The sequence below is a fragment of the Streptomyces sp. NPDC058773 genome, assembly GCF_042746015.1.
In the GTDB taxonomy this organism is placed as follows: domain Bacteria; phylum Actinomycetota; class Actinomycetes; order Streptomycetales; family Streptomycetaceae; genus Streptomyces.
In genome coordinates, this window is record NZ_JBHYPE010000059.1 from 1 (window position 1) to 41,621 (window position 41,621).

Annotated in this window: 36 protein-coding genes; 18 read left to right on the plus strand and 18 right to left on the minus strand. The window is 71.6% G+C overall.

What is annotated here, in order from left to right; all coding sequences use genetic code 11:
• Positions 1 to 168: 168 nt before the first annotated feature.
• The 5 genes from ACFW5B_RS31825 to mce form a co-directional block, all read right to left on the minus strand.
• The gene (locus ACFW5B_RS31825; protein ID WP_386447329.1) at positions 169 to 942 is read right to left on the minus strand and encodes an ABC transporter permease; all 774 of its coding nucleotides are present in this window, start codon (positions 940 to 942) and stop codon (positions 169 to 171) included.
• A 3-nt stretch (positions 943 to 945) separates the two neighbouring features.
• Entirely contained in the window at positions 946 to 1,971 is a 1,026-nt protein-coding gene (locus ACFW5B_RS31830) for an ABC transporter ATP-binding protein (protein WP_386447332.1), read from the minus strand.
• A gap of 144 nt (positions 1,972 to 2,115) precedes the next feature.
• Entirely contained in the window at positions 2,116 to 3,054 is a 939-nt protein-coding gene (locus tag ACFW5B_RS31835) for a cellulose-binding protein (RefSeq protein ID WP_386447334.1), read from the minus strand.
• A 113-nt stretch (positions 3,055 to 3,167) separates the two neighbouring features.
• On the minus strand, positions 3,168 to 7,418 hold the full coding sequence (gene scy, locus ACFW5B_RS31840) for a polarized growth protein Scy (protein ID WP_386447337.1): 4,251 nt from the start codon (positions 7,416 to 7,418) through the stop codon (positions 3,168 to 3,170).
• Between the two features lie 207 nt (positions 7,419 to 7,625).
• The gene (gene mce, locus ACFW5B_RS31845; RefSeq protein WP_386447340.1) at positions 7,626 to 8,066 is read right to left on the minus strand and encodes a methylmalonyl-CoA epimerase; all 441 of its coding nucleotides are present in this window, start codon (positions 8,064 to 8,066) and stop codon (positions 7,626 to 7,628) included.
• Between the two features lie 173 nt (positions 8,067 to 8,239).
• Here mce and ACFW5B_RS31850 point away from each other — a divergent pair, with 173 nt between their 5' ends.
• Both ACFW5B_RS31850 and meaB read left to right on the plus strand, forming a co-directional pair.
• Entirely contained in the window at positions 8,240 to 9,415 is a 1,176-nt protein-coding gene (locus ACFW5B_RS31850) for an acetyl-CoA C-acetyltransferase (RefSeq protein ID WP_386447428.1), read from the plus strand.
• A 74-nt stretch (positions 9,416 to 9,489) separates the two neighbouring features.
• Positions 9,490 to 10,449: a methylmalonyl Co-A mutase-associated GTPase MeaB gene (meaB, locus tag ACFW5B_RS31855; protein ID WP_386447343.1), complete on the plus strand. Its 960-nt coding sequence runs from the start codon at positions 9,490 to 9,492 to the stop codon at positions 10,447 to 10,449.
• A 162-nt stretch (positions 10,450 to 10,611) separates the two neighbouring features.
• Here meaB and ACFW5B_RS31860 read toward each other — a convergent pair whose 3' ends face one another.
• Positions 10,612 to 11,316, minus strand: a complete 705-nt coding sequence (locus ACFW5B_RS31860; protein ID WP_386447346.1) for a PepSY domain-containing protein — start codon at positions 11,314 to 11,316, stop codon at positions 10,612 to 10,614.
• A 107-nt stretch (positions 11,317 to 11,423) separates the two neighbouring features.
• Here ACFW5B_RS31860 and ACFW5B_RS31865 point away from each other — a divergent pair, with 107 nt between their 5' ends.
• Positions 11,424 to 12,140, plus strand: coding sequence for a response regulator transcription factor (locus ACFW5B_RS31865; protein WP_386447349.1), 717 nt, complete (start codon positions 11,424 to 11,426; stop codon positions 12,138 to 12,140).
• Between the two features lie 4 nt (positions 12,141 to 12,144).
• Positions 12,145 to 13,545 carry a sensor histidine kinase gene (locus ACFW5B_RS31870; RefSeq protein WP_386447430.1) on the plus strand — a complete coding sequence of 467 codons (1,401 nt, stop codon included), beginning with the start codon at positions 12,145 to 12,147 and terminating at the stop codon, positions 13,543 to 13,545.
• Between the two features lie 75 nt (positions 13,546 to 13,620).
• Here ACFW5B_RS31870 and ACFW5B_RS31875 read toward each other — a convergent pair whose 3' ends face one another.
• The 4 genes from ACFW5B_RS31875 to ACFW5B_RS31890 form a co-directional block, all read right to left on the minus strand.
• The gene (locus tag ACFW5B_RS31875) at positions 13,621 to 14,097 is read right to left on the minus strand and encodes a MarR family winged helix-turn-helix transcriptional regulator (RefSeq protein WP_386447352.1); all 477 of its coding nucleotides are present in this window, start codon (positions 14,095 to 14,097) and stop codon (positions 13,621 to 13,623) included.
• 117 nt (positions 14,098 to 14,214) lie between these two features.
• Complete coding sequence (locus ACFW5B_RS31880; protein ID WP_386447355.1) at positions 14,215 to 14,988, minus strand: AIM24 family protein; 774 nt, start codon at positions 14,986 to 14,988, stop codon at positions 14,215 to 14,217.
• The gene (locus ACFW5B_RS31885) at positions 14,985 to 15,635 is read right to left on the minus strand and encodes an AIM24 family protein (RefSeq protein ID WP_386447358.1); all 651 of its coding nucleotides are present in this window, start codon (positions 15,633 to 15,635) and stop codon (positions 14,985 to 14,987) included. The genes ACFW5B_RS31880 and ACFW5B_RS31885 overlap by 4 nt, the downstream gene beginning before the upstream one ends.
• Positions 15,635 to 16,273, minus strand: a complete 639-nt coding sequence (locus tag ACFW5B_RS31890; RefSeq protein WP_386447361.1) for an AIM24 family protein — start codon at positions 16,271 to 16,273, stop codon at positions 15,635 to 15,637. Before ACFW5B_RS31890 ends, ACFW5B_RS31885 begins: the two co-directional genes overlap by 1 nt.
• Before the next feature lie 235 nt (positions 16,274 to 16,508).
• Between ACFW5B_RS31890 and ACFW5B_RS31895 the strand changes: the two genes are divergently transcribed.
• Positions 16,509 to 16,859 carry a DUF3817 domain-containing protein gene (locus tag ACFW5B_RS31895; protein ID WP_386447364.1) on the plus strand — a complete coding sequence of 117 codons (351 nt, stop codon included), beginning with the start codon at positions 16,509 to 16,511 and terminating at the stop codon, positions 16,857 to 16,859.
• The gene (locus ACFW5B_RS31900; RefSeq protein WP_386447367.1) at positions 16,856 to 17,167 is read left to right on the plus strand and encodes an MTH1187 family thiamine-binding protein; all 312 of its coding nucleotides are present in this window, start codon (positions 16,856 to 16,858) and stop codon (positions 17,165 to 17,167) included. Before ACFW5B_RS31895 ends, ACFW5B_RS31900 begins: the two co-directional genes overlap by 4 nt.
• Before the next feature lie 45 nt (positions 17,168 to 17,212).
• Here the strand turns inward: ACFW5B_RS31900 and ACFW5B_RS31905 are convergent, their stop codons facing one another.
• Positions 17,213 to 18,199: a DUF5937 family protein gene (locus tag ACFW5B_RS31905; RefSeq protein ID WP_386447370.1), complete on the minus strand. Its 987-nt coding sequence runs from the start codon at positions 18,197 to 18,199 to the stop codon at positions 17,213 to 17,215.
• Between the two features lie 83 nt (positions 18,200 to 18,282).
• Between ACFW5B_RS31905 and ACFW5B_RS31910 the strand changes: the two genes are divergently transcribed.
• The 4 genes from ACFW5B_RS31910 to ACFW5B_RS31925 all read left to right on the plus strand — a co-directional run bounded on the left by ACFW5B_RS31910 (position 18,283) and on the right by ACFW5B_RS31925 (position 22,509).
• On the plus strand, positions 18,283 to 19,653 hold the full coding sequence (locus ACFW5B_RS31910; RefSeq protein WP_386447373.1) for an MFS transporter: 1,371 nt from the start codon (positions 18,283 to 18,285) through the stop codon (positions 19,651 to 19,653).
• 43 nt (positions 19,654 to 19,696) lie between these two features.
• On the plus strand, positions 19,697 to 20,206 hold the full coding sequence (locus tag ACFW5B_RS31915) for a MarR family winged helix-turn-helix transcriptional regulator (protein ID WP_386447376.1): 510 nt from the start codon (positions 19,697 to 19,699) through the stop codon (positions 20,204 to 20,206).
• A 98-nt stretch (positions 20,207 to 20,304) separates the two neighbouring features.
• The gene (locus ACFW5B_RS31920) at positions 20,305 to 20,637 is read left to right on the plus strand and encodes a DUF3817 domain-containing protein (RefSeq protein WP_386447379.1); all 333 of its coding nucleotides are present in this window, start codon (positions 20,305 to 20,307) and stop codon (positions 20,635 to 20,637) included.
• 171 nt (positions 20,638 to 20,808) lie between these two features.
• The gene (locus tag ACFW5B_RS31925) at positions 20,809 to 22,509 is read left to right on the plus strand and encodes a methylmalonyl-CoA mutase (RefSeq protein WP_386447382.1); all 1,701 of its coding nucleotides are present in this window, start codon (positions 20,809 to 20,811) and stop codon (positions 22,507 to 22,509) included.
• A gap of 177 nt (positions 22,510 to 22,686) precedes the next feature.
• Here the strand turns inward: ACFW5B_RS31925 and ACFW5B_RS31930 are convergent, their stop codons facing one another.
• On the minus strand, positions 22,687 to 24,189 hold the full coding sequence (locus ACFW5B_RS31930; protein ID WP_386447384.1) for a serine/threonine-protein kinase: 1,503 nt from the start codon (positions 24,187 to 24,189) through the stop codon (positions 22,687 to 22,689).
• 174 nt (positions 24,190 to 24,363) lie between these two features.
• On the opposite strand from ACFW5B_RS31930, the gene ACFW5B_RS31935 reads away from it, so the two are divergent.
• The gene (locus ACFW5B_RS31935) at positions 24,364 to 25,605 is read left to right on the plus strand and encodes an IS701 family transposase (RefSeq protein WP_386447387.1); all 1,242 of its coding nucleotides are present in this window, start codon (positions 24,364 to 24,366) and stop codon (positions 25,603 to 25,605) included.
• 136 nt (positions 25,606 to 25,741) lie between these two features.
• On the opposite strand, the gene ACFW5B_RS31940 is transcribed toward ACFW5B_RS31935, so the two are convergent.
• The gene (locus tag ACFW5B_RS31940; protein ID WP_386447390.1) at positions 25,742 to 27,145 is read right to left on the minus strand and encodes a sensor histidine kinase; all 1,404 of its coding nucleotides are present in this window, start codon (positions 27,143 to 27,145) and stop codon (positions 25,742 to 25,744) included.
• Positions 27,142 to 27,864, minus strand: coding sequence for a response regulator transcription factor (locus ACFW5B_RS31945; protein ID WP_386447393.1), 723 nt, complete (start codon positions 27,862 to 27,864; stop codon positions 27,142 to 27,144). The genes ACFW5B_RS31940 and ACFW5B_RS31945 overlap by 4 nt, the downstream gene beginning before the upstream one ends.
• A 57-nt stretch (positions 27,865 to 27,921) precedes the next feature.
• Between ACFW5B_RS31945 and ACFW5B_RS31950 the strand changes: the two genes are divergently transcribed.
• Positions 27,922 to 29,082: a glycosyltransferase gene (locus tag ACFW5B_RS31950; RefSeq protein ID WP_386447396.1), complete on the plus strand. Its 1,161-nt coding sequence runs from the start codon at positions 27,922 to 27,924 to the stop codon at positions 29,080 to 29,082.
• Positions 29,079 to 30,083, plus strand: a complete 1,005-nt coding sequence (locus tag ACFW5B_RS31955) for a GDP-mannose 4,6-dehydratase (protein ID WP_386447398.1) — start codon at positions 29,079 to 29,081, stop codon at positions 30,081 to 30,083. The genes ACFW5B_RS31950 and ACFW5B_RS31955 overlap by 4 nt, the downstream gene beginning before the upstream one ends.
• 62 nt (positions 30,084 to 30,145) lie before the next feature.
• Here the strand turns inward: ACFW5B_RS31955 and ACFW5B_RS31960 are convergent, their stop codons facing one another.
• Complete coding sequence (locus ACFW5B_RS31960; protein WP_386447401.1) at positions 30,146 to 30,790, minus strand: TetR/AcrR family transcriptional regulator; 645 nt, start codon at positions 30,788 to 30,790, stop codon at positions 30,146 to 30,148.
• A 408-nt stretch (positions 30,791 to 31,198) separates the two neighbouring features.
• Between ACFW5B_RS31960 and ACFW5B_RS31965 the strand changes: the two genes are divergently transcribed.
• From ACFW5B_RS31965 to ACFW5B_RS31980, 4 genes are all read left to right on the plus strand, one after another.
• Positions 31,199 to 32,170: a tetratricopeptide repeat protein gene (locus tag ACFW5B_RS31965; protein WP_386447404.1), complete on the plus strand. Its 972-nt coding sequence runs from the start codon at positions 31,199 to 31,201 to the stop codon at positions 32,168 to 32,170.
• Between the two features lie 613 nt (positions 32,171 to 32,783).
• Entirely contained in the window at positions 32,784 to 33,401 is a 618-nt protein-coding gene (locus ACFW5B_RS31970) for a DUF6230 family protein (RefSeq protein WP_386447407.1), read from the plus strand.
• A 129-nt stretch (positions 33,402 to 33,530) separates the two neighbouring features.
• A complete protein-coding gene (locus tag ACFW5B_RS31975) occupies positions 33,531 to 34,097 on the plus strand; it encodes a DUF6114 domain-containing protein (RefSeq protein WP_386447410.1) in 567 nt (188 codons plus the stop codon).
• The gene (locus ACFW5B_RS31980; RefSeq protein WP_386447413.1) at positions 34,087 to 35,376 is read left to right on the plus strand and encodes a hypothetical protein; all 1,290 of its coding nucleotides are present in this window, start codon (positions 34,087 to 34,089) and stop codon (positions 35,374 to 35,376) included. The genes ACFW5B_RS31975 and ACFW5B_RS31980 overlap by 11 nt, the downstream gene beginning before the upstream one ends.
• Before the next feature lie 96 nt (positions 35,377 to 35,472).
• Here ACFW5B_RS31980 and pyk read toward each other — a convergent pair whose 3' ends face one another.
• The 3 genes from pyk to pta all read right to left on the minus strand — a co-directional run bounded on the left by pyk (position 35,473) and on the right by pta (position 40,312).
• Positions 35,473 to 36,900, minus strand: coding sequence for a pyruvate kinase (pyk, locus tag ACFW5B_RS31985; protein WP_386447416.1), 1,428 nt, complete (start codon positions 36,898 to 36,900; stop codon positions 35,473 to 35,475).
• A gap of 61 nt (positions 36,901 to 36,961) precedes the next feature.
• Positions 36,962 to 38,173: an acetate kinase gene (locus tag ACFW5B_RS31990; protein WP_386447419.1), complete on the minus strand. Its 1,212-nt coding sequence runs from the start codon at positions 38,171 to 38,173 to the stop codon at positions 36,962 to 36,964.
• A 42-nt stretch (positions 38,174 to 38,215) separates the two neighbouring features.
• Positions 38,216 to 40,312 carry a phosphate acetyltransferase gene (gene pta, locus ACFW5B_RS31995; protein ID WP_386447422.1) on the minus strand — a complete coding sequence of 699 codons (2,097 nt, stop codon included), beginning with the start codon at positions 40,310 to 40,312 and terminating at the stop codon, positions 38,216 to 38,218.
• Between the two features lie 228 nt (positions 40,313 to 40,540).
• On the opposite strand from pta, the gene ACFW5B_RS32000 reads away from it, so the two are divergent.
• Positions 40,541 to 41,566 (plus strand): ATP-dependent 6-phosphofructokinase, encoded by a 1,026-nt coding sequence (locus ACFW5B_RS32000; RefSeq protein WP_386447425.1) that lies wholly within the window; start codon positions 40,541 to 40,543, stop codon positions 41,564 to 41,566.
• The last annotated feature ends 55 nt before the right edge of the window (positions 41,567 to 41,621 follow it).

Sequence of the window (41,621 nt, forward strand, 5' to 3'; positions counted from 1 at the left end):
CCGGAGGGGCCTGTTGTGAGGACTGCTTCGCTTTACGTTCACAACAGGCCCCTCCGGCCCGTCACCGCACCTGACAGCCCCGCGCAGCGGACGCCGCCCGCCGCAGGCGAAGAGGCGAGCTACCACGGCGCCGCACCCGGCAACGCACGCCGCAAGCCCGGCGCAGCCCTACGCGTCGCGCCGCCTCAACAACACGAACCCGCAGACCAGCGCGACCACCGTCCAGGCGATCATGATGCCGAGCCCGCCCCACGGGCCGTACGGCACCGAGTCGTGGGCCGGCGGGACCACCTGCATGATCTTCGAGCCGGCCTGGTCCGGCAGGTAGCGGCCGACCTTCCGGGTCGCCGAGACATTGCCGAGGATGTTCGAGATCAGGAAGAAGAACGGCATCAGGATGCCCAGCGAGAGCATCGGGCTGCGCAGCATCGTGGCCACCGCCATCGAGAAAAGCGCGATCAGCGTCATATAGAGCCCGCCGCCGATCACCGCGCGCAGCACACCCGGATCGCCGAGGTGCGCCCGGAGATCACCGAGCACCGCCTGCCCCGCGAAGAACGTCACGAAGCTGGTGGCGAGTCCGACGACGAAGACCAGCGCGGTGGCCACCAGCAGCTTGCAGAAGAGGAAGGTGGCGCGCTGGGGCACGGCGGCCAGCGAGGCGCGGATCATGCCGGTGCTGTACTCGTTCGAGACCACCAGCACCCCGAAGACGATCATCGCCAGCTGGCCCAGCCCCATCCCGGCGAAGCTGATGTTGGTGGCGTCGAACGTCAGCCGGTCCCGGGCCGGCATCGAGCTGAAGTCCTTGTTGGCCAGGGTGCAGATGAGCACGCCCAGCCCGATGGTGACCACCACGGCGATGCCGAGCGTCCACACCGTGGACCGCACCGACCTGATCTTGGTCCACTCCGACCGAATGACCTGCCCGAGCGCCGCCATCCGTCAGCTCCTCTTCTTCTGCCAGTCCGCGCCCCAGCCGGTCGGCTGCGGCTTGCCCGGCCCTGCCCCGGCCGGCTGCGGTTCCTCCGCGGGCCGTGCGCCGGGCTGGGCCGGCACCGGGTCGCCGTCGTGCGCGTGGTATTCCACCGACTCGGCCGTCAGCTGCATGAACGCTTCCTCCAGGGAGGCCTGCTGGGGGCTCAGCTCGTGCAGCACCAGCTGGTGCCGGGCGGCCAGTTCGCCCAGCCGGTCGGCGGAGACCCCGTCGATCTCCAGCGACCCGTTGGCGACGGCCACCGCGTCGATGCCCTCGTCGTGCAGCAGGTCCAGCAGCTTCTCCTGCTGGGGGGACCGCATCCGGACGTACGAGCGCGAGTTCTGGTGGATGAAGTCCTTCATCGAGGTGTCGGCCATCAGCCGGCCCTGCCCGATCACGATCAGATGGTCCGCGGTCAGCGCCATCTCGCTCATCAGGTGCGAGGAGACGAAGACCGTGCGGCCCTGGCCGGCGAGGTTCTTCATCAGATTGCGGATCCAGTGGATGCCTTCGGGGTCGAGCCCGTTGACCGGCTCGTCGAAGAGCAGCACCTGCGGGTCGCCGAGCAGCGCCGCCGCGATCCCCAGCCGCTGGCTCATCCCGAGCGAGAAGCCCTTGGCGCGCTTCTTGGCGACCGACGACAGGCCCACGGTGTCGAGGACCTCGCCGACCCGGCGGCGCGGGATGCCGTTGCTCTGCGCCAGGCACAGCAGGTGGTTGGCGGCGCTCCGGCCGCCGTGCACCGCCTTCGCCTCCAGCAGCGCCCCGATATAGGTGAGCGGATCCTTCAGCTGCCGGTAGTGCTTGCCGTCGATCCGGACCGTCCCCGAGGTCGGGTTGTCCAGGTCGAGCATCATCCGCATGGTGGTCGACTTGCCCGCGCCGTTCGGGCCGAGGAAGCCGGTGACGATACCGGGCCGCACCGTGAACGTGAGGTGGTCCACGGCGACCTTGTCGCCGTAATGCTTGGTCAGCCCCTCGAGCTCGATCATGTGAAGCACGCTAGGTGCGCCCGGTGGCCGCTGCCACCGGGGCGGGGCCGCCCGGTGGACCCCGTACGCACCGCGCCCCCGCACCGCCACGGAGGCGGTACGGGGGCGCGCAGCAAGCGGGCCGGCAGCGGAACTGCCGACCGGTCAGCGGCTCTGCTGGGCGGGGACGCCGCGGGTGACGGTCTCTTCGTCGCCCGGGGCGCCGGCCGCGGCCACCGCCGCGCCGGTCAGCGTCGCCAGCATCTCGCGGACGTTGGTCAGCTGGGCGTTGATCGAGTCGCGGCGGTTGGTCAGCGCCGCCAGCTCGCGCTCGGATTCGCTGCGGATACGATCCGCCTTGGCGTTGGCGTCCGCCACGATGTCCTCGGCCTGGCGCTGCGCGGTCTCCACCGTCTGGCGGGCCCGGCGCTCGGCGTCCGTACGCAGCTTCTCGGCCTCCAGTCGGAGCTGCTCGGCGCGGTGCTCGATCTCCGCGAGGCGCTTCTCGGCCTTGGCCTGACGCGAGGCCAGGTCACGCTCGGACTGCTCACGGCGCTTGGCGAGGTTGGTCTCGAAGTCCGCGGCGGCCTGCGCGGCCTTGGCCCGGGTCTCCTCGAAGAGGGAGTCCGCCTCCTCGCGCTTGGACTGCGCGTCCTTCTGCGCCTCGGCGCGCAGCGACGCCGCCTCGCCCTTGGCCTTCTCGACGATCCGGGCGCCCTCGTCCTCGGCCTTCGCCTTGCGCTCGGAGGCGAACGACTCGGCGTCGTTACGGACCTGCTGGGCGGCCGACTCGGCCAGCTCACGGTGCTGCTCGGCGGCCCGCCGGGCCTCCTCGCGCAGATCCTTCGCCTCCTCCTCGGCGAGCCGGAGGATCTTCTCCACGCGCGCACCGAGGCCCGCGTAGGACGGTTCGGCGTCATTGACCTGCGCCTGGGCGTTCTGCGTTTCGAGGTGCAGCTCCTCGATCCGCTTTTCCAGCGACGTGATGCGGGCCAGCGCGCTGTCGCGGTCGGCGACGAGCTTCGTAATGCGGTCATCCACCTGACCGCGGTCGTACCCACGCCGCACGAGCTCGAAGCCGAAGGGGGAGGAAGTGTCGCTCATGGGGTTCCTGTCGAAGAGACCGGTGAGGTGATAAGGAGAATCCTAGGGGTCACAACGGCGTGTCATCGAGTCATTGCCGGTTTGATCTGGAGAATGACCCCTCATTTGAGTGGCTACCCCTCAGACTGCTTGCCACTCGAACGAGTTGCCCCCGCTCCTGCGGCGGCCTTCACACCGCCGCCCTTCCCCTCCGCGCCCCCGCCGGGTGACTCGAACGATTCCAGGGCTTCCAGAACGTCCTGAACGCGGGAGATTTCGGCGTTGATGTCCTCCCGGCGGCGCACCAGCACCTCCAGTTCCCGCTTGCCCTCGTCCACGATCCGGGTGGCCTCCGCCTCGGCCTCGCTGCGCATCCGCTCCGCGTCGCGCACCGCCGCGGCCTTCTTGTTCTCGGCCTCCTTGATCAGGCTCTCGGCCTTCTTCACCGCCGAGATCCGGACCTTGCTCGCCTCGCTGTTCGCGTCCGCCACCATCCGGTCGGCCTTCTCCTCGGCCTCGACCTGCTGCGCGGTGGCCTGCGCGATGAGCTTGTCGACCCGCTCGCCGGCGTTCTTCATGGCCTCCGCCGACTCCCGGCGGGCCCGCTCGTGCAGCTCCTCGACCTCGGACTCGATCCGCTGCCGCAGCTCCTCGGCGCGGTCCCGGATACCGGTGGCGTCCCGGCGGGCCTCCTCCAGCAGCGTGTTCGCGTCCGTACGGGCCTTCTCCACCCGGGCGTTGCCGTCGGAGGTCGCCTCCGCGACCAGCCGGTCGGCCTCCTTGCGGGCCGCGCCGACCATCGTGTCGGCCTGCTCCTCGGCGGCGGTGGCCGCCTTGAGCGCCTCCTCCTGGGCCTTGGTGACGAGCTGGTCCGCCTGCTCGGCCGCGTCCCCGCGGCGCTGGGCGGCGTCCTTGCGCGCCTCGTCGAGCAGCCGGTCCGCCTCCTGCTGGGCCTCGGTCCGGGTCTGCTCGGCCGCCGCCTCGGCCTCCTCCTTGAGCTGTGCGGACTCGTTACGGGTGCGGTTGGCGTGCTCCTGCGCGGCGGTGACCGTCTCGGCGGCCTCCGCCCGCAGCCGGTCCGCCTCCGCGGTCGCCGTCGCCAGCATCCGGTCCGCCTGCTCCCGGGCATCGGCCCGGGTACGGTCCGCGTCCCGCTCGGCGTCCGCGGTCGTCTCCGCGGCCTCCGTGCGCAGCCGCTCGGCCTCGGTCGCGGCCTCCGACATCAGCTCGTCGGCCTGCTCCGCGGCGTCCGAACGCGTCTTGTTGGCCGCCTTGCGGGCCTCGTCGCCGGTGCGCTCGGCGTCCTTGCGGGCCTCCTCCAGCACCTCGGCCGCCTCGGCCCGCAGCCGCTCCGCGGTCTCGGTCGCCTCCGCCACCAGGCGCTGCGCCTGCTGCTCGCCCTCGGTCCGCAGCTGCTCGGCGGCCTGCTGGGCCTCCTGGACCGTACGGTCCGCGTCCTCCTGCGCCGAAGACGTCAGCTCGGTGGCCTCGGTGACAATCCGTTCGGCCTCCGTGCGCGCCTCGGTGACCAGGCGGTCCGCCTGCTGCGCGGCGTCCGAGCGCATCCGGTTCGCGTCGTCCCGCGCCTCCGCACGGGCCCGTGCCGCGTCCTGCTCGCCGGCCGCCAGTGCGTCCGAGGCGTCGGTACGCAGCTGCTGGGCCTTCGCCGTGGCGTCCGCCACCAGCTTCTCGGCCTGCGCGGTCGCCTCCGACACCAGCCGGTCGGCCTGCTCCGCGGCCTCGGTCCGCGCCGTGTTGGCGTCCCGGCGCGCCTCGTCCAGCACTCCGGCCGCCTCGGCACGCAGCCCGTCGGCCTCCTCGATGGCCTCGGAAACCGCCCGCTCCGCGAGGGACTTCGCGGCCTCCGTCGCCTCCTGCGCCTCCGCACGGGCCCGCGCCGCGTCCTCCGAGGCGCGCTCCCGCTCCTCGTAGGCGTCCTTGCGGATGCGGTCGGCCTCGTCCTGCGCCTCGGCCTTGGTGCGCTCCGCGGCGTGCTCGGCCGCCGAGCGCAGCCCGGCGATCTCCTCACCGGCCTGCTCGTGCAGCCCCGCGACCGAGTCCCGCACCTGCTGCGCGGTCTGCTCGGCCGCCGCCACCAGCTCCGACGAGCGCCCCTCGGCCTCCTCGGCCAGCCGCTGGGCCTCGTCCTGCGCCTCGCTCACCCGCGTACGGGCGGACGCCAGCAGCTCCTCGCTCTGCTCGCGCGCCGAGGTGCGCTCCTGGTGGGCCTCCTCGCGGGCCTCGCCCAGCAGCTGTTCGGCCTCCCGGCGCCGCCGCGCGGCCTCCTCCTGGGCCGCGGCCAGCGCCTGCGCCGCTTCCGTGCCCGTGCGCTCGGCGGCGGTCGCCGCCTCGGCCCGCACCCGGTCCGCGGTCTCCTGCGCCTCCGACTTGAGCCGCTCCGCCTCGGCCGACGCCTCGGTGCGCAGCCGTCCGGCCACCGCCTCGCCCTCGGCACGCGCCGCCGAGGCGTCCGCAGCCGCCTCCGCACGAAGCCGCTCGGCCTCCTCCTCGGCCTGCTGCTGCAGCGTCCGGCGCCGCTCGGCCGACTCGGCCTTGAGCCGGGCCGCGTCCTCCTGCGTCTCCCGGCGCAGCCGCTCCGCCTCCGCGCGGGCGTCACGCAGCGTCCGCTCGGCGGCGGTGACCTTCTCCTCCGCCTCGGTGCGCAGCCGGTCCAGCTCGTCCTGCGCCTCGGCGCGGCGCTCGTCGGCGGCCCGCTCGGCCTCCTCGCGCAGCCGGGCCGCGGACTCCTCCGCCTCGGTGGTCACCATCTCGGCGGCCTGGGCGCCCTCGGTGAGCAGCTCCTCGGACTCCGAACGGGCCCGCTCCAGCGCCTCCTCGGCCTGTCGGCGCAGCGCCGAGGCCCGCTCGATGGCCTCCGTCCGCACCCGCTCGCTCTCCGCGACGGCGCCCGAACGGGTCTCCTCGGCGTCCGACTTGGCCTTGGCCAGCAGCTCCTCGGCGGTCCCGGCCGCCTCCTCGATCTGCTGGACCGCCTCCCGGCGGGCCTCGCTGCGGATCCGCTCGCCCTCGGCGACCGCGTCCGCGCGCAGCTGCTCGGCCTCACCGCGCAGCCGCCGTGCCTCCTCCTGGAGTTCGACGGTCTTGGCGCGGTACTCCTTGGTGTCGTCCTTCGCCGCGCCCTTGAGCTGGGCCACGGTGTCATGGGCCTCTTCGCGCAGCCGGTCCGCCTCGGACTCGGCCTCCTTGCGCAGCCGTTCGGCCTCCTCCGCGGCGGCCTTGGTGGTGGCCTTGGCGTCCTCCGACGCCTTGGTCAGCACCTCCTCGGCACTGCGCGCGGCCTTCGCCAGCTGCGCCGCCGAGTCCTCCGCCGCCTTGGAGCGGGCGGCCTCCTGCGCCTCGGCGACCAGCCGCTCGGCCTCCGCGCGGGCGTCCGACCGCAGTTGCTCGGCCTCGGCCTTGAGCGCCTCGGCCTCCTTGGTGGCCTCGCCGACCAGCCGGGCGATCTCCGCCTTGGCCGTACGGGTGCGCTGCTCGTTGTCCGACTCGGCCGCCGTCAGCCGCTTGGTGGCGCTCTGCTGCGCCTCCTCGACGAGCTTCTCCGCCTCGGCACGGGCCTCGCGCAGCGCGGTGTCCGCCTCCTGGACGCGGGCCTCGGCGGTACGGGTCAGCTCCGCGGCCTGGCGGCGGGCCTCCTCCGACTCGGTGCCGACGCTGCTGCGCAGCTGCTCGGCCTGGTCGGTGGCCTCCTGGGCCTGGCTGGAGGCGGCGTTCAGCAGCCGCTCGGCGTCCGTACGCGCCCGGCGCAGGATGCTTTCCGCTTCGGCGCGGGCCTCTTCGGCCGCGGTGCCGAGCCGCTCACGGGCGCGTTCGGCCAGCCGCTGTGCCTCGTCCCGCGCGGCCGACAGCGCCTGCTCGGCCTCCCGGCGGGACTCCTCCATGAGCCGGCGGGCCTGCGACTCCGTGCGGGCACGCAGCTGTTCGGCCCAGGCGACGTTCTCGTTGACATGCGATTCGACGGTCTGCCGGCGCTCGTTGAGCTCCTCGTCGAGCCGCTGCCGGCGGTTGACCGCCTCGGCGTGCAGCTCGGCCTCCAGCCGGGACTGCCGCTCGGCCTGCTCCTGCAGCAGGCGCTGGGTCTGCGCCCGTGCCTCGCGCAGCTCACGCTCGGCATCGGAACGCAGCTGGTCCGCCTGGATCTGCGCGTTGCGCAGCAGCTGTTCGGCCTGATGACTGACGTTGTCGTAGGCAGGGCGGGTCGCGAGGTTGCGGCGCGCCTCATGCAGCTTGGCGCGCAGCACCTCGACCTGATAGCCGAGGTCGTCGGCGTGCTGAACGGCCTTGTCCCGCTCCGTCTTCAGCCGCTCCATCTCGGCCTCGAACTGCGAGAGGTGGTCGTCAGCCTCGTAGCGGTCGTTGCCCCGCACTGCGCGGTCCCATCCGTCCCCTGGTCATGGTGGCGGCCGTCTCCGATCCTGCGGTGCTCGTCCCGTACACGTCACGTCGTACGGGAGTCACGCCCTCGGAGCTGACCCTTCCGAAGAAATGGTGTCAGATCATCGGCAGGGTATGGACCGAGCCCCACTCCCTTACCCCGGCCGAAGCTGCACTCTACCGGCCGGGGAAGGTGAAGGTCAGTGCTCCGTCGAGGTGGCAGGCGCCGCGGTGACGAGTTCGGTGAGCACTCCGTGACAATCCTTGGGGTGCAGGAAGGTGATCCGGGAGCCCATCGAACCCGTCCGGGGCTCGTCGTAGAGGACCCGGACACCCTTGCCCCGGATGGCCTCGGAGTCGCCGTCGACATCGGCCGTACCGAAGGCGATGTGGTGCACCCCCTCGCCGTTCTTGGCAAGCCACTTGCCCACCGCGGAGTTTTCGCGGGTGGGCTCCAGGAGCTGCAGATACGAGGCCCCGCCGTCCGAAGCCTCGTTGATCTTGAGCATGGCCTCGCGGACCCCCTGCTCCTCGTTGACCTCGGTGTGGAACACCTCGAAGCCATACGTGGCACGGTAGAACTCGACAGTCTTGTCGAGGTCGAAACAGGCGATCCCGATGTGGTCGATTCGCGTCAGCATGGCTCCAGTGCACCGCCCGCACGGCTGGTTACGCAACGTGCGCGCCGTCACACCCGCTGGCCGGTGACCCGGCGCGTACCGCTCAGTACATTGACGGGAACCCTCGTTAACTTCCCTGCAAAGGAAGGCCGCACCGCATGTCTGCAACGAACGGCACGAACGGCAGCACCTCAGTGATCGTGGCGGGAGCGCGCACCCCCATGGGCCGGCTCCTGGGATCGCTGCGGACCTTCTCCGGCGCCGACCTGGGCGCCGTCGCCATCAAGGCGGCACTCGACCGGGCGGGCATCGGCGGCGACCAGGTGGAGTACGTGATCATGGGCCAGGTGCTCCAGGCCGGGGCGGGGCAGATCCCGGCCCGCCAGGCCGCGGTGAAGGCCGGCATCCCCATGAACGTCCCCGCGCTCACCGTCAACAAGGTCTGCCTCTCCGGCCTCGACGCGATCGCGCTGGCCGACCAGCTCATCCGCGCCGGTGAGTTCGACGTCATCGTCGCCGGCGGCCAGGAGTCCATGACCAACGCCCCGCACCTGCTCCCGAAGTCCCGTGAGGGCTTCAAGTACGGCGCGGTCGAGATGCTCGACGCGATGGCGCACGACGGCCTCACCGACGCCTACGAAGGCATCGCCATGGGGGAGTCGACCGAGAAGCACAACACCCGTCTGGGCATCGCCCGGCCGGAGCAGGACGAGGTCGCCGCGCGCTCCCACCAGCGGGCCGCCGCCGCCCAGAAGAACGGGCTCTTCGAGGCCGAGATCACCCCCGTGGAGATCCCGCAGCGCAAGGGCGACCCGGTCCTTTTCAGCCAGGACGAGGGCATCCGAGGCGAGACCACCGCGGAGTCGCTCGGCAAGCTCCGCCCGGCCTTCGCCAAGGACGGCACGATCACCGCCGGCACCTCCTCGCAGATCTCCGACGGCGCCGCCGCGGTCGTCGTCATGAGCAAGGCCAAGGCCGAGGAGCTCGGCCTGGAATGGATCGCGGAGATCGGTGCGCACGGCAATGTCGCGGGCCCGGACAACTCGCTCCAGTCCCAGCCCTCCAACGCCATCAACCACGCCCTGAAGAAGGACGGCCTGGCCGTCGGCGATCTTGACCTGATCGAGATCAACGAGGCGTTCGCGGCGGTCGCCGTGCAGTCGATGAAGGACCTCGGGGTGTCCCCGGAAAAGGTGAATGTCAACGGCGGCGCCATCGCGCTGGGTCACCCGATCGGGATGTCCGGCGCCCGGATCGTGCTGCATCTCGCGCTGGAGCTGCGCCGGCGGGGCGGTGGCGTGGGTGCCGCCGCGCTGTGCGGCGGTGGCGGCCAGGGCGATGCGCTGATCATCCGCGTACCGGGTAAGTAAGCGAGAGCCCGTACGCCCGGTGCGTACGGGCTCGCCGATTCGCGTCACGAGCGAGCCGAAGGAGCCGAGCGGCGATGGTGGACGTCCCCCAGCTGGTGGAACAGGCACGGCAGGGCCGGCCGAGGGCGGTGGCACGGCTGATCTCCCTCGTGGAGGGGGCGTCACCGGAGCTGCGCGAGGTGATGGCGGCCCTGGCGCCGCTCACCGGCAACGCGTACGTGGTCGGGCTGACCGGCTCGCCCGGCGTGGGGAAGTCCACCACCACCTCCGCCCTGGTGACGGCCTATCGCAAGACCGGCAAGCGGGTCGGGGTGCTCGCCGTCGATCCGTCCTCGCCGTTCTCCGGGGGCGCGCTGCTCGGCGACCGGGTGCGGATGAGTGAGCACGCCTCCGATCCCGGCGTCTACATCCGGTCGATGGCCACCCGCGGCCATCTCGGCGGGCTCGCCTGGGCCGCGCCGCAGGCCATCCGGGTCCTGGACGCGGCGGGCTGCGACGTGGTCCTCGTCGAGACGGTCGGCGTCGGCCAGTCCGAGGTGGAGATCGCCTCGCAGGCCGATACGAGCGTGGTGCTGCTCGCCCCCGGGATGGGCGACGGCATCCAGGCCGCCAAGGCCGGAATCCTGGAGATCGGCGACGTCTACGTCGTCAACAAGGCGGACCGGGACGGCGCCGACGCGACCGCCCGCGAGCTCAACCACATGCTGGGGCTCGGCGAATCCCGCGCCCCCGGCGACTGGCGGCCGCCGATCGTCAAGACCGTCGCGGCGCGGGGCGAGGGGGTCGACGAGGTCGTCGAGGCCCTGGAGAAGCACCGGGCCTGGATGGAGGAGCGGGGCGTCCTCGCACAGCGGCGCCTGTCCCGTGCGGCGCATGAGGTCGAGACGATTGCGGTCACTGCGCTGCGCGAGCGGATCGGCGATCTGCGGGGCGATCGCCGGCTGGATGCGCTGGCCGAGCGGATCGTTTCGGGGGAGACCGATCCGTATCGGGCGGCGGATGAGCTTGTTGATGGGCTGACGAACGGGGGCTGAGGGGCCGCGTCACCACCCAGGCGATGCCGCGTAGGCGAACGGCGCCCAGCCACCGGCCAACCCCGCACGGCGCCCAGCTCACGACAACCGCCACCAGCGGCCGGCCCACAGGCCGACGGCCCCGCCCCCGGTGGAGAGGGGGCGGGGCCATGGTGCGGGCGGTCAGTCGTCCGAGTCGTCGTCGTTGTCGTCGTCGTGCGCCGGAGCGGTGCTCAGGTTGCCGGAGTGGGTGTCGACCAGGAGCTTGTGCTCCTTGCCGTCCTTGGTGACCGTTTCGATCTCCCAGGCACCCTCGGCCCGGTCGTCGTCGTCCAGTTCGACGGAGGTGACGGTGCCGTGGGCGGCGGCGGTGCGGGCGGCGGTCGCGGCGTCGGTGTGGGCGTTCCGGAGGGCGGCGCGCTCACCGGCGTCGTCGTCATCGTCCTGGTCGACGTGCTGGTTCAGGACCCGCGCGGTGCCGGCGTCGAGGGTGAGCTCGTGCCACTTGCCGTCCTTGCCCAGCACATCCGCCTCCCAGACGAGGCCGGCACGGTCGGTGTCCAGGTCGAGGCCGGACACGGTGCCGGGGACCGCCTTCAGGGCGGCGGCCGCGGCGTCCGGTGCGGTGACCTTGGCGGCGCGGGCCTCGCGGATGTCGTCCCGGCCGGCGTTGTCGGTGTCCTGCATGCGGATGCTGGAGTTGCCGTCCCGGACCTGGGCGGTGTTCGTGGCGGACGACCCCGCGTCGTGGGCCGCGGGCCGCGCCGAGACAGGTGCGCCGGACCGGGCGCTGCCGGAGCCGTCGCCGCTGACCGCGACGGCGGTGACCGTGCCGCCGGCGACGAGGGCGGCCGCGGCTGCGGTGGCGATGATCAGGTGGCGCTTCATGGTGTCTCCCTTGCGATCGGATGTGCCAACACACTGGCCGAACGAAGCTGAAGCGGACCTGAAGGCACCTGAAGGGGGCTTCAGGAAGGGGATGGCATGGTGAGCGCATGCACCCGCCTGTCACGCAGTTCCGCCCGCCCGGCCCCGCCGCACACCGTCCGTACCGGCTCCTGCTCGTGGAGGACGAGAAGCGGCTGGCCCTGTCACTGGCCAAGGGCCTGATGGCGGAGGGGTACGCGGTCGACGTGGTGCACGACGGCCTGGCCGGGCTGCACCAGGCGAGCGAGGAGGGCTACGACCTGGTCGTGCTCGACATCATGCTGCCGGGGATGAACGGCTACCGGGTGTGCGGGGCGCTGCGGGCGGCCGGGCACGAGGTGCCGATCCTGATGCTGACGGCCAAGGACGGCGAGTACGACGAGGCGGAGGGGCTGGACACCGGCGCCGACGACTATCTGACCAAGCCGTTCTCGTACGTGGTGCTGGTGGCGCGGGTGAAGGCGCTGCTGCGGCGTCGGGGCCGGACCGCGCCGCCGGTGTTGCGGGTGGGGTCGCTGGCCGTCGACCAGGGGGCGCGGCGGGTCGAGCGGGACGGTGCCGAAGTGGCGCTGACGACGAAGGAATTCGCCGTCCTGGAGCAACTGGCGCTGCGGGCGGGCGAGGTGGTCTCCAAGGCGGAGATCCTGGAGCACGTCTGGGACTTCGCCTATGAGGGCGACGTCAACATCATCGAGGTGTATGTGAGCGCGTTGCGGCGCAAGCTCGGCGCCGGCCACATCGTGACGGTGCGCGGCGCGGGATACCGGCTGGTGTCCGGTGGGTAGCGTGCTGGGTTCGGTACGGGCCAGGGCGGCGGCCGGGGCGACCGTGGTGGTGGCCCTGGCGCTGATCGCGGCGGGCACCGCGGTGCTGCTGGTGCTGCGCGGGAATCTGCAGAACCAGGCCGGACTGCAGGCGGAGGTCGCGGCCCGCGAGGTGGCGGCGCAGCTCGCCACGGGGACGGCGTACGGGAAGCTGGATCTGCCGGACGGCGACGATCATCCGGTGGTGGTGGCCGCGGACGACGGGCGGGTGCTGGCGGCCGGCGAGGACGTGCGGGCCGTCGACGGGAAGCGGGTGACGGGCGTCTCGGGGCGCGCGGGCGGCGTCGCGCCGTCGGGTGACGACGAGGACGATGATGACGACCGTGCGCTCCGGCCGGGTGAGGTGGACGACGACGTCACGTACCGGGACGGGTCCGCGGACGTCGACGGGACGGTGGCCGCCTACCGGTTCGCGGTGATGGAGGCCAAGGACACCCGCGGGGAGCAGGTGACGGTGCGCGCGGGGTCGGCGCTGGCGCCGGAGCGGGACGCCGTCGGGTCGGTGCGGGACGCCATGCTGATCGGGCTGCCGCCGCTGCTCGGGGTGGTGGCGGGGGTGACCTGGCTGATGACCCGGCGGGCGCTGCGGCCGGTGGAGGGGATTCGCGGGGAGATGGCCGCGATCACGGCGAGCACGGATCTGAGCCGGCGGGTGCCGGTGCCGGCGTCGAAGGACGAGATCGGCCGGCTGGCGCGGACGACCAACGAGACGCTGGCGGCGCTGGAGTCGTCCGTGGAGCGGCAGCGGCGGTTCGTCGCGGACGCCTCGCACGAGCTGCGCAGCCCGATCGCGAGCCTGCGGACGCAGCTGGAAGTGGGGGTGGCGCACCCGGAGTTGCTGGACGTGCCGGGCGCCGTGGAGGACACCGTGCGGCTTCAGCGGCTGGCGGCGGATCTGCTGCTGCTGGCCCGGCTGGACGCGGGGGAGCGGCCGGCCGGGACGCGGGTCGAGCTGGCGGCGATGGTGCGTGAGGAGAGCTCGCAGCGGGTCGCGGACCGGGTCCCGGTGCGGCTCGGGGAGCTGGCCGGCGGGGAAGTGGCCGGATCACGCCCTCAGTTGGCGCGGGTGCTGACGAATCTGCTGGACAACGCGCAGCGGCATGCCGTCTCGGCCGTGCGGGTGGCCGTGGTGCGCGAGGGGGAGGGGATCGTGCTGCGGGTCGAGGACGACGGGCCCGGGGTGCCGGAGGGAGACCGGGAGCGGATCTTCGAACGGTTCGTCCGGCTCGACGACGCACGGGCGCGGGACGACGGCGGGGCCGGGCTGGGGCTGGCCATCGCGCGGGATGTGGCGGTGCGGCACGGCGGTTCGCTGGGCGTGCGCACGGGCTCGGTGTTCGAGCTGCGGTTGCCGGTGGCCGGCTGACGGCCGCTGTGGCACCGGGCGGGGTGCCCCCGGGCGGCGCGGCCTCGGCCCGGTCGGTGGGCCGAGGCCGGCCGGTCAGAGGCCGCCGCGCTCCTTGCGGAGGTGCTCGGCCACCGGGGTGAGCGAAGTGCGCAGCGCCTGGAGGTCCTCGGCGGCGAAGAGGTCGATGAAGTGTTTGCGGACCGAGGCGACATGGTGCGGGGCGACCCGGCGCATGGTGTCCCAGCCTTCGTCGGTGAGGACGGCGTAGAGGCCACGGCGGTCCGACTCGCAGCTCTCGCGGCGCACCAGACCGGCGTTCTCCATCCGGGTGATCTGGTGGGAGAGACGGCTCTTGGACTGCAGGGTGCTGGCGGCCAGGTCGCTCATCCGGAGGCGCCGGTCCTCGGCCTCGGAGAGGTTGACCAGGATCTCGTAGTCGTTGTTCGTCAGGCCGAACGGCTGCAGATCACGCTCGAGTTGGTGCATCAGCAGCCGGCTGACGTCGAGGTGGGTGCGCCAGGCACACTGCTCCTGGTCGGTCAGCCAGGGGGTGTCGCTGTCGGTCGTCATGGAGGAATTCTACCCGTAAAAGTTGAAAAGTGAATTAATTCGGTCGGGGGCGGTACCTCGTCCGGCGGGGGCCGGTGGTTGGTCAGACGTTCGAGGTCACCGTCCGCAGAGTACCGCTCACAGCCCGAAGCGGCGCTGGAGGCTCCCGAGGTTGCCGGGCAGCTGGGGCAGTTGTGAGCCACTTTGCGGAACGTGTCCGCCCCCGCCCGGAACGCCCGCTTCGGTGGGGACCGCACCGGTCTCCAGCTCCGGCATCAGCTGCTCCGACGACTGCAGCAGGACCGTGCCGGCCCCGACGAACTCGAATTGGTGCTCCTCTCCGGACGCCCCGCCGATGCCGGTGTGCGCCCGCAGACCGCCCAGGAATCCCTGCAGGTACTGGTGGTCGTAGTGGTGGCACGGGGAGGGGCAGTCGGCCCAGCCGACCAGCGCCTGCGGGTCCACCCGGATCGGCGGCTCCATGAACACCACCGGGCCGTTGGACGCGGCGACGAACTTGCCGGTGCCGATGAGGGTGAGGAAGCCCGGGATGATCGACTGCTTCAGCGACAGAGATGGCTGAAATGCGAGCAGGTTGCCCGAGCGAATCGTCAGGTTGCCCTCGTCGAGATCGAAGGAGTTCACATCGAAGGCACGGTCCGCGAGCAGCATCTTTCCCCTGCCCTCGGCGACGACCCAGTCCGCGGCGTGCAGTGGCGAATGAAAACTTCCGGCGATCAGACGGTCCAGCCGGCCGTGTCCGATGCCGTGGAAGTCGATCTGCCCGTAGTAGGCGATCATCTTCCCCTTCTGCAGGAACCACTGGCCGTTCAGTTCGACGCTGAAGGCATAGGCGTTGACGTTGTCGTCGGCGGGGAGCGAGGCGACGTCGTGGATGACGGGACCGGTCACAGCTTTTCCTCCGACGCCTGGACGTAGACGGTGCCCTGGCCCGACAGCTCCAGCTGGAAGGCCTCGCCCGAGCCGCGGCCGACCATGTCGCGCCAGCCGAGCGCCGTGGACAGTTTGTTGCGGACGTCGCCGCGGTGGGCGACATAGGCCTGCGGGTCGACATGGACCGGGCGCTGGGGGGTGATCGGCAGCTCGGTCACGCCGCCGTGTGCCATCACCGCGGCCGAGCCGACGCCCTTGAGGGTGGTGGTGAACAGGCCCTGGCCGGTGACCTGGCCGCGCACCATGCCCATCACCCCGCCCTGCGAGCCCATGAACATCGTGCCCTGCTCCAGTGTGCCGTCGAAGGCCAGCAGCCGGTCGGCCTCGACGTAGAGCGTCTCGCCGGTCAGGTCGACGACATGGACGTGATGGCCGCCGTGGCCGAACATCACTGTTCCCGTGCCCTCGACGGTCATCAGGGGCGTGGCCTCGCCGGCGATCCGGCGGCCGATCATCGAGCCGATGCCGCCCTGGCCGCCCTGGATGTTCGGGGCGAAGGAGACCTCGCCGCGGTACGCGAGCATGGCGCCGCGCTGGCTGTACATCCGCTGCCCCGGAGCGATCCTGGCCTCCACCATGCGGGAGTTGAGCGCCGTGAACGGCATCAGACCTCACCGCCCACGGTGTTGCGCTCGCTGGGCTGGACGTAGACCAGGCCCTCGCCCTCGAAGCGGATCTGGAAGGCCTCGCCGGAACCCTCCCCGATGAAGGTGCGGAAATTCACCCCGGACTGGAAGTGCTGCTTGAGGTCGCCGGTGTGGGCGACATACGCGCCAGGGTCGACCTGGAGGGGGGACTGCTTGGTGACCCGCAGCACCACCGCGGGGCCGTCGGACATGATCGCCGCCTGGCCGCTGCCCTCGACGGTGGTGGTGAACAGGCCGTTGCCCTGGGAGGCGCCGCGCAGGCCGGTGAAGGTCGTGCCCGTCCGGAGCGCGGCGTCCGTGCACAGCAGATTGCCGGCCTCCACGAACAGCTTCTCGCCCCGCAGCTGCACGAGGTTGATCTCGCTCGCGCGGTCGGCGAAGTAGCAGGTGCCGTGGCCCTTCACCTCCATCACGGCCATCTGCTCACCCGTGAGCCGACGGGTGACCATGCCGCGCAGGCCCTCGCCGCCGCCGGACATCTTCTTGAACGCCATCTCGCCGTCGTACGCGACCATCGCACCGTTCTTCGCCTTGACGGCGTCGCCCGTCATATCGACGGCGAGCATCTTGCTCCCCTGGAGCCGAAACTGAGCCACGGATCAGACCGTAGTCGGCGCGGGCCGCGCAGGGCAGGTCCTTTGTCCCTGATATCGCCCTGATTCTCCGCCGTCACCGCTCCCGGGCCCCGGGCGCGGTGATCGCCGGGGCGGCTGTAACAATGGGGCCACGCTTGTGAACTCTTGCACAAGCGTGCCCGCCCGTCACCCGACCTCCACCCCAGAAGACGGCGCTGCGCGCCGACCTCCCATCTGCCACCCGAACGAGGTTCCCGTGGACATCAAGACCGCCGCCGCCGTGCACCGCCTGCGCCTGGCCTCCATCCCGGAGGCCATCTCCTTCCCGGCGCTGCTGATCTTCGGCACCGGCTTCCGCCTGGCCTTCGACTACGACTCCCTGGTGATGCCGCTCGGCATGATCCACGGCCTGCTCTTCATCACCTACGTGGTGCTGCTGCTGGACGTCTGGAACCGCACCAAGTGGCCCGTCAAGCGCGTCGCCCTCTTCTTCGCGCTGGCGATCGTGCCGTTCGGCGGCCTCTACGGGGACCGCATCCTCAAGCGCGAGGAAGAGGCCGGCGTGATCGCCGCCCGCGCCCGCAAGGAAGGCGTCGTGAACGCATGATCGTCGCCTTCTCGGTGAGCCCGCTGGGCGTCGGCGAGGACGTCGGTGAGTACGTCGCCGACGCGGTCCGGGTCGTCCGTGAGTCCGGGCTGCCGAACCGTACGGACGCCATGTTCACCTCCATCGAAGGTGAATGGGACGAGGTCATGGACGTCGTCAAGCGCGCGGTCGCGGCCGTCGAGGCCCGCTCCGGGCGGGTCTCGCTGGTGCTGAAGGCCGACATCCGGCCCGGTGTCAGCGACGGGCTGACCTCGAAGATCGAGACCGTGGAGCGGTATCTCGCGGGGGACGGCACCTCCCGGGGCTGAACGGGACTCAGGGGTCCCGGCCGTCCCCCGGGCGCCCGCAGGGCCTCAGCCGCCCGCCGCCAGGGTGATCCCCAGGGGCGTGCGCTCGTACAGCACCTGATGTCCGTGCCGGCGCGAGGCCAGCAGACCGGCGTCGCGCAGCACGGACAGATGTCCCGAGACGGAGGACGGTGCCAGGCCGAGGCGGTGGGCCAGCGCCGTGGTGGTCGACGGTGCGTCGAGCGCGGTGAGGACGGCCGCGCGGTTCGCCCCCAGCAGCCGGGCCAGCGCCGCGCCCGTCTCCGGCTCGGTCCACAGCCCGCCGATACCGCGCGCCGGGTAGATCACCGCGGGCTGCCACGGCGGGTCGAAACCGCTGACCACGTCCGGCCACACGAAGGCGCTGGGCAGCAGCAGCACCCCGCGGCCGTCCAGATCCTGCATCTGGGCGAAGTCGGTACGGGTCCGGACCGTCAGCGTGTCCCCCGCCCACGACAGCCGCGGATGCAGATCGGCGAACAGCCGCTGCAGCCCGCCGTCCGCCAACTGCCGTGACCGGTAGGCGATCTCGGCCTCCAGCAGCGCCCGCAGCCGCGGCCAGTCCGGGGCGACCAGCGCCTGCCAGGCCCGTTCGGTGACATCGGCCAGCTCCTGGACGGCCCGCGCCGGATCGGCCAGCGCGGCCCGGCCGCGCGCCGACTCCGCGGCCTCCGGCCGGCTCGCCAGCGACTTGGCCATCTCGGCGCGGGCCAGGGCCGGTTCGGTGGCGCGCAGCCGGGCCAGCTCCTCGTCGAAGCCGGCCAGCGGGGTGTCCGGCGGGCGGCCCAGGAAGTCCGGGGTGTAGCCCGGGGGCACCGCCGGCATGAAGAGCCACAGCGGCCTCAGGTCCAGCCCGGCCACCGTCTCGCGCATCCGGCGCAGCCACGGCGTGTGATAGCCGTGCCGGTCGGCGCGGCGCAGGGTCCGTACGGCCTCGTGGGTCTCGCACAGCGGCGAGACCGCGAACCGGATGCGGAGCAGGTCATCGGCGCCGAAATGCAGATTCACCGGCACGGCCGCGACGCTCCCCCCGGACACAGGATTCGGCTGAAGCCGAAAGAATACGGGGCGGCAGCGGCCTCCGGCAGGCTGCGGACATGCCCTCGCCCTCCGGGTCCGCGCCGTCGGACCGCCTTCCCGCCTGCCCCGGTGCGGGCGCCGCCGGTCCCGGACCGTCCGACGCCGCGGCCCGCCCGGACGGCTATCGCGCCGTCTTCGCCGTCCCCGAGTTCCGGTGTGTCTTCGCCGCGCATCTGCTGTCCTCGCTCGGCGTGGTCGTCTGCGAGATCGCGCTCTCCGTCCTGGTCTTCCGGCTCACCGCGTCGCCACTGCTGAGCGCGCTGACCTTCGCGCTGGGGCTGCTGCCGTACGTCGTCGGCGGGACGCTGCTGTCGGCGGTCGCCGACCGGTACCCGGCCCGGCGGGTGCTGGTCGGCTGCGATCTGCTGTGTGCGCTGGCCGCGGCGGGGATGGTGGTGCCGGGCACACCGGTCGGGGTGCTGCTGGTGCTGCGCTGTGTGCTCGCGGCCGTCGCGCCCGTCTTTGCCGGGACCCGGGCCGCGACGCTGGGGGACATCCTCGGCGACGGCGAGCTGTTCGTCCTGGGGCGCTCGGTGATCCGCCTCGTCAACCAGAGTGCGCAGCTCGCCGGGTTCGCCGCCGGAGGGCTGCTGCTCGCCGCGGCCTCCCCGGAGGCGGTGCTCGCGCTCACCGCCGGCACGTTCCTCGGGTCGGCGCTGTTGCTGCGGCTGGGAACCCGGGCACGCCCGGCGCGGGACCGGGCGCGCGGGGCCCTGCTGGGGGCCTCGCTGGGCGGGGTCCGGCGGCTGCTGGCCGACCGCCGGGTGCGGGCGCTGCTGCTGCTGAGCTGGCTGCCGCCGGCGTTCGTGGTGATCCCCGAGGCGCTGCTGATCCCCTACGCCGGCCTGCTCGGCGCCGGACCGGCCGGTACCGGGCTGCTGCTGTGCGGGATGCCTGTCGGCGCGGTGGTCGCCGAGAGTCTGGTGGGCACGTTCCTCGGGCCGCGGGCCCGCGCCCGGCTGACCTTCCCCATGGGCGTTTTCGCGGTGCTGCCCTCGCTGGGCTTCGCCGCGCGGCCCCCGCTCGGCTGGGCGCTGCTGCTGCTCGTGCTGACCGGCACCGGGATCTCGTACAACTTCGGGGTGGACCGCTGGTTCGTCGCCGCGGTCCCCGACGAGCTGCTGGGCCAGGCGATGACCGTGATGCAGGCGGGGCGGATGACGGTGATGGGGCTGGCGATGGGTCTGGCCGGCGTCGGCGCGGAGTACGCACCGCTGCGGGTCGTGATGCCGGCCGCGGGGGTGCTGGGGCTGGCCGGTGTGCTGGCGGTGATCTTCGAGGTGCGGCGTACGGGGGCGGGGCCGGGCCGGGCGTCCGACGGGCCGGAGGGGGCGTCCGCCGGCCCGGTGCGCGGACCGGCCGGCCCGCTGCCCGGGACCGGAAAATGAGACGTGGCTGACCAGCATATGGCCGCCGGGTAATGTCGGACGCGTGCCGAAGCCGCTCAGCCTTGCTTTCGACCCCATCGCGCGCGCCGATGAACTGTGGCAGCAGCGCTGGGGCGCCGTGCCCTCGATGGCCGCGATCACCTCGATCATGCGCGCCCATCAGATCCTGCTGGCCGAGGTGGACGCGGTGGTCAAGCCGTACGGGCTGACCTTCGCGCGCTATGAGGCGCTGGTGCTGCTGACCTTCTCCAAGGCGGGTGAGCTGCCGATGTCGAAGATCGGTGAGCGGCTCATGGTGCACCCCACCTCGGTGACCAACACCGTCGACCGGCTGGTGAAGTCCGGGCTGGTCGCCAAGCGGCCCAATCCCAACGACGGGCGGGGCACGCTCGCCACCATCACCGAGAAGGGCCGCGAGGTGTGCGACGCGGCCACCCGCGACCTGATGGCGATGGACTTCGGGCTCGGGACGTATGACGCCGAGGAGTGCGCGGAGATCTTCGCGCTGCTGCGGCCGCTGCGGGTGGCGGCGGCCGACTTCAAGGACGAGTGACGAGGGCGAGTGGCCACGTCACGGACGCGCAGCGCCCGGCGCGCCGTTTCCAGGGGGGCGGCGAAGATCGCCCCGGAACGGCTGGATACGCTCGGGGCATGAAGCGAAGCGTCCTGACCCGTTACCGGGCGATGGCCTACGTCACCGCCGTGATGCTGCTGGTGCTCTGCACCTGCATGGTGTTCAAGTACGGCTTCGGGATGGGCAAGGACCTCACCCTCGTCGTCTCCCAGATCCACGGCGTGCTCTACATCATCTACCTGGTCTTCGCCTTCGACCTGGGCTCCAAGGCCAAGTGGAAGTTCGGCAAGCTGCTGTGGGTGCTGATCTCGGGCACCATCCCCACCGCGGCGTTCTTCGTGGAGCGCACGGTGGTGCGGGAGGTCGAGCCGCTGATCGCCGGTGACGCCCCGGAGCCGGTGAAGGCCTGACGGCCGCCCCGGCCCACCGGGAAACCCCGCGGAACGCGCCTGTCCCTTCGAAGGGGCGGGCGCTTTTGCCGTGCCAGGCAGCGTTACGGAAAGTGAGCATCGGGACGCGTAAGGCGACTCAGGGGCCTCTCCCGTCGACAACTACTAGGACGTCCTAGTAAATTCGGAGGTATGGACGCTGACGCGATCGATGAGGGCCGCCGCCGCTGGCAGGCCCGGTACGACTCCGCCCGTAAGCGGGACGCGGACTTCACCACGCTGTCGGGGGATCCTGTCGAGCCGGCGTACGGACCCCGTCCCGGGGACTCGGTCGAGGGCTTCGAGCGGATCGGGTGGCCGGGCGAGTTCCCCTTCACCCGGGGGCTGTACCCCACCGGCTACCGCGGGCGGACCTGGACCATCCGCCAGTTCGCCGGCTTCGGCAACGCCGAGCAGACGAACGAGCGCTACAAGATGATCCTCAAGGCGGGCGGCGGCGGCCTCTCCGTCGCCTTCGACATGCCGACCCTCATGGGCCGCGACTCCGACGATCCGCGCTCGCTCGGTGAGGTCGGGCACTGCGGCGTCGCCATCGATTCCGCCGCCGACATGGAGGTGCTGTTCAAGGACATCCCGCTGGGCGATGTCACGACCTCGATGACGATCAGCGGCCCCGCCGTCCCCGTCTTCTGCATGTACCTGGTGGCCGCTGAGCGGCAGGGCATCGACCCGGGGGTCCTGAACGGCACGCTCCAGACGGACATCTTCAAGGAGTACATCGCCCAGAAGGAGTGGCTCTTCCAGCCGGAGCCCCATCTGCGGCTGATCGGCGACCTGATGGAGCACTGCGCCCGCGGCATCCCCGCGTACAAGCCGCTCTCGGTCTCCGGCTACCACATCCGCGAGGCGGGCGCGACGGCCGCGCAGGAGCTGGCGTACACCCTCGCCGACGGCTTCGGCTACGTGGAGCTGGGCCTCTCCCGCGGGCTGGACGTCGACACCTTCGCCCCCGGGCTCTCGTTCTTCTTCGACGCGCATCTGGACTTCTTCGAGGAGATCGCCAAGTTCCGCGCCGCGCGCCGGATCTGGGCCCGCTGGATGCGCGATGTGTACGGCGCGACGAGCGAGAAGGCGCAGTGGCTGCGCTTCCACACCCAGACCGCCGGTGTCTCGCTGACCGCCCAGCAGCCGTACAACAACGTCGTCCGCACCGCCGTCGAGGCGCTGGCGGCCGTGCTCGGCGGCACGAACTCGCTGCACACCAACGCCCTGGACGAGACCCTGGCGCTGCCCAGCGAGCAGGCCGCGGAGATCGCGCTGCGCACCCAGCAGGTGCTGATGGAGGAGACCGGCGTCGCCAATGTCGCGGACCCGCTGGGCGGTTCGTGGTTCATCGAGTCGCTGACCGACCGGATCGAGGCGGACGCCGAGAAGATCTTCGACCAGATCAAGGAGCGCGGCCGGCGGGCGGTGCCCAACGGTGAGCACCCGATCGGCCCGATGACCTCCGGCATCCTGCGCGGCATCGAGGACGGCTGGTTCACCGGCGAGATCGCCGAGTCCGCCTTCCGGTACCAGCAGGCGCTGGAGAAGGGCGAGAAGAAGGTCGTCGGCGTCAACTGCCACCACGGCTCGGTCACCGGCGACCTGGAGATCCTGCGGGTCAGCCACGAGGTCGAGCGGGAGCAGGTGCGGGTGCTCGCGGACCGTAAGGCGGCGCGGGACGACGCCCGGGTGCGGGCCGCGCTCAAGACGATGCTGGACGCCGCGCGGGCCGGCAGCAACATGATCGAGCCGATGCTGGAGGCCGTACGGGCCGAGGCGACGCTCGGCGAGATCTGCGGCGCGCTGCGCGACGAGTGGGGTATCTACACCGAGCCCGCCGGGTTCTGACGCCCGTACGGGGCGCGAACGGAGCGGGGCGGATTCTGAGGCCAGGCCAGGAGACCAGCAGGCCAGTAGGGACGTCCTCTCCCCCAGGGGTGCGGGGCGGCAGGCAGGGGCCTGCTGCCCCGTACGGCTGCCGGGCCACGGAGAGCCGCCCGACTCACCGGTGGCCGTACGGCGCCGTCAGCCCGCGGCGGGAAGCGACCGGTAGCGGCTGCCCGCGAATCGCCGCAGTGCGGTATCGAGGCCGTCCAGGCGGGTGCTCGTTTCGTTCTTCGCGGGGGAGACGATCGTGCACTTCAGCACACCCGTCCCGGCGTGGAGCGGGGAGGGGATCCGGGTGTCCGTTCCTTCTGCGAGGGCCGCCGTCAGGGCGATGCTGCGGCTGTTCCGCTTTCCGGCGAGCGTGACGGAGGAGATGTCCCGCCAGGGCACCGTGACCGTGTGCGGGCCGTGCCGCGCATAGAGCCCGTCCGCTCCGACCCGCAGTGCCCTGGGGCGGAGGAGTGGCAACGAAACCAGCACCCCGTAGAGCAAATGCAGCAGCATGACGAAGAACGTCAACACCAACGCGGCCGCTTGCCCCTGGACCATCTCTCCGGCCAAGTCGAGGAAGCCGGCGATCGTCAACGCCGAAACGACCGGCCATTTCAGGCGGCGCAGGACCGCCGCGCGGCCCCATTTCTCCACGGTGAACGCGGGGAGGGCGGCCGGTGGTGCAGCAACCGGCCGATGCCCGCGCGGTGCCGGCACGGGCGGCTCGGCCGTGACTGTCGAGCTCGCGGGCTGCGGTCCGGTGGCCGCCAGGGCATCCGCGCCGGAAACGGTCTCCGCCACGGGCCCCGGCGCGATGCGCGGGTCGGGGACCGTCGCCCGCGCTGCGCCCGCGAGGCGTGCGAGGAGCGCCTCGGCCGTGGGACGGCCCTCCGGAGACTTGTGCAGACAGTCCTGCACCAGCCCCCGCAGCCCGTCCGGCACGGCGCTGAGATCGGGTGCCTCGTACACCACCCGGAACAACAGCGCGTGGGAGGACCCGTCACCGAAGGGCCCTGCGCCAGTGACCGCGTAGACGAGCAGCGAGCCGAGCGAGAAGACATCCGAGGGCGGGCCCACCGGCTGCCCCAGTGCCTGCTCCGGCGACATGAAGCCAGGTGTGCCCATGACGGTCCCGGCCTTGGTCAGATCGGTACCGCCGGTGGTCTCCAGGGCCTTGGAGATGCCGAAGTCGATGACCCTCGGACCGTCGTCGACGAGCAGGACATTGGAGGGCTTGAGGTCGCGGTGGACCAGGCCGCCCCGGTGGAACGAGGCGATGGCCTCGGCCAGTCCCGTGCCGAGCCTGCGCACCTCGGACTCGTTCAACGGGCCCTGCTGGATGATGTGCTCGTCGAGCGAGGGGCCTTCGACGTACTGGCTTGCGATCCACGGCATGGTGGCGTCCGGGTCCGCGTCGACGACCGGCGCGGTCCAGAAGCCGCCCGCCCGCATCGCGAGCTTGGCCTCGCGCCGGAACCTGTCGCGAAAACCGGGCGTGGCCGCCAGATCCTCCCGTACGACCTTCACGGCAACCCGCCGTCCCGTCACGGATTCTCCGACGAACACCCGGCCCATCCCGCCCGAGCCCAGACGCCCCAGCAGCTGATACGGTCCGGCGGTCCGTGGGTCCGCAGCTTCCAACGGCTCCATCAAGTTCCCCATCCACCGCACCCGGATTTTCCGAGGTCTCACCCTAGGCGGTGTCCACCCGATCATCGCGTCGTGGGTCCGTGCGGGGGAACGGGGGGATTTCTGACGTAGCCCTAGTAGTGCTTCGTTAGGTTGCTTTGATCGGGTGGTGTGTGGTGGTGCATGCTGCTGGTCGTGGATCTTGGGGAGATTGAGGAACTGCGGGAGAGCCTTGGTGAGTTCGTTGCTGAGGTGTTCGCGTCGTTGAAGCGCAAGGATCAGCGTGGGTGGGGGGACTGTTACCTGCGTGGACTGATGCTGGACGGGCGGCGCAAATCGATCCAGCCGATGGCCGAGCGGCTGCCGGACGGCAACATGCAGGCGTTGCAGCAGTTCGTCAGCCAGTCGGCGTGGGACCACGTTCCGGTGCTGCGGTCCGTTGCGACGAAGGTGGCCGCGGAGATCTCTCCGGAGGCGTGGGTGATTGACGACACTTCCTTCCCCAAGGCGGGAGACCAGTCGGTGGGGACGGCCCGGCAGTGGTGCGGTGCGCTGGGCAAGAAGTCGCTGTGTCAGGTGGGGGTGAGCCTGCATGCGGTCACCGACGCCGCTTCTGTGCCGCTGAACTGGCGGTTGTTTCTGCCTGCCGAGTGGGCCGGTCCGGCCGACGGGCGCCGTGCGAAGGCTGGGGTACCCGCGGAGGTGGGGCACCGGGAGAAGTGGCGTCTGGCTCTGGACGCGATGGATGAGGCACTGGGATGGGGGCTGACCGGCCGGGTCGTGGTGGCGGATGCCGGATACGGCCAGATGCACGCCTTCCGTGCCGCTGTGGCCGAGCGCGGCCTCGACTACGTCGTGGCGGTCCGCAGTGACACCAGCGCCCACCCCGGCGGGGCCGTTCCCACTACGCCGGAACGAGAAGGCCGGATGGGCGCCCCGCGGCTGCCCCGTTACCGCGAGCCGGCCCGCTCCCTGAAGGACCTGGTCACGACTGCCGGGCGGCGTCGGCTGCGGCGTTGCACCTGGCGCCAGGGCAGCAAGGGCGCGATGACCAGTCGGTTCATCGTGATGGAGGTCCGCCCTGCCGGTGTCGCACCGACGAAGGCAGCGCGGGAGGAAGCCGGTGGACGTGCCGGGTGGGACGGTGTTCTGCCCGCCGAGACCCTGATCGCCGAATGGCCGCCGCACCAGGACGAGCCCACCGACTACTGGCTGACCAGCCTGCCCGCCGACACCGCGCTGCGGCATCTGGTCCGTATGGCGAAGATCCGCTGGCGGATCGAACACGACTACCGAGAGATGAAGCACGGCCTGGGTCTGGATCACTTCGAGGGCCGCACCTGGCGCGGCTGGCACCACCACGTCACCCTCGTCACCGCCGCCCACGCCTTCCTCACCCTTCGACGCCTGGACCCAAAAGCCCAAGCGCCGGCCTGACCTTCTACCAGGTCCTCCAGACCCTGCAGGACCTGCTGCTGTGCTGGACCGGCGCATGCCCCACCTGCCACCAAGACTTACCCGACCCGGCCCAGACGGACGACCATCCACCCGGCCACAACCTAACGAAGCACTACTAGGCGGCCGGCAGCGGAATCCGCAGCCGGAAGAGCGCCCCGCCCCCCGGTGCCTGCTCGGCGGTGAGATCGGCCCCGTGGGCGCGGGCGATCTGGCGGGCCATCGCCAGGCCCAGGCCGGAGCCGGGCAGGGCGCGGGCCGCCTTCGCACGGTAGAAGCGGTCGAAGACATGGGGCAGATCGCCGGCCTCGATGCCGGGGCCGTGGTCGCGGACGGTCAGCTCCAGCGCGTCCGGCGCACCGGAGAGCGCGGTCTCGACCGGACCGCCCGGCGGGGAGAACTTCGCGGCGTTGTCGAGCAGGTTGGACAGCAGCCGGGCCAGGCGGGCCGGCACTCCGGGGACCGTGGTGTCCGCCGCGGCCGGGTCGATGGCGGCGGTGAAGGTGAGCTCCGGCCAGTGCTCGCGGGCCGCGCCCACGGCGTGCTCCAGGAGGGCGGCCGGGCGTACCTGCTCGACCAGCGGCCGGGGTTCCTCGTCACGGGCCAGTTCGATCAGATCGTTGACGAGCGTGGTGACCTCGCGCAGCTGGCGGCCCAGGGCGGTCGCGGCACGGTCGCGCTGGGCGTCGGTCAACCGGTCGGCGCGGGCCAGCAGTTCGGCGTTGGTGCGGAGCGCGGTCAGCGGGGTGCGCAGCTCGTGGGAGGCGTCGGCGACCAGCCGGCGCTGGGCGGTGACGGACTGCTCCAGTTCGCCGAGCATGGTGTTGAAGCTGGTGGCGAGCCGGGTGATCTCGTCCTCCCGGGCGGGCGGTCCCGCGGGGAGTGCGATGCGGTGGCGGGCGTCGCGGGTGGCGGCGATGCGCTCCGCGGTAGCGGTGAGCCGGGCGACCGGGGCCAGGCCCGTACGGGACACCCAGTAGCCCAGTGCGGCGGCCAGCAGGACGCCGGCGCCGCCGACCGCGGCCAGTGCCCAGGCGGCCTGCTCCACGCCCCGGTCGACGGTGTCGGAGCGCTGGGCGACCTGGACCGCCTCGTCCTTCTCCCCCATGCGGGTGGTGAGCATCAGCACCGGCCGCCCGGCCACTTCCCGCTTCTCGTAGAACGCCGCGCGCCGGCCCGCGGCGACCTGCCGGGTGGCGTCGGAAACGTGCAGCACATACGGCTTGCGCGGGTCCTTGGCGGGGTCCGACGGCACGATCTGGACACAGGACGAGGCCGGGTACTGGCAGAGGGTGTCGCTGGGCGTCGGGCCCCAGTCGTGGCGGTCCCGGATCATCTGGGTGGCCGTCTGGGTCAGGGTCAGCTTCAGCTGACGGGTCATCTGGTAGTCGATGATGGTGAACGCCGCGGCGCAGACCCCGACCGCCACCAGCGCCACCGCGGCGGAGGCCGCCAGGGCCAGCCGGGCGCGCAGCGGACGGCGCCGCCGCCAGCGGGCCCCCAGCCCGCGGGTGCCGGTCATGTGCCCTCCGCGGTGCCCAGGCGGTAGCCGATCCCGTGCACGGTGTGGACGAGCCGCGGCTCGCCGCCCGCCTCCAGCTTGCGGCGCAGATAACCGATGTACACGGCCAGCGAGTTGGAGTCCGGGCCGAAGTCACGGCCCCAGACGCGCTCCAGGATCACCTCGCGCGGCAGCACCTGCCCGGGGTGCAGCAGCAGCAGTTCCAGCAGCGCCCATTCGGTGCGGCTGAACTCCAGGGGGCGGCCCGCCCGGTGGCCGGAGCGGGTCATCGGGTCGACGACCAGATCGCCGAAGGTGAGCCGGGTGTCCTCCACCGCCGCGGTGGACGCCCGGCGCAGCAGGGCCCGGATACGGGCCACCAGCTCGTCCAGCGCGAACGGTTTGACGAGATAGTCGTCGGCCCCGGCGTCCAGTCCGTCGACCCGTTCGCTGACCGAGTCCAGTGCGGTCAGGACGAGGATCGGGGTGCGGTCGTCCAGCGCGCGCAGCCGGCGGCAGACGGCCAGGCCGTCCAGCACGGGCATCAGCACGTCCAGGACGAGGGCGTCCGGCTGCCAGGCGGCGACCTCCGAGAGGGCGGCCAGACCGTCGGCGGCGCCGCGTACCGCATAGCCCTCCACGGCGAGGCCGTCCTCGACGGCGGCCCGCACCTCGGGTTCGTCGTCGACGACGAGGATCTTGGGGGCGGGGGTGTTCCCGGGCGTGGGCGGCATGGACATAGGCTGCCAAAGACCTCTCTTAGAAGCTTCTTAGGGCACGTCGCGAGCGTGGCGGCCATGCGCACACCACTCTCTGTCGTGATCGGTGCGGGCGGCACCGGCGGCCACATCTATCCCGGACTCGCGCTCGCCGACGCACTCCGCCGGGCCGTGCCCGAGGCGGTGATCTCCTTCGTCGGGACCGAACGCGGACTGGAGACGCGGCTGATCCCGCAGGCCGGATACCGGCTGCACACCGTTGACATGATCCCCTTCGATCCCGCACTCGGCGCCCGACGCTATCTGCTGCCGGCCGCGCTGCTGCGCTCGGGCGGCCAGTGCCGGAGCATTCTCAAGGAGCAGCACGCCCAGGTCGCGGTCGGTATGGGCGGCTATCCGAGCGCCCCGGTGATCGTCGGGGCGCGGCTGGCCGGCCTGCCGAGCGTGATCCATGAGTCCAACGCGGTGCCCGGCCGGGCCAACAAGTTCGCGGCCCGGCTCACCCCGCACCTCGCCCTCGCCTTCGACCGCAGCCGGGAGCATCTGGCGGGCGGCGAGCGGGCCGAGACGGTGGGGATGCCGCTGGTCGGCCCGCTGGCCGGCCTGGACCGCGAGCGGCTGCGCCCCGCCGCCCGCCGGGAGTTCGGCATTCCGGACGACGCGCGGCTGCTGCTGGTCAACGGCGGCAGCCTGGGCGCCGCCCGGCTCACCGAGGCGGCGGTGGGGCTGGCCGGCCGCTACCGGACGCGTACGGATCTCCGGCTGCTGATCAAGACCGGGCCCGCGGCCCTGGAGGAGACCCGGGCGCAACTGGCGGCCAACGGCGGGGCGGCCCTCGCCACGGCCGTGCCGTACCTCGACCGGATGGATCTGGCCTATGCCGCCGCCGATCTCGTGGTGTGCCGGGCCGGTTCGGCGACCGTGGCGGAGCTGGCCACGATCGGGATGCCGGCCGTCCTCGTCCCGTATCCGTACGCACCGGGCGACCACCAGACCCATAACGCGCGGGTGCTCTCCGACGCCGGGGCGGCGCTGCTGCTGTCCGACGCGGAGACCTCGGCCGAGCGGCTGGACGCACTGGTCACCCCGCTTCTCGACGATCCCGGCCGGCTCGCCGCGATGGGCGCGGCGGCCGACCCCGGCACCCATGCACGGGCCGCCGACCTGCTGGCCGCCAAGGTGCTGGCGCTGGCCGGCCACCCGTACACCGCACACCCCACGATGAAGGAGTCAGCATGAGCAGCAACACGCAGCAGTGGACGGGCCGCAGGGTCCTGGTCACCGGGGCCGAGGGGTTCATCGGCTCGACCCTGGTCGATCTGCTGGTGGAGGCCGGCGCCGAGGTCCGCGCGCTGGTCCATTACAAGCCGTACGCGGAAAAGGGAAATCTGGCGCGCTATCTCGTTCCGGGCGGCCCGGTCGAGATGATCTCCGGCGATGTCCGGGACGCGGGCCGGGTCACGGACGCCGTCGCGGGCTGCGACACGGTCTTCCACCTGGCCGCGCTGATCGGCATCCCGTACAGCTACGACTCACCGGGCGCGTATGTGCAGACGAACGTGGTGGGGACGGAGAACGTCGCGGAGGCGTGCCGGCGCCATGACGTGCGCCGGATGGTGCACACCTCCACCAGCGAGGTCTACGGGACGGCGCTGACCGCCCCGATCTCCGAGGACCACCCGCTCCAGCCGCAGTCGCCGTACTCCGCCTCGAAGATCGGCGCGGACATGATGGCGCTGTCGCACCGGCACGCCTTCGGACTCCCGGTGACCGTGGTGCGGCCGTTCAACACCTACGGGCCGCGGCAGTCCGCCCGTGCGGTGATCCCCACGATCCTGGCCCAACTCCACGCCGGCGCCCGGCAGATCAAGCTCGGCTCGCTCACCCCGACCCGCGACTTCACCTATGTCACGGACACCGCGGCCGGGTTCCTGGCGCTGGCCGACTGCGACCGGGCGCTGGGCGAGGTCGTCAACCTCGGCACCGGCCGGGAGATCGCCATCGGCGCGCTCGCCGAGGCGCTGATCGCGGCGTCCGGCCGGGAGGCCGAGGTGGTGGTGGACACCGCCCGGCTGCGGCCGGCCGCCAGCGAGGTCGAGCGGCTGCTGTCGGACAACTCCCGGGCCCGCGAGTGGGCTTCGTGGCGGCCGGAGGTCTCGCTGGAGCAGGGCCTGAAGTGGACGTCGGAGTGGGTGGCGGAGCATCTGCATCTCTTCGCGGCGGACCGCTACCAGGTCTGACCGGCGCCGGGGCCGGTACCGGGCCGGGTGTCCGCCGCCGCACCGCGGCGCGGCGCCCGGCCTCAGTCCTGCTCGCCCAGCCCGCCCAGACCGGTGAGGAAGAGCGCGGTGAAGTCGTGCCCCCACGCGGCGTCCACCGGCTCCCCGCTGACCAGGGTGCGGTGCACGATCGCACCGGCGATCACATCGAAGATCAGGTCCATGTTGCGGGTGGCCGCCCGCTCGCCGTCCTCGCCGGGGGAGTCCGGGGGCAGCTCGCCGCGGTCCTGGGCACGCGACCGGCCGAGCAGCACCAGCCGCTTCTGACGGTCGACGATCGCCGAGCGGATCCGCTCGCGCAGCGCCTCGTCGGTGGTGGACTCCGCCACCACGGCCATCAGGGCCGTCTTGGTCTCCGGACGGGCCAGCAGCGCACCGAACTGGAGCACCACGCCCTCGATGTCGGAGCGCAGGGAGCCCCGGTCGGGGAGTTCGAGCTCGTCGAAGAGGACCGCCACGGCGTCCACGACGAGCTCGTTCTTGTTGGCCCAGCGGCGGTAGAGCGTCGTCTTGGCCACGCCCGCGCGGGCCGCCACCTCGCTCATGGTCAGCCGCCCCCAGCCCACGTCGACCAGCGCCGCACGGGTCGCGCGCAGGATCGCCCGGTCGGTCTCGGCGCTGCGGGGGCGGCCCGTACGGCCCTTGCGGGGGCTGGCGGAGTGGTGCATGCGGGCGACCATACCGGGGAGTACCGGGACGGACGGCGTCCGCCGTGAGGCAGATCACTCGCCGAGGGGCCGGAACTGGTGGTTGTGCGAGGGCGACGGGGAGTTACGCTACGGGTCGTAGCGAAAGAGCGATAACCACTGGCCGTGGGTGGGGACCCACGGCCGCGCAGGACGGTCCTCTCGGGGATCGCACGACGGTCCTCCTCGGGGCCGCAGGGGCAGTGATTCCCGGACGTACACCGGCATGCCGGCGGGGTGTGCGGACGGGGCGCGGTGCCCGGTGAAAGGCCCGGCGGCGCCGCCGTGGAGGCCTTCCGCACCACCGACCGCAGTACCGACCAGATCGCCGACCGCCCCGCTTTCCGGAACGCTTTTCGGAACGGGCCGCCCAGGGGGGAGGATGGACCCATGCAGCCACGCAATATGTCCATGAGTGGAGTCGTCGACCTCGCAGCGGTGAAGGCGGCCGGGGAAGCGAAGCAGAAGGCGGAGCAGGCACGCGCCGAGGCCGCCCGTACGGGCCGGGCGCCGACGAGCGGTGCCCGCCTGGTGTTCGACGTCGACGAGGCGGGGTTCCAGCAGGACGTCCTGCAGCGCTCCACCGAGGTCCCGGTCGTCATCGACTTCTGGGCCGAGTGGTGCGAGCCGTGCAAGCAGCTCGGTCCCCTGCTGGAGCGTCTCGCGGGGGAGTACGCCGGCAAGTTCGTGCTGGCCAAGATCGACGTCGACAGCAACCAGATGCTGTTCCAGCAGTTCGGGGTGCAGGGCATCCCGGCGGTGTTCGCCGTGGTGGCGGGCCAGCCGATCCCGCTGTTCCAGGGCGCGGCCCCGGAGGCGCAGATCCGCGAGGTGCTCGACCAGCTGGTGCAGGCCGCCGAGCAGCAGTTCGGCATCGTCGGGGCGCCGGTCGAGCCGCAGGCGGCGGACGAGCAGGCGGCGGCCGAGGCGCCGGTTCCGGCCGGTCCCTACGACGCCGTGCTGGAGGCCGCGAACCAGGCGCTGGACTCCGGCGACCTGGGCGGTGCCATCCAGGCCTACAAGAACGTGCTCTCCGACGACCCCGCCAACCCGGAGGCCAAGCTCGGCCTCGCGCAGGCCGAACTCCTGCACCGGGTGCAGGACCTGGACCCGCAGGCGGTGCGCAAGGAGGCCGCGGAGAACCCGGCCGATGCGCAGGCGCAGATCCGTGCCGCGGACCTGGACCTGGTCGGCGGGCATGTCGAGGACGCCTTCGGGCGACTGGTCGACGCGGTGAAGCGGACCGCGGGGGACGACCGGGAGGCCGCGCGGGTGCGGCTGCTGGAGCTGTTCGAGGTCATCGGCGCGGACGATCCGCGGGTGACGGCGGCCCGTACGGCGCTGGCCCGGGTGCTCTTCTGACCCGCTGTCCGCGGGCTCGCCCGCTTGTGACCAGTACGCCACCGTGAGTTGACCAAACAAACGAAGCAGCGGCCACGTTTTACCAAAACTTGGTAAACGTGGCCGCTGTTACTTCAAGTAAGTCTTGGCGACCCTCTTGCGGCAGTGTGTCCGCAATTGCCTCATGTCCCTTCGCTGTTAACGGCGACGGTGTGTGTCCAGTTGATCTCTCCGGGTCGAAGCGCGTTTATCGGGCCGTTACCCGCAAGTAACGAGCCCCTTGTGCGGCGGCCGTGAATGGACCACGATCGGCCACGCTCGGTCCATTCCCGCAGCCCGGCATCCGGCCGGTGCCGCGGGGCACTTGGGTCCCCACCGAGTGGCCGGCGGCAGTGGCAGCCGGCCGTGGACAGGGGGGTCTCTGCCCCACCCGGCAGGGCCTGTCCGAGGAGGTTGCGCGAGAGCGTGGCCAGTGGTTGTCGCTCGGGGGTGATCGCCGGTGTTCGGAACACGATGTGCCTCCGAGAACAGGCGCTCTCCTTCCCGAGGACGTAGCACTTCTCCCATCCCAGGTACCGGTGTCCCAACTCAGGGGGCAGGTACCGGAGATGTACGTCCGAGAAGGAGGAAAGTCATGGAGTCCCTGGCTCGTGGCGGGACCAGATGGAAGCGGTTCGCCGTCGTCATGGTGCCGAGCGTCGCGGCGACCGCCGCGATCGGCGTCGCCCTCTCGCAGGGTGCGCTCGCGGCATCGTTCAGCGTGTCCGGCCAGCAGTTCAAGGTCGCTACCGACCGGCTGGACGGCACCGGATTTGTTCAGTACGGAGCCATTGACGCCCAGAAGGGCGGCAAGCAGGTCCCGGTGGCGGTCTCGGGGTTCTCGAACGCCAAGATCCGGAACCTGTGCCAGTCGGTGGTCGTTCCGGTCCCGGTCTTCGGCGATGTGTCGATGAAGCTGTCGGCCGGTGGCGGTGACACGCCTGTCGAGGCGAAGAACCTCTACATCGACCTGGACCAGCTGTCCGCGGACGCGACCTTCAACAACATCGACATCGGTGTTGCTGCGGGCTCGACGACCAAGGGTCCGGGCATGCACAAGGGCGACAAGGCCGACCCGGGCTCGTTCGCCCAGCAGGCCGACTCGGCCACGCTGACCCACGTCAAGCAGACCGCCTGGGCCACGACGGCCGGCACGTTCAAGCTCAGCGGCCTCAAGATGAGCGTCGCCAAGGGCAAGAGCGAGTGCTACTGACGCACTGAGCGTGCGGGCGCGGGGCGAGCTGTGCGGCAGTCGCCGTTCCCCGTGCCCGTACGCGGGCAGCGCTCAGTAGGACCCTCAGCACAGAACCACCGATTTGCCAGTCCCGAGGAGCTGTACGACATGAGCGCCGAAACGCGACCACGGCTGATCGAGTCCATCGGCCGGAAGCGGATTTCGTTCCGGGAGTGGCGCGGACACCGCCCGTTCTGGGGCGGATTGCTGACTCTGCTGGCCGGCATCCCGATCATGTACATCCCTTACGCGAACCTCACGATCGGTTCCCTGACCGTCCGCATGGCGACCACCGCCGGCGCCGGCTCGCTGATCATCGGCGTACTGCTGGTCGTGCTCGGTCTGACCATGTGGTTCCAGCCGGCCTCGCGGGTGTTCGCGGGGGTGGCGGCGATTCTGCTCTCCCTGGTCTCCCTGGTCGTCTCGAACTTCGGTGCCTTCCTGATCGGCTTCCTCCTGGGGCTGATCGGCGGGGCGCTCGGTGTCTCCTGGGCGCCGGGCACGGTGACCCGGGGCGAGGACGACACCGAGGAGCCGGCCCGCAAGACGGTCGCCGGACCGGTGGTCGCCACGCATCCGGCGCCTGCCGACGGTCCCGGGTTGGGCAATGGGCTGGACGACCTGTCAGGAACGAGCCCGACCAACGGAACGAACTGGAGGCACCGTGCCGGGTGACGAGCTGCACGAGGAGAGCGCAGCTACCGGGGCGATGGGGGTCCCCCCGCGCCGTTCAGGTGTGGGGGACGGTCCGCGGCACGCGGCGCCGAGGAAGCCGCTGCGGTCGCGGTTCCATGTGCCCGCGGGCAAGGCCATCGCCATCGCCGCCATGCCGTCCGCCGTCCTCATGGGGATGGGCCTGACGCCCCAGATGGCGATAGCCAAGCCGGCGCCGCCCAAGAGCCCCTTCAAGGACGGTCCGTGCGTCACCGCTCCGGACAAGGTGGAGCAGAAGGACGGCGCGAAGGACTCCGAGGGCGACACCAAGGACGACACCAAGCCGTCCACGGAGCCCTCGCCCTCGCCCTCGGCCGGCAAGGAAGCGGACAAGACACCCGCGCCCTCGCCGTCCGGCTCCGCGGAGAGCGACGAGCCCGCGGACACCTCGGCCCCGTCGCCCTCGGCCTCCGAGGAGAAGAAGGACGACGGAGGCCTGCTGGGCGGCATCGGCGATGCCCTCGGCGGTCTCCTGGGCGGGGACGACAAGGACGCAGAGGCGTCGGCCTCGCCGAGCCCCTCCGCGTCCGAGACGGCCTCGCCGAGCCCCTCGCCCTCCGAGTCGAAGGACGCCACGGACAAGGTCACCAAGCCGGTGACGGACACCGTCGACGGACTCAAGGACGGTGCCGACAAGGCCGGTGACACCGTCAAGGACGGCTCGAAGACGGTCAACGACACGGTCCACGGCGCCGTGGGCGCGGCGGACAACGCCCTGCCCGGCGGCGGCGTCGACGGCAAGGACGCCGACGGCAAGAAGGCGTTCCCCTGCGTCGTCGAGAACAAGCAGAAGGGCGAGGACGAGCAGACGCCCGTCACCCTGCCCGACGACCCCTGGCACCTGGAGTCCAGCGCGCTCACCCTGCGTGGTCTGAACTACGAGGGCGTCGTCAACGTCAAGACGCAGAACGGCCACACCAAGCAGGCCCTGAAGTTCACCGCCGACAGCGTCGACATCGGTGATCTGCATCAGACCGTCGACGACAAGGCGTCCGGGAAGAAGTACCACGTCCAGGCGTCCCAGGGGTCGACGTCCACGATCCGCGGCGGCAAGGTGACGATGTACACCGAGCGGCTGCAGGGCAACCTCTTCGGGCTGATCCCGATCGTCTTCGACCCCGAGCACCCGCCGCCGCTCAACGTCCCGTTCGCCTACTTCACCAAGGTGAAGATCGATCAGGCGGGCCAGTTCGGCGGCAACCTCCACGTCCCGGGTCTGCACCAGTTCATGACCGGCTGAGGAACGCCCCGGGTCACCGACCCGTTCGGGAGCCGCAGAAAAGGCGGTGGGCCACCCCCACAGGGGCGGCCCACCGCCTTTTCGTGCGCCGGTACGTCAGGCCTGCTGGCCGCCGAGGTGGTGCACCCGGACCATGTTGGTGGTGCCGGGGACGCCGGGCGGCGAACCGGCGGTGATCAGCATGGTGTCGCCCTTGCTGTAGCGCTGGAGCTTGAGCAGCTCGGCGTCCACCAGGTCGACCATCGCGTCGGTGTTGTCGACGTGCTGCACCACGAAGCTGTCCACGCCCCAGCTCAGCGTGAGCTGGTTGCGGGTCGAGGCGTCCGTGGTGAAGGCCAGGATCGGCTGGGCCGCGCGGTAGCGGGAGAGCCGGCGGGCGGTGTCACCGGACTTGGTGAAGGCCACCAGCGCCTTGCCGTCGAGGAAGTCGGCCATCTCGCAGGCGGCACGGGCCACCGCGCCGCCCTGCGTCCGCGGCTTCTTGCCGGGCACCAGCGGCTGCAGGCCCTTGGAGAGCAGCTCCTCCTCGGCCGCCTCGACGATCTTCGACATCGTCTTGACGGTCTCGATCGGGTACTGGCCCACCGAGGACTCCGCGGAGAGCATGACCGCGTCGGCGCCGTCCAGGATGGCGTTGGCGACGTCGGACGCCTCGGCGCGGGTCGGGCGGGAGTTGGTGATCATCGACTCCATCATCTGGGTCGCGACGATCACCGGCTTGGCGTTCCGGCGGCACAGCTCGATCAGCCGCTTCTGCACCATCGGGACCTTCTCCAGCGGGTACTCCACCGCCAGGTCACCACGGGCGACCATGACGGCGTCGAAGGCCATCACGACCTCCTCCATGTTGGCCACCGCCTGCGGCTTCTCGACCTTGGCGATGACCGGTACCCGGCGGCCGACCTCGTCCATGACGCGGTGCACGTCCTGCACGTCCTTGGCGTCCCGCACGAAGGACAGCGCGACCATGTCGCAGCCCATCCGCAGGGCGAACTTGAGGTCCTCGATGTCCTTCTCGGACAGCGCGGGGACGTTCACCGCGGCGCCGGGCAGGTTGATGCCCTTGTGGTCGGAGATGACCCCGCCCTCGATGACGATGGTGCGCACCCGCGGGCCGTCGACCTCGGTGACCTGGAGCGCGACATTGCCGTCGTTGATCAGGACCGGGTCGCCCTTGGAGACGTCGCCGGGCAGGCCCTTGTAGGTCGTTCCGCAGATGGTCTTGTCGCCGGGAACGTCCTCGGTGGTGATGACGAACTCGTCGCCCCGCACCAGCTCCACGGGGCCGTCGGCGAAGGTCTCCAGGCGGATCTTGGGGCCCTGGAGGTCGGCCAGCACACCGACGGCGCGGCCGGTCTCCTCGGAGGCCTTGCGGAGGCGGTGGTACCGCTCCTCGTGCTCCGGCTGGGTCCCGTGGCTCATGTTGAAACGGGCCACGTTCATGCCGGCCTCGATCAGCGTCTTCAGCTGGTCGTAGGAGTCGACGGCGGGGCCCAGGGTGCAGACGATTTTGGAACGGCGCATGGGCAGAATCCTATCGGTTTGTTTAGCAGCGGAATATATCGGTAGGTGAAAACACCGAGTGCTACGCGCTGACCAGGGCGTATGTCTGCTGAGCGATCTCCAGTTCCTCGTCGGTCGGTACGACGGCGACCGCGACCCGGGCGGACTCGGGCGAGATCAGCCGCGGCTCGCCGGACCGTACGGCGTTCAGGTCGGTGTCCACCGCCAGGCCCATCTCCTCCAGGCCGGCCACGGCGGCCGCGCGCACCGGGGCGGCGTTCTCCCCGACGCCCGCGGTGAACACCACCGCGTCGACCCGGCCGAGCACCGCGGTGTAGGCCCCGATGTACTTCTTCAGCCGGTGGATGTAGATGTCGAAGGCGAGCCGGGCGCGCTCGTCGCCCTCGTCGATCCGGCGCCGGATCTCCCGCATGTCGTTGTCACCGCACAGCCCGATGAGCCCGCTCCTCTTGTTGAGCAGCACATCGACGTCGTCCTCGGACATCCCGGCGACCCGCTTGAGGTGGAAGGTCACCGCCGGGTCGATGTCACCGGAGCGGGTGCCCATGACCAGGCCCTCCAGCGGCGTCAGGCCCATCGAGGTGTCCACACAGCGGCCGCCGGCCACCGCCGAGGCGGAGGCGCCGTTGCCCAGATGGAGCACGATGACGTTGACGTCGGCGGGGTCCTTGCCCAGCAGCGCGGCGGTCTTGCGGGAGACATAGGCGTGCGAGGTGCCGTGGAAGCCGTAGCGGCGGATGCGGTGGGCGTCCGCGGTCTCCACGTCGATGGCGTAGCGGGCCGCGTGCTCCGGCATCGTGGTGTGGAAGGCGGTGTCGAAGACCGCGACCTGTGGCAGATCGGGGCGCAGCGCCTGGGCGGTGCGGATGCCGGTGATGTTGGCCGGGTTGTGCAGCGGGGCGACCGGGACCAGCCGCTCGATCTCCGCGAGCACCGCGTCGTCGATCACGGTCGGCGCGGTGAACTTCAGCCCGCCGTGCACCACCCGGTGCCCGATCGCGGCCAGTTGCGGGGAGTCCAGGCCGAGACCGTCGGCGGACAGCTCCGCGGCGACGGCCTTCAGCGCGGCCTCGTGGTCGGCTATCGGGCCCTCGGTCTCACGCTTGTCGCCGCCGGTGGCGAGCGGGGTGTGGGCCAGGCGCGAGGTGTCCTCGCCGATCCGCTCGACCAGACCGACGGCGAGCCGCGTGCCGTCGGTCATGTCGAGCAGCTGGTACTTCACGGAGGAGGAGCCGGAGTTGAGGACGAGGACGCGGGTGGCGGTGGCAGTCATGGAGCGCTTTCCGGTGGGGTGGGGGAGACGGGTGGGGCCGGGTCAGGCGGTGTGGGCCGCGCCGGGCTGGGCGCCCTGGGCCTGGATGGCGGTGATGGCCACGGTGTTGACGATGTCCTGGACCAGCGCGCCGCGCGAGAGGTCGTTGACCGGCTTGCGCAGGCCCTGCAGGACCGGGCCGACGGCGACCGCACCGGCCGAGCGCTGCACGGCCTTGTAGGTGTTGTTGCCGGTGTTGAGGTCCGGGAAGATCAGCACGGTGGCCTTGCCCGCGACATCGGACTCCGGGAGCTTGGTCCGCGCGACCGCCGCGTCCACCGCCGCGTCGTACTGGATCGGCCCCTCGACCAGCAGGTCGGGCCGCAGCTCCCGGACGATCTCGGTGGCCTTGCGGACCTTGTCGACGTCCGCGCCGGAGCCGGAGGTGCCGGTGGAGTACGACAGCATCGCGATCCGCGGCTCGACGCCGAACTGGGCGGCCGTGGTGGCCGACTGGATGGCGATGTCCGCCAGCTGCTCGGCGTCCGGGTCCGGGTTGACCGCGCAGTCGCCGTAGACCAGCACCCGGTCGGCCAGGCACATGAAGAAGACCGACGAGACGATCTTGGCGTTCGGCTTGGTCTTGATGACCTCGAAGGCGGGGCGGATGGTGGCGGCGGTGGAGTGCACCGCACCGGAGACCATGCCGTCGGCCAGGCCTTCCTGGACCATCAGCGTGCCGAAGTAGGAGACGTCCGCGACCACGTCGAAGGCCAGCTCGACGCTGACGCCCTTGTGGGCGCGCAGCTGGGCGTACCGCTCGGCGAACCGCTCGCGCAGCTCGGAGGTCTGCGGGTCGATGATCTGGGCGCCGGCCAGGTCGATGGCCAGGTCGGCGGCGCGCTTGCGGATCGCCTCCTCCTCGCCCAGCAGCGTCAGGTCGCAGACGTCGCGGCGCAGCAGCACATCGGCGGCGCGCAGCACCCGCTCCTCGCTCCCCTCGGGGAGGACGACCCGGCGGCGGCCGGACCGGGAGCGCTCGATCAGCTCGTGCTCGAACATCATCGGGGTGACCCGGACGGAGCGGCCGACGGAGATCCGGTTCGTCAGCTCCACGGTGTCCACATGCCGCTCGAAGAGGCCGAGCGCGGTCTCCGCCTTGCGCGGGGAGGCGGCGTTCAGCTTGCCCTCGATCGCGAACAGCTCGGCCGCGGTCGGAAACGAGCCGCCCGGTACGGACACGACCGGGGTGCCGGGCGCGAGCCGGCCGGCCAGCGCCATGATGTCCGGGCCGGGCCGCTCGTCGAGGGTGAGCAGCACCCCGGCGATCGGCGGGGCGCCGGCGCTGTGCGCGGCGAGCGAGCCGATGACCAGGTCGGCCCGGTCCCCGGGGGTGACCACGAGGCAGCCGGGCGTCAGGGCCTTGAGGAAGGTCGGCAGCATGGCGCCGCCGAAGACGAAGTCCCGGGCGTCCCGGGCGAGCCCGGAGTCGTCGCCGAGCAGCACCTCGGCGCCGAGGGTGTGCACGATCTGGCCGACGGTCGGCGCGGAGAGCGAGCCGTCCTCGGGGAGTGCGTAACAGGGCACCGGGAGCCGGGCGGACAGCCGGTCGACGATGGCCTCCCGGTGTCCGGGGGCGACCCGGTTGACGACCACGGCCACGACGTCGCAGCCCAGCGACTGGTAGGCCTGGTAGGCGTTGCGGGCCTCGGCGCGCACCGACTCGGCCTCCTGGCCCTGGCCGCCGACGACGGTCAGCACCGCGGCGCCGAATTCATTGGCGAGCCGGGCGTTGAGGGCGAGCTCGGCCGGGAGGTTGGTGCCCGCGAAGTCCGAGCCGAGGACGAGCACGTACTCGTACTCCCTGGCCACGGCATGGAAGCGGTCGACGATCCGGGAGACCAGCTCGTCGGTGCCGCGCTCGGCCTGGAGCGTGGCGGCCTCGTCGTAGGTGAGGCCGTACACGGTGTCGGCGGACTGGGTGAGCCGGTAACGGGCCCGCAGCAGATCGAAGAGCCGGTCGGGCCCGTCGCTGTGCATCAGCGGGCGGAACACCCCGACCCGGTCCACATGGCGGGTGAGGAGCTCCATGACTCCCAGCTCGACGACCTGACGGCCGTCTCCGCGGTCGATACCGGTCACGTACACGCTGCGCGTCACGCGTGCTCTCCGATCCATTCCGTTGGTCGCTAGGTCAAAATCAGCCGTTATTGTGGGCATGCCCCTCTTGACAATACCTGCGGCGGTGGATAAGCCGCTCTCCCAGTTTCCCCTGCGGAGCCCGTGCGGAGACAGTAGGGGTGAGGTCTGTGTGCGGGGAGGGCCGGTCGGCCCGTGAAACAATCGGACCGGCTCACACGAACCAACGAGCACAGGAGACACAGCACGATGCGTATCGGAGTCCTCACCGCAGGCGGCGACTGTCCCGGCCTCAACGCTGTGATCCGGTCTGTTGTCCACCGTGCCCTGACCGGGCACGACGACGAGGTCATCGGTTTCGAGGACGGCTTCAAGGGCCTGCTCGAAGGGCGCTTCCGCAAGCTCGACCTCGACGCGGTCAGCGGCATCCTCGCCCGCGGCGGCACGATCCTCGGCTCGTCCCGGCTGGAGCGCAACCGGCTCCGCGAGGCCTGTGAGAAGTCCAAGGACCTCTCCAAGGACTACGGCATCGATGTCCTGATCCCGATCGGCGGCGAGGGCACGCTCACCGCCGCGCGGATGCTGGCGGACGCCGGGATGCCGGTCGTCGGCGTCCCCAAGACCATCGACAACGACATCTCCTCCACCGACCGCACCTTCGGCTTCGACACCGCCGTCGGCGTCGCGACGGAGGCCATCGACCGCCTGAAGACCACCGCGGAGTCGCACCAGCGGGTCATGGTCGTCGAGGTGATGGGACGGCACGCGGGCTGGATCGCGCTGGAGTCCGGGATGGCCGGCGGCGCCCACGGCATCTGCCTGCCGGAGCGCGAGTTCGACGTCAACGACCTGGTCACGATGGTCGAGGAGCGGTTCGCCCGGGGCAAGAAGTTCGCCGTGGTCTGTGTCGCCGAGGGTGCCCACCCGGCCCCCGGCACCATGGACTACAAGAAGGGCGCCATCGACCAGTACGGCCACGAGCGGTTCTCCGGTATCGGCACCGCGCTCGCCGCCGAACTGGAGAAGCGCCTCGGCAAGGAGGCCCGCCCGGTCATCCTCGGCCATGTGCAGCGCGGCGGTACCCCCACCGCGTACGACCGGGTGCTCGCCACCCGCTTCGGCTGGCACGCCGTCGAGGCCGCCCACCGCGGCGACTTCGGCCGGATGACCGCGCTGCGCGGCACCGACATCACCATGGTGCCGCTGCACGAGGCGGTCACCGAGCTCAAGACGGTGCCCGCGTGGCGGATGGACGAGGCCGAGTCGGTCTTCTGAGCCCCGCCGCTCGCCGGAAACACCAACGGCGGCGCGCCTGCCCTCGGTTGAGGGC

Coding starts and splice junctions, on each gene's coding strand:
- ACFW5B_RS31825 (WP_386447329.1), bottom strand. CDS start 942: ATGGCGGCGCTCGGGCAGGTCATTCGGTCGGAGTGGACCAAGATCAGG.
- ACFW5B_RS31830 (WP_386447332.1), bottom strand. CDS start 1,971: ATGATCGAGCTCGAGGGGCTGACCAAGCATTACGGCGACAAGGTCGCC.
- ACFW5B_RS31835 (WP_386447334.1), bottom strand. CDS start 3,054: ATGAGCGACACTTCCTCCCCCTTCGGCTTCGAGCTCGTGCGGCGTGGG.
- mce (WP_386447340.1), bottom strand. CDS start 8,066: ATGCTGACGCGAATCGACCACATCGGGATCGCCTGTTTCGACCTCGAC.
- meaB (WP_386447343.1), top strand. CDS start 9,490: ATGGTGGACGTCCCCCAGCTGGTGGAACAGGCACGGCAGGGCCGGCCG.
- ACFW5B_RS31860 (WP_386447346.1), bottom strand. CDS start 11,316: ATGAAGCGCCACCTGATCATCGCCACCGCAGCCGCGGCCGCCCTCGTC.
- ACFW5B_RS31865 (WP_386447349.1), top strand. CDS start 11,424: ATGCACCCGCCTGTCACGCAGTTCCGCCCGCCCGGCCCCGCCGCACAC.
- ACFW5B_RS31875 (WP_386447352.1), bottom strand. CDS start 14,097: ATGACGACCGACAGCGACACCCCCTGGCTGACCGACCAGGAGCAGTGT.
- ACFW5B_RS31885 (WP_386447358.1), bottom strand. CDS start 15,635: ATGCCGTTCACGGCGCTCAACTCCCGCATGGTGGAGGCCAGGATCGCT.
- ACFW5B_RS31900 (WP_386447367.1), top strand. CDS start 16,856: ATGATCGTCGCCTTCTCGGTGAGCCCGCTGGGCGTCGGCGAGGACGTC.
- ACFW5B_RS31910 (WP_386447373.1), top strand. CDS start 18,283: ATGCCCTCGCCCTCCGGGTCCGCGCCGTCGGACCGCCTTCCCGCCTGC.
- ACFW5B_RS31920 (WP_386447379.1), top strand. CDS start 20,305: ATGAAGCGAAGCGTCCTGACCCGTTACCGGGCGATGGCCTACGTCACC.
- ACFW5B_RS31925 (WP_386447382.1), top strand. CDS start 20,809: ATGGACGCTGACGCGATCGATGAGGGCCGCCGCCGCTGGCAGGCCCGG.
- ACFW5B_RS31930 (WP_386447384.1), bottom strand. CDS start 24,189: ATGGAGCCGTTGGAAGCTGCGGACCCACGGACCGCCGGACCGTATCAG.
- ACFW5B_RS31940 (WP_386447390.1), bottom strand. CDS start 27,145: ATGACCGGCACCCGCGGGCTGGGGGCCCGCTGGCGGCGGCGCCGTCCG.
- ACFW5B_RS31945 (WP_386447393.1), bottom strand. CDS start 27,864: ATGTCCATGCCGCCCACGCCCGGGAACACCCCCGCCCCCAAGATCCTC.
- ACFW5B_RS31950 (WP_386447396.1), top strand. CDS start 27,922: ATGCGCACACCACTCTCTGTCGTGATCGGTGCGGGCGGCACCGGCGGC.
- ACFW5B_RS31955 (WP_386447398.1), top strand. CDS start 29,079: ATGAGCAGCAACACGCAGCAGTGGACGGGCCGCAGGGTCCTGGTCACC.
- ACFW5B_RS31960 (WP_386447401.1), bottom strand. CDS start 30,790: ATGCACCACTCCGCCAGCCCCCGCAAGGGCCGTACGGGCCGCCCCCGC.
- ACFW5B_RS31965 (WP_386447404.1), top strand. CDS start 31,199: ATGCAGCCACGCAATATGTCCATGAGTGGAGTCGTCGACCTCGCAGCG.
- ACFW5B_RS31970 (WP_386447407.1), top strand. CDS start 32,784: ATGGAGTCCCTGGCTCGTGGCGGGACCAGATGGAAGCGGTTCGCCGTC.
- ACFW5B_RS31975 (WP_386447410.1), top strand. CDS start 33,531: ATGAGCGCCGAAACGCGACCACGGCTGATCGAGTCCATCGGCCGGAAG.
- pyk (WP_386447416.1), bottom strand. CDS start 36,900: ATGCGCCGTTCCAAAATCGTCTGCACCCTGGGCCCCGCCGTCGACTCC.
- ACFW5B_RS31990 (WP_386447419.1), bottom strand. CDS start 38,173: ATGACTGCCACCGCCACCCGCGTCCTCGTCCTCAACTCCGGCTCCTCC.
- ACFW5B_RS32000 (WP_386447425.1), top strand. CDS start 40,541: ATGCGTATCGGAGTCCTCACCGCAGGCGGCGACTGTCCCGGCCTCAAC.